Source organism: Ruegeria sp. YTSA064 (genome assembly GCF_059610325.1).
Genome location: NZ_JBXWNK010000011.1, coordinates 1 through 56,261, shown reverse-complemented (window position 1 = coordinate 56,261; position 56,261 = coordinate 1). Strand labels below are relative to the sequence as shown.

At 55.8% G+C, this 56,261-nt stretch carries 55 protein-coding genes and 2 tRNA genes (1 of these 57 running past the window's edge); 24 read left to right on the top strand and 33 right to left on the bottom strand.

Annotation, left to right across the window (positions count from 1 at the left end; all coding sequences use genetic code 11):
- Nucleotides 1–3,784, top strand: partial view of an efflux RND transporter permease subunit gene (locus tag AC2FI7_RS16730; protein WP_010442033.1) — the 3' portion only. It extends 32 nt beyond the left edge of the window; only the last 3,784 of its 3,816 coding nucleotides appear in the window; its start codon lies off the left edge, out of view; the stop codon is at nt 3,782–3,784.
- Between the two features lie 46 nt (nt 3,785–3,830).
- Here AC2FI7_RS16730 and AC2FI7_RS16725 read toward each other — a convergent pair whose 3' ends face one another.
- From AC2FI7_RS16725 to AC2FI7_RS16715, 3 genes are all read right to left on the bottom strand, one after another.
- Nucleotides 3,831–4,154 (bottom strand): hypothetical protein, encoded by a 324-nt coding sequence (locus AC2FI7_RS16725; protein WP_010442032.1) that lies wholly within the window; start codon nt 4,152–4,154, stop codon nt 3,831–3,833.
- Nucleotides 4,155–4,291: 137 nt separating this feature from the next.
- A complete protein-coding gene (locus tag AC2FI7_RS16720) occupies nt 4,292–6,103 on the bottom strand; it encodes an ABCB family ABC transporter ATP-binding protein/permease (RefSeq protein ID WP_010442031.1) in 1,812 nt (603 codons plus the stop codon).
- 59 nt (nt 6,104–6,162) lie between these two features.
- On the bottom strand, nt 6,163–7,524 hold the full coding sequence (locus AC2FI7_RS16715) for a LysM peptidoglycan-binding domain-containing protein (protein WP_010442030.1): 1,362 nt from the start codon (nt 7,522–7,524) through the stop codon (nt 6,163–6,165).
- 126 nt (nt 7,525–7,650) lie between these two features.
- On the opposite strand from AC2FI7_RS16715, the gene AC2FI7_RS16710 reads away from it, so the two are divergent.
- Nucleotides 7,651–8,202 carry an LOG family protein gene (locus tag AC2FI7_RS16710; RefSeq protein WP_010442029.1) on the top strand — a complete coding sequence of 184 codons (552 nt, stop codon included), beginning with the start codon at nt 7,651–7,653 and terminating at the stop codon, nt 8,200–8,202.
- Nucleotides 8,203–8,248: 46 nt separating this feature from the next.
- Here the strand turns inward: AC2FI7_RS16710 and AC2FI7_RS16705 are convergent, their stop codons facing one another.
- Entirely contained in the window at nt 8,249–8,701 is a 453-nt protein-coding gene (locus AC2FI7_RS16705; protein ID WP_010442028.1) for a host attachment family protein, read from the bottom strand.
- 367 nt (nt 8,702–9,068) lie between these two features.
- Between AC2FI7_RS16705 and AC2FI7_RS16700 the strand changes: the two genes are divergently transcribed.
- Complete coding sequence (locus AC2FI7_RS16700) at nt 9,069–9,995, top strand: DMT family transporter (protein ID WP_010442026.1); 927 nt, start codon at nt 9,069–9,071, stop codon at nt 9,993–9,995.
- A 130-nt stretch (nt 9,996–10,125) separates the two neighbouring features.
- Here the strand turns inward: AC2FI7_RS16700 and AC2FI7_RS16695 are convergent, their stop codons facing one another.
- The gene (locus AC2FI7_RS16695) at nt 10,126–10,725 is read right to left on the bottom strand and encodes a superoxide dismutase (RefSeq protein ID WP_010442025.1); all 600 of its coding nucleotides are present in this window, start codon (nt 10,723–10,725) and stop codon (nt 10,126–10,128) included.
- 101 nt (nt 10,726–10,826) lie between these two features.
- Here AC2FI7_RS16695 and AC2FI7_RS16690 point away from each other — a divergent pair, with 101 nt between their 5' ends.
- A complete protein-coding gene (locus AC2FI7_RS16690; protein WP_010442024.1) occupies nt 10,827–11,594 on the top strand; it encodes an FkbM family methyltransferase in 768 nt (255 codons plus the stop codon).
- A 110-nt stretch (nt 11,595–11,704) separates the two neighbouring features.
- Here AC2FI7_RS16690 and AC2FI7_RS16685 read toward each other — a convergent pair whose 3' ends face one another.
- From AC2FI7_RS16685 to AC2FI7_RS16670, 4 genes are all read right to left on the bottom strand, one after another.
- Nucleotides 11,705–12,271 carry a sarcosine oxidase subunit gamma gene (locus tag AC2FI7_RS16685; protein ID WP_496816254.1) on the bottom strand — a complete coding sequence of 189 codons (567 nt, stop codon included), beginning with the start codon at nt 12,269–12,271 and terminating at the stop codon, nt 11,705–11,707.
- Complete coding sequence (locus AC2FI7_RS16680) at nt 12,264–15,278, bottom strand: sarcosine oxidase subunit alpha family protein (protein WP_496816252.1); 3,015 nt, start codon at nt 15,276–15,278, stop codon at nt 12,264–12,266. Before AC2FI7_RS16680 ends, AC2FI7_RS16685 begins: the two co-directional genes overlap by 8 nt.
- Nucleotides 15,279–15,345: 67 nt before the next feature.
- Nucleotides 15,346–15,675: a sarcosine oxidase subunit delta gene (locus AC2FI7_RS16675; RefSeq protein WP_010442021.1), complete on the bottom strand. Its 330-nt coding sequence runs from the start codon at nt 15,673–15,675 to the stop codon at nt 15,346–15,348.
- A 76-nt stretch (nt 15,676–15,751) separates the two neighbouring features.
- Nucleotides 15,752–16,996: a sarcosine oxidase subunit beta family protein gene (locus tag AC2FI7_RS16670; protein ID WP_010442020.1), complete on the bottom strand. Its 1,245-nt coding sequence runs from the start codon at nt 16,994–16,996 to the stop codon at nt 15,752–15,754.
- 177 nt (nt 16,997–17,173) lie between these two features.
- On the opposite strand from AC2FI7_RS16670, the gene ccmI reads away from it, so the two are divergent.
- The 3 genes from ccmI to AC2FI7_RS16655 are packed head-to-tail and all read left to right on the top strand — an operon-like array spanning nt 17,174 to nt 19,115.
- Nucleotides 17,174–18,403: a c-type cytochrome biogenesis protein CcmI gene (ccmI, locus tag AC2FI7_RS16665; RefSeq protein WP_496816251.1), complete on the top strand. Its 1,230-nt coding sequence runs from the start codon at nt 17,174–17,176 to the stop codon at nt 18,401–18,403.
- Nucleotides 18,400–18,864, top strand: a complete 465-nt coding sequence (gene ruvX, locus AC2FI7_RS16660) for a Holliday junction resolvase RuvX (RefSeq protein ID WP_010442018.1) — start codon at nt 18,400–18,402, stop codon at nt 18,862–18,864. Before ccmI ends, ruvX begins: the two co-directional genes overlap by 4 nt.
- 17 nt (nt 18,865–18,881) lie before the next feature.
- The gene (locus tag AC2FI7_RS16655; RefSeq protein ID WP_010442017.1) at nt 18,882–19,115 is read left to right on the top strand and encodes a DUF1289 domain-containing protein; all 234 of its coding nucleotides are present in this window, start codon (nt 18,882–18,884) and stop codon (nt 19,113–19,115) included.
- A 500-nt stretch (nt 19,116–19,615) separates the two neighbouring features.
- Here the strand turns inward: AC2FI7_RS16655 and AC2FI7_RS16650 are convergent, their stop codons facing one another.
- The 6 genes from AC2FI7_RS16650 to AC2FI7_RS16625 all read right to left on the bottom strand — a co-directional run bounded on the left by AC2FI7_RS16650 (nt 19,616) and on the right by AC2FI7_RS16625 (nt 23,728).
- Nucleotides 19,616–20,344 carry a SpoIIAA family protein gene (locus tag AC2FI7_RS16650; protein WP_010442016.1) on the bottom strand — a complete coding sequence of 243 codons (729 nt, stop codon included), beginning with the start codon at nt 20,342–20,344 and terminating at the stop codon, nt 19,616–19,618.
- A gap of 36 nt (nt 20,345–20,380) precedes the next feature.
- Nucleotides 20,381–21,166: a hypothetical protein gene (locus AC2FI7_RS16645; protein WP_010442015.1), complete on the bottom strand. Its 786-nt coding sequence runs from the start codon at nt 21,164–21,166 to the stop codon at nt 20,381–20,383.
- Nucleotides 21,160–21,984, bottom strand: a complete 825-nt coding sequence (locus tag AC2FI7_RS16640; RefSeq protein WP_010442014.1) for a sulfite exporter TauE/SafE family protein — start codon at nt 21,982–21,984, stop codon at nt 21,160–21,162. The genes AC2FI7_RS16645 and AC2FI7_RS16640 overlap by 7 nt, the downstream gene beginning before the upstream one ends.
- 28 nt (nt 21,985–22,012) lie before the next feature.
- Nucleotides 22,013–23,032 carry a tRNA dihydrouridine(20/20a) synthase DusA gene (gene dusA / locus AC2FI7_RS16635; protein WP_010442013.1) on the bottom strand — a complete coding sequence of 340 codons (1,020 nt, stop codon included), beginning with the start codon at nt 23,030–23,032 and terminating at the stop codon, nt 22,013–22,015.
- A gap of 89 nt (nt 23,033–23,121) precedes the next feature.
- Nucleotides 23,122–23,198 (bottom strand) — tRNA-His (locus AC2FI7_RS16630).
- A 47-nt stretch (nt 23,199–23,245) separates the two neighbouring features.
- Nucleotides 23,246–23,728, bottom strand: coding sequence for a GNAT family N-acetyltransferase (locus AC2FI7_RS16625; protein WP_496816249.1), 483 nt, complete (start codon nt 23,726–23,728; stop codon nt 23,246–23,248).
- A 78-nt stretch (nt 23,729–23,806) separates the two neighbouring features.
- Between AC2FI7_RS16625 and AC2FI7_RS16620 the strand changes: the two genes are divergently transcribed.
- Nucleotides 23,807–23,995, top strand: a complete 189-nt coding sequence (locus tag AC2FI7_RS16620; RefSeq protein ID WP_010442011.1) for a DUF6324 family protein — start codon at nt 23,807–23,809, stop codon at nt 23,993–23,995.
- On the opposite strand, the gene AC2FI7_RS16615 is transcribed toward AC2FI7_RS16620, so the two are convergent.
- Complete coding sequence (locus AC2FI7_RS16615) at nt 23,992–24,423, bottom strand: MmcB family DNA repair protein (protein ID WP_029621999.1); 432 nt, start codon at nt 24,421–24,423, stop codon at nt 23,992–23,994. The two genes, AC2FI7_RS16620 and AC2FI7_RS16615, sit on opposite strands and share 4 nt — an antisense overlap.
- A 102-nt stretch (nt 24,424–24,525) precedes the next feature.
- Between AC2FI7_RS16615 and AC2FI7_RS16610 the strand changes: the two genes are divergently transcribed.
- Together AC2FI7_RS16610 and AC2FI7_RS16605 are read left to right on the top strand one after the other, a co-directional pair.
- Complete coding sequence (locus tag AC2FI7_RS16610) at nt 24,526–24,846, top strand: ArsR/SmtB family transcription factor (RefSeq protein WP_319544876.1); 321 nt, start codon at nt 24,526–24,528, stop codon at nt 24,844–24,846.
- The gene (locus tag AC2FI7_RS16605; RefSeq protein ID WP_010442008.1) at nt 24,843–25,268 is read left to right on the top strand and encodes an SRPBCC family protein; all 426 of its coding nucleotides are present in this window, start codon (nt 24,843–24,845) and stop codon (nt 25,266–25,268) included. Before AC2FI7_RS16610 ends, AC2FI7_RS16605 begins: the two co-directional genes overlap by 4 nt.
- 216 nt (nt 25,269–25,484) lie before the next feature.
- Here the strand turns inward: AC2FI7_RS16605 and AC2FI7_RS16600 are convergent, their stop codons facing one another.
- From AC2FI7_RS16600 to ribB, 4 genes are read right to left on the bottom strand one after another with little or no spacing between them, the layout of a single operon-like run.
- Nucleotides 25,485–25,790 (bottom strand): hypothetical protein, encoded by a 306-nt coding sequence (locus tag AC2FI7_RS16600; RefSeq protein ID WP_010442007.1) that lies wholly within the window; start codon nt 25,788–25,790, stop codon nt 25,485–25,487.
- Nucleotides 25,791–25,849: 59 nt separating this feature from the next.
- Nucleotides 25,850–26,332, bottom strand: coding sequence for a transcription antitermination factor NusB (nusB, locus tag AC2FI7_RS16595; RefSeq protein WP_010442006.1), 483 nt, complete (start codon nt 26,330–26,332; stop codon nt 25,850–25,852).
- Nucleotides 26,329–26,880 carry a 6,7-dimethyl-8-ribityllumazine synthase gene (locus tag AC2FI7_RS16590; protein WP_010442005.1) on the bottom strand — a complete coding sequence of 184 codons (552 nt, stop codon included), beginning with the start codon at nt 26,878–26,880 and terminating at the stop codon, nt 26,329–26,331. The genes nusB and AC2FI7_RS16590 overlap by 4 nt, the downstream gene beginning before the upstream one ends.
- A 2-nt stretch (nt 26,881–26,882) precedes the next feature.
- Nucleotides 26,883–28,004 carry a 3,4-dihydroxy-2-butanone-4-phosphate synthase gene (gene ribB, locus AC2FI7_RS16585; RefSeq protein WP_120981160.1) on the bottom strand — a complete coding sequence of 374 codons (1,122 nt, stop codon included), beginning with the start codon at nt 28,002–28,004 and terminating at the stop codon, nt 26,883–26,885.
- Between the two features lie 594 nt (nt 28,005–28,598).
- Between ribB and AC2FI7_RS16580 the strand changes: the two genes are divergently transcribed.
- A complete protein-coding gene (locus AC2FI7_RS16580; RefSeq protein ID WP_238528800.1) occupies nt 28,599–29,387 on the top strand; it encodes a phosphatase PAP2 family protein in 789 nt (262 codons plus the stop codon).
- 3 nt (nt 29,388–29,390) lie between these two features.
- On the opposite strand, the gene AC2FI7_RS16575 is transcribed toward AC2FI7_RS16580, so the two are convergent.
- A complete protein-coding gene (locus AC2FI7_RS16575) occupies nt 29,391–29,978 on the bottom strand; it encodes a riboflavin synthase (protein ID WP_010442003.1) in 588 nt (195 codons plus the stop codon).
- A gap of 141 nt (nt 29,979–30,119) precedes the next feature.
- Here AC2FI7_RS16575 and AC2FI7_RS16570 point away from each other — a divergent pair, with 141 nt between their 5' ends.
- From AC2FI7_RS16570 to AC2FI7_RS16560, 3 genes are all read left to right on the top strand, one after another.
- Complete coding sequence (locus AC2FI7_RS16570) at nt 30,120–31,418, top strand: capsular biosynthesis protein (protein ID WP_170779794.1); 1,299 nt, start codon at nt 30,120–30,122, stop codon at nt 31,416–31,418.
- Between the two features lie 80 nt (nt 31,419–31,498).
- A complete protein-coding gene (locus tag AC2FI7_RS16565; RefSeq protein WP_029621996.1) occupies nt 31,499–32,629 on the top strand; it encodes a polysaccharide biosynthesis/export family protein in 1,131 nt (376 codons plus the stop codon).
- Nucleotides 32,630–32,632: 3 nt separating this feature from the next.
- Complete coding sequence (locus AC2FI7_RS16560) at nt 32,633–34,630, top strand: capsule polysaccharide biogenesis protein (RefSeq protein ID WP_496816245.1); 1,998 nt, start codon at nt 32,633–32,635, stop codon at nt 34,628–34,630.
- A 3-nt stretch (nt 34,631–34,633) separates the two neighbouring features.
- On the opposite strand, the gene ribD is transcribed toward AC2FI7_RS16560, so the two are convergent.
- From ribD to AC2FI7_RS16530, 6 genes are all read right to left on the bottom strand, one after another.
- Nucleotides 34,634–35,734 (bottom strand): bifunctional diaminohydroxyphosphoribosylaminopyrimidine deaminase/5-amino-6-(5-phosphoribosylamino)uracil reductase RibD, encoded by a 1,101-nt coding sequence (gene ribD, locus AC2FI7_RS16555; RefSeq protein ID WP_259462631.1) that lies wholly within the window; start codon nt 35,732–35,734, stop codon nt 34,634–34,636.
- A complete protein-coding gene (gene nrdR, locus AC2FI7_RS16550) occupies nt 35,731–36,201 on the bottom strand; it encodes a transcriptional regulator NrdR (protein ID WP_008756450.1) in 471 nt (156 codons plus the stop codon). Before nrdR ends, ribD begins: the two co-directional genes overlap by 4 nt.
- Nucleotides 36,202–36,320: 119 nt before the next feature.
- On the bottom strand, nt 36,321–36,731 hold the full coding sequence (locus AC2FI7_RS16545; protein WP_010441998.1) for a secondary thiamine-phosphate synthase enzyme YjbQ: 411 nt from the start codon (nt 36,729–36,731) through the stop codon (nt 36,321–36,323).
- Between the two features lie 6 nt (nt 36,732–36,737).
- Nucleotides 36,738–37,133, bottom strand: coding sequence for a hypothetical protein (locus AC2FI7_RS16540; RefSeq protein WP_010441997.1), 396 nt, complete (start codon nt 37,131–37,133; stop codon nt 36,738–36,740).
- Nucleotides 37,134–37,210: 77 nt separating this feature from the next.
- Nucleotides 37,211–37,765 carry a DUF4166 domain-containing protein gene (locus AC2FI7_RS16535; RefSeq protein ID WP_010441996.1) on the bottom strand — a complete coding sequence of 185 codons (555 nt, stop codon included), beginning with the start codon at nt 37,763–37,765 and terminating at the stop codon, nt 37,211–37,213.
- Nucleotides 37,755–38,201 (bottom strand): thiol-disulfide oxidoreductase DCC family protein, encoded by a 447-nt coding sequence (locus AC2FI7_RS16530; protein ID WP_050806462.1) that lies wholly within the window; start codon nt 38,199–38,201, stop codon nt 37,755–37,757. Before AC2FI7_RS16530 ends, AC2FI7_RS16535 begins: the two co-directional genes overlap by 11 nt.
- Before the next feature lie 311 nt (nt 38,202–38,512).
- Here AC2FI7_RS16530 and AC2FI7_RS16525 point away from each other — a divergent pair, with 311 nt between their 5' ends.
- Complete coding sequence (locus AC2FI7_RS16525; protein WP_010441994.1) at nt 38,513–39,538, top strand: AraC family transcriptional regulator; 1,026 nt, start codon at nt 38,513–38,515, stop codon at nt 39,536–39,538.
- A gap of 165 nt (nt 39,539–39,703) precedes the next feature.
- Here AC2FI7_RS16525 and rpoD read toward each other — a convergent pair whose 3' ends face one another.
- From rpoD to AC2FI7_RS16505, 4 genes are all read right to left on the bottom strand, one after another.
- Nucleotides 39,704–41,692, bottom strand: a complete 1,989-nt coding sequence (gene rpoD, locus AC2FI7_RS16520) for an RNA polymerase sigma factor RpoD (protein ID WP_010441993.1) — start codon at nt 41,690–41,692, stop codon at nt 39,704–39,706.
- A gap of 114 nt (nt 41,693–41,806) precedes the next feature.
- On the bottom strand, nt 41,807–43,756 hold the full coding sequence (gene dnaG / locus AC2FI7_RS16515; RefSeq protein WP_010441992.1) for a DNA primase: 1,950 nt from the start codon (nt 43,754–43,756) through the stop codon (nt 41,807–41,809).
- Between the two features lie 80 nt (nt 43,757–43,836).
- Nucleotides 43,837–44,133: a hypothetical protein gene (locus tag AC2FI7_RS16510; protein WP_010441991.1), complete on the bottom strand. Its 297-nt coding sequence runs from the start codon at nt 44,131–44,133 to the stop codon at nt 43,837–43,839.
- Between the two features lie 379 nt (nt 44,134–44,512).
- Entirely contained in the window at nt 44,513–45,943 is a 1,431-nt protein-coding gene (locus tag AC2FI7_RS16505; protein WP_010441990.1) for a Glu/Leu/Phe/Val family dehydrogenase, read from the bottom strand.
- 424 nt (nt 45,944–46,367) lie between these two features.
- Between AC2FI7_RS16505 and AC2FI7_RS16500 the strand changes: the two genes are divergently transcribed.
- From AC2FI7_RS16500 to AC2FI7_RS16490, 3 genes are all read left to right on the top strand, one after another.
- Complete coding sequence (locus AC2FI7_RS16500; protein ID WP_496833509.1) at nt 46,368–48,089, top strand: Tad domain-containing protein; 1,722 nt, start codon at nt 46,368–46,370, stop codon at nt 48,087–48,089.
- Nucleotides 48,086–48,709: a TadE/TadG family type IV pilus assembly protein gene (locus AC2FI7_RS16495; RefSeq protein WP_010441988.1), complete on the top strand. Its 624-nt coding sequence runs from the start codon at nt 48,086–48,088 to the stop codon at nt 48,707–48,709. Before AC2FI7_RS16500 ends, AC2FI7_RS16495 begins: the two co-directional genes overlap by 4 nt.
- Before the next feature lie 64 nt (nt 48,710–48,773).
- Nucleotides 48,774–49,289 carry a hypothetical protein gene (locus AC2FI7_RS16490; RefSeq protein ID WP_480606587.1) on the top strand — a complete coding sequence of 172 codons (516 nt, stop codon included), beginning with the start codon at nt 48,774–48,776 and terminating at the stop codon, nt 49,287–49,289.
- On the opposite strand, the gene AC2FI7_RS16485 is transcribed toward AC2FI7_RS16490, so the two are convergent.
- Entirely contained in the window at nt 49,290–49,760 is a 471-nt protein-coding gene (locus AC2FI7_RS16485) for a cytochrome P450 family protein (RefSeq protein WP_170779781.1), read from the bottom strand.
- 160 nt (nt 49,761–49,920) lie between these two features.
- On the opposite strand from AC2FI7_RS16485, the gene AC2FI7_RS16480 reads away from it, so the two are divergent.
- On the top strand, nt 49,921–50,832 hold the full coding sequence (locus tag AC2FI7_RS16480; RefSeq protein ID WP_010441985.1) for a pirin family protein: 912 nt from the start codon (nt 49,921–49,923) through the stop codon (nt 50,830–50,832).
- 7 nt (nt 50,833–50,839) lie between these two features.
- Here the strand turns inward: AC2FI7_RS16480 and AC2FI7_RS16475 are convergent, their stop codons facing one another.
- Nucleotides 50,840–51,427 (bottom strand): TetR/AcrR family transcriptional regulator, encoded by a 588-nt coding sequence (locus tag AC2FI7_RS16475; RefSeq protein WP_010441984.1) that lies wholly within the window; start codon nt 51,425–51,427, stop codon nt 50,840–50,842.
- Between the two features lie 70 nt (nt 51,428–51,497).
- On the opposite strand from AC2FI7_RS16475, the gene AC2FI7_RS16470 reads away from it, so the two are divergent.
- The 5 genes from AC2FI7_RS16470 to AC2FI7_RS16450 all read left to right on the top strand — a co-directional run bounded on the left by AC2FI7_RS16470 (nt 51,498) and on the right by AC2FI7_RS16450 (nt 56,260).
- On the top strand, nt 51,498–51,776 hold the full coding sequence (locus tag AC2FI7_RS16470; RefSeq protein WP_496816243.1) for a hypothetical protein: 279 nt from the start codon (nt 51,498–51,500) through the stop codon (nt 51,774–51,776).
- A gap of 128 nt (nt 51,777–51,904) precedes the next feature.
- The gene (locus AC2FI7_RS16465; protein WP_010441982.1) at nt 51,905–53,191 is read left to right on the top strand and encodes a homoserine dehydrogenase; all 1,287 of its coding nucleotides are present in this window, start codon (nt 51,905–51,907) and stop codon (nt 53,189–53,191) included.
- A 69-nt stretch (nt 53,192–53,260) separates the two neighbouring features.
- Nucleotides 53,261–54,244 carry a class II fructose-bisphosphatase gene (gene glpX, locus AC2FI7_RS16460; protein ID WP_010441981.1) on the top strand — a complete coding sequence of 328 codons (984 nt, stop codon included), beginning with the start codon at nt 53,261–53,263 and terminating at the stop codon, nt 54,242–54,244.
- Between the two features lie 89 nt (nt 54,245–54,333).
- Nucleotides 54,334–56,076, top strand: coding sequence for a single-stranded-DNA-specific exonuclease RecJ (gene recJ, locus AC2FI7_RS16455; protein ID WP_496816240.1), 1,743 nt, complete (start codon nt 54,334–54,336; stop codon nt 56,074–56,076).
- A 109-nt stretch (nt 56,077–56,185) separates the two neighbouring features.
- Nucleotides 56,186–56,260, top strand: a tRNA-Glu gene (locus tag AC2FI7_RS16450).
- Nucleotide 56,261 lies beyond the last annotated feature (1 nt).

The window sequence follows — 56,261 nt, the reverse complement described above, 5'->3', positions numbered from 1 at the left end:
AGCCAGAATGGTTCTGGCTTTCATCGCGATCTCGCTGGTTATCGGCGGATATGCTTATGTAGGGCTGCCGAAAGAGGGTGAGCCGGATATCGATATCCCGATGCTATTTGTATCGGTCCAGTTTCCGGGCATCTCGGCGGAGGATAGCGAGAGCCTACTGATCAAGCCGATGGAAACCGAGATGGCCGATCTCGACGGGCTAGACTCGATGACCGCCACTGCTGCTGAAAGCTACGCGGGCGTTCTGTTGGAATTCGAGTTCGGTTGGGACAAATCCGCCACCATCGCCGATGTGCGCGACGCCATGAACAGCGCACAAGCTGATTTCCCTGATGGGGCCGAGCAGTATACGATTACTGAGGTCAACTTCTCAGAGTTCCCCATCGTAATTGTTAACCTGACCGGTCCGGTCCCCGAGCGCACTATGGCGCGCGTTGCCAAAGACCTGCAGGACGAGCTTGAGGCGTTGGATGCGGTGCTTGAGGCGGGCATTGCCGGAAACCGCGATGAAATGCTTGAGGTCGTGATCGACCCGCTCCGGCTTGAGGCGTACAACGTCACGGCCGCTGAACTGATCAACGTTGTGCAGAACAACAACCAACTGATCGCGGCGGGTGAGGTTGAAACCGAGCAGGGCACGTTCTCGGTCAAGATCCCTTCTTCATTCAAGACTGCACAAGACGTCTATGGCCTGCCCGTCAAGGTCAATGGCGACCGCGTGGTCACCTTGGGTGAACTGGCCGAGATTAACTATACTTTTGAGGACCGCGCAGGCACGGCCCGGTTCAACGGAGAATCCACCGTCGCGCTGCAGGTCGTCAAACGCAAGGGCTTCAATCTGATCGACACCGTCGCGCTGATCAAATCCACCGTCGCAGAGGCTCAGACCAATTGGCCAGCCGAGTTGCAGGCCGCAGTTGATGTAGGCACCTCGAACGACCAAAGCCGCATCGTCGATTCGATGGTGCGTCAACTTGAGGGGTCGGTTCTGACCGCCGTCGCGCTTGTGATGATCGTGGTTCTGGCATCTCTTGGAACGCGCGCCGCGTTGCTGGTGGGCTTTGCGATCCCGACATCGTTCCTGTTGTGCTTCGCCTTTCTGGCGATGATCGGGGTCACAATCTCGAATATGGTGATGTTCGGCCTGATCCTTGCAGTGGGTATGCTTGTTGATGGTGCCATCGTTGTGGTGGAATATGCCGACAAGCGCATCAAAGAAGGCGTCGGCCCGATGCACGCCTATGTCGAGGCGGCGCAGCGGATGTTCTGGCCGATTGTCTCATCAACCGCCACAACTTTGTGCGCCTTCCTGCCGATGCTGTTCTGGCCCGGTATTCCCGGCGAGTTCATGAAGATGCTGCCGATCACGCTGATCTTCGTTCTGTCGGCTTCGCTGATCGTAGCACTGATCTACCTGCCGGTCGTGGGCGGTGTGTCGGGCCGTATGAGCCGCAGCTTCGAGCGCAGTTCGAACTGGCTGCGGGCACGCGCGCCGTGGTGGCTGCGGGCGCTACTGGTGCCGCCTTCTCTGTACATGATCTTCCTCGGCGCGATGCAGGTATTGAACCCCAACTACCTGCTGCCCGGTGGTTCACTTGCTGGTGTGCTGTTGTTCCTGTTCGGCGCATTCGCCGGGTCGGTCACGCTGAGCGCTGCCAAGATCGAACGGGCCCCGGATGAACATGTGCATACCACAAAAGAGCACACGCCCTTTGGTTACGTGATCAAGTTCCTGGTCGGCAATCCGGTCATGCCGGTGGTATCAATCGCCGTAGTCTTTGCGGCGGTATTCTGGATCGCGTTCATCCTGTTCCCGCAGAACTCGCGCGGTGTAGAATTCTTCGTCGAGAGCGAACCGGAACAGGCTACGGCCTATGTTCGGGCGCGCGGCAACCTGTCTCTGGCTGAAAAAGACGAGATGGTTCTTCAGGCCGAACGCTTCATCAGTGAACATCCGGCAGTGATCAACGTATTTGCCTTTGCGGGCGAAGGCGGCCTGAATCAGAACAATGGCGGAGCAGAAGCCCCAGCCGACACCATTGGCCGTGTGCAGTTCGAGCTCATTCCTTGGGAAGATCGCCCGATCAGTTCCGAGCAGATCACCGGCTGGTTCTGGGGGCCGATTGCTGGTCTGCTCGGCTTTGCAAAGGAGGAAGTTGCAGCCGAATATGACGGCAATTTTGTTCTGGAAGAACTCACCGCAGAGTTAGCAACTCTTCCCGGCTTCATCGTTGATATTCAGGCGCTGGAGCAAGGTCCCGCCTCGGCCAAGCCCGTTCATCTGCGGATTAAGGGCGATAGCTGGGAAGAATTGACAACCGCGACCGTCGCGGCGCGTGAAGCCTTTGACGCCACCCCCGGCCTGATCAAGATCGAGGACACCCTGCCCCTGCCCGGCATCGACTGGCAGATCGACGTGGACGTGGCCAAGGCAGGCCGGTTCGGCGCGGACGTCGCAACCGTAGGCGCGATGGTACAGCTTGTGACGCGCGGCATCCTGCTGGGTGAAATGCGCCCGGATTCCACAGACGAAGAGGTCGAAATTCGTGTCCGCCTGCCCGATCAGGATCGTGTCTTGTCGACGCTGGATACGCTCAAGGTGCGTACGCCTGACGGATTGGTGCCGCTGTCAAACTTTGTCACCCGCAAACCGGTGGCCAAACTAGCCGAGATCAATCGCGTGGATCAACAGCGTTACTATGACGTGAAAGCGGATGTCGAGCCGGGGCTGAGCAAGATCGTGACCTCTGGCCCAGACGGCGCAGAACTGCGTCTGGCCACCGTGCGCGCGATTGGCGAAGGTTCCACGCCAACCGGCACCACGATCACCAATATGGACGGAGCCGAGTTCGAACTCGTGAAGCTGACGGGCGCCGAGAATGTGGGCGAAGTGCGGGCCGCCATCGAAAGCGGTGAAGCTCGGTTTGCCCTGATCAATCCGAACGAACGGATTGCTGTACTTACCGAATGGCTGCAGACCGACCCGTTCGGCCGCACCATCGCGTGGGAGTGGACCGGCGATCAGGAAGATCAGGCTGAAAGCCAGGCCTTCCTGTCCAGCGCATTCCTTGCCGCTCTAGGCCTGATGTTCGTGATCCTGCTGGCGCAGTTCAACTCGTTCTATAATTCGGTTCTGGTGCTGCTAGCGGTGGTTCTGTCGACCACAGGTGTGCTTTTAGGCATGATGGTGATGCAACAGCCGTTCTCGATCATCATGACCGGGACCGGGATTGTCGCGCTGGCCGGGATCGTGGTGAACAACAACATTGTTCTGATCGACACCTATCAGGAATACAGCGGTTACATGTCGCGTATCGATGCCATCGTCCGCACGGCCGAGGCGCGTATCCGTCCGGTTCTGTTGACCACGTTGACGACCATGGCGGGTCTGACCCCAATGATGTTCGGCCTATCGCTGGATTTCATCGGTGGCGGATATTCGATCGATAGCCCTACGGCTCTGTGGTGGAAACAGCTGGCGACGGCGGTGGTCTTTGGCCTCGGCACGGCCACGGTGCTGACGCTGATCGTCACGCCTTCATTCCTGGCGCTACGGGTGTGGGTCACAACCTACGCGGTATGGCTGGGTAGGGCGCTGGCGCGCGCCACGGCGGGACGGTCCAGCCAGATCGCGCAGGACATGGCAATCGGCCAAAGCGCGCGAGATGTGCAAGCAGCCGAGATGATCTGGACTGATGAACCGGACAGAGTTGCCCCTGATCAGAGCGCTCTGGACGACCGGCCAGATCATCCGCCAACAACCCCGCTGAAGGCGGCGGAATAAAAAAAGGCAAGCCCTCGGGCTCGCCTTATCGTTTCAGGCAGAAGTGTTATTCGACGAACGCGTATTCGCCCAGATCGCACAGGTTCAGACCATAGTCTTCAATCGATTCTCCGTCGCTGAAAACACCACGGATGTCATAGACACAGGTGGTTAGCCCGTCCGCGATAAGGACGCCCACTTCGTAATCCGCACCCAGATAGCCACCCTCAAGCAGATTGCCTTCCCAGCTGCCGGACGAGGCCGGAGACACGTTGAACTCAACCAGATCATAGCTGGTTGAGTTGATGATCAAGAATTCCAGATCCTCAGCTGCTGCCGAAGTCGCCATCATTAGTGTTGCAGCCAACACCGCCGCCGCTCGCATTTTCATGAAGTTTCTTCCTTGTCTGTGTTTCGGCCCGCACAGTGTCGCGGCGGCGGGTCCGCGTCAAACGGAAAACCGTATCGCAGCGACCGATTTTCTTTTAAACCGATCCGCACAATCATCAGTTGTAAGGGCCGTTGGGCTCAGGCCGCTTGGCTGTCGGATTGCTGACGGCTCCACAGCTGGGCATATCGTCCCTCATGCCCAAGCAACTCATCATGCGTGCCTTGCTCGATGATCTCACCTCGCTCAAGCACAACAATCCGGTCTGCTTCGGCAATTGTGCTGAGACGATGAGCGATAGTGATCACTGTCCGGCCCTCACCTGCACGTGCCAGAGCGTCTTTGATGTCTTGCTCGGTTTCCGTATCCAAGGCCGAGGTCGCCTCGTCCAGCAACAAGATCGGCGGGTTTTTCAGAAGCGTTCTGGCGATGCCAACGCGTTGTTTTTCACCACCTGATAATTTCAAGCCACGCTCGCCGACCATGGTGTCATACCCTTCAGGCAGACTGACGATGAAATCGTGAATCTGAGCGGCTTTAGCGGCGGCCTCAACATCCTGCTGGGTCGCCCCTTCGCGCCCATAGGCGATATTGTAGCGGATCGTATCATTGAACAGAACCGTATCCTGTGGAACCACCCCGATCGAGGCATGCAGGCTCGATTGGCTGACATCGCGCACGTCCTGCCCGTCGATCTTCAACGCGCCGCCTGTGACGTCATAGAACCGGAACAGCAGCCGCCCAATGGTGGATTTACCTGAACCTGTCGCCCCGACAATCGCCACGGTCTGCCCGGCAGGCACCGTCAGCGACACACCCTTCAGGATTTCGCGATCCGCTTCATATCCGAAATGCACGTTCTCAAGCGTGACCTCTCCACCATCTACCTTGAGGTTTGGCGCACAAGGTTTGTCTGTCACTTCTGCCGGTTGTTCGAGCAGATCGAACATCTGCCCCATATCCACCAGTGACTGCCGGATCTCGCGGTAAACCGTGCCCAGAAAGTTCAGCGGAACCGTAATCTGGATCATGTATGCGTTGACCATCACGAAGTCGCCCACAGTCAATGATCCTTTTTGCACGCCTATGGCGGCTAGAACCATCACCCCGATCAAACCACAAGTGATCAGGAACGATTGGCCGAAATTCAGGAATGCCAGCGAATAAGCCGTCTTCAGCGCAGCCTGGGCATAGCCTTTCATCGAGACATCATAGCGTTCTGCTTCGCGCATCTCGGCATTGAAATATTTAACCGTTTCAAAGTTTAGAAGGCTGTCGATGGCGCGCTGATTGGCTTCGGTATCCTGATCGTTCATCTCGCGCCGCAACTTCACGCGCCATTCAGTCACCGCAAATGTGAACCAAATATAAAGCGCGATCGTCACCGCGACGACGACCAGATACCAGACGTCGAATAGCCACAGCAGTATGACCGACACCAGAAGCAATTCCAGGATCAGTGGCCCAATCGAGAAGAGCAGAAAACGCAAAAGGAATTCAACGCCCTTCACCCCGCGCTCGATAATTCGGCTCAGACCACCCGTACGCCGCGTCACATGATAACGCATCGAAAGCTGGTGAATATGCTGAAACGTCTCAAGCGCCAATGCCCGCAACGCCCGTTGACCAACTGGTGCAAATAACGCATCCCGCAATTGCTGGAACCCGACGGTCATCATGCGGGCAACCCCATAGGCAACCGTCAAACCAATCGCACCCAGCGCAATCGGTGGCACGCCCTCACCCGCCAGTCCATCCACTGCGCCCTTATACAGGATCGGTGTATAAACAGCGATCAGCTTGGCCAGCACCAGCATCGCCATCGCCCAAACCACACGGCGTTTGACCCATGGCTCATCTTCTGGCCAAAGATAGGGTGCTACCTTGCGGATCGTGCGCCAGCCTGAACGTTGTTCGTCCGGCTCGGATTGAATCGCGGATGGTTGCCTCATCACGTACCTTAACTGCGGTCAGAGATAGCCCTGGCCCGGTGTTGGGCCAGTGGTCTTTTTTACTCAGGGATAGTGAAAATCTGCCCTGGATAGATCAAGTCAGGATCACGGATCGAGTCCTTGTTGGCCTCAAACAGCTTAACGTACAACACACCATCTCCGAACCTGTCCCGAGAAATCGCCCAAAGTGTATCGCCCTTTTGAACCGTGACGGAGCGGATCGCAGGAGTTCCCGACGGGGTTTCACCCGCCTCGGTTGTTTCGGCTGCACGCAGTGCCTCGACGGGCTCGCGTTTGAACGGAGTCTCAAGCCGACTGACAACTGTCCCATCTGGAGCAACCTCATCCACGCGTAGGGTGTAAACGCCGGGATCTATACCCTCGACCTCACCACGCCACTGTCCATCCGTTGCAGGCTCAAGGTCAGCAACAAGTTTGTTGTCCAGATACAGGCGCACTGCAGATCCGTCCTGAGCGCGCCCTGTCAACTCCACATCGCCAACGTCTGAATACCCGATCGTGTCCAATGCGATCTGTTCCGGCGGTGTGTCCAGCACGGTGGGCGGTTGCACGAGTTCAACACCTTCTTCGCCCGAGCGCAGGATCGCGACTTGTTGATCAGGCACGTCAACTGTTTCGGACTGTGTTTCAGTCGCGGGCGCAGCCTGGTCTGCGGGCGGCGAAACGGTGCCAGCAACCTCGGATTCATTTTCTTCGGTCTCCGCTTGGTCGGCTGCTTGCTGATCGTTTGTTTCGGTGACCACGGTCTGCGCCTCAGCAACTTCTTTGACCGGCTCATCGGCAGAAGGCTCTGACTCGACCGGCGAGACCGGTTCTGGCAGCGCTGCGATCAGATAGTCATCTGACCGGCTGGTACTTTCTCCACTCCGGGTTTCAAGAACCAGCCCGCGAGCGTCGTCTCCAAATGGAATCGATACGAATTCGGCGAACTGACCGCTTGCGTCGACGGTAAAGCGATGAATAGTTTCACCGTCGAGCAGAACATTGACCTCGGCCCCCGGTTCGGCGCTACCGGACAACAATCCGTTTCCATCGGATTCGACAAAAATCTGATCCAGCACCGGCGATGCCAGAACCGGGGTTTCCGGCTCTTCTCTCTCTTGCACCTGCTCTTCTTCGATTACAGCGGCTTGCTCGGTGCTCTCGACGGGCGTAGCAGGCGCAGGTTCGCTAGCTTCTGTCGTCTGTTCATCCGGCTGGATATCTGCAGGTTCCTCGGCTTCCTGCTTGGCTGTTACGTTCGGTTCGGATGTTTCAACTGCTTCTGGCTCGGCCAGTTCCTGAGGTCGGTCAAACAGACCTGACAGATATAATCCGCCCGCAACGAGCACCACAACGATCCCGGCGACCAGACCCCATATGAAGGTACCAGAACCTCCGCTTCCCGATTTGGCGTTCATTCTTATCCTTTCACTCCGCCCGGTACTTGGCCAATTTGGCACACATTCCCAGGAGCGGTTGAGCCAACCTATCAATCCCGCTATCACGGGTCAAAACCCCTAACACAAGAGCAGAGAGCCCAACCCATGTCTCAGAAATCGGTCTGTGTGTATTGCGGGTCACGCAATGGAGTGAATCCCGCCTACGCCGCTGCCGCCCAAAGCTTTGGGACTTTACTGGCCAAAGAAAGTTGGCGGCTAGTCTATGGGGCCGGAGATGTGGGTCTGATGGGCGAAGTAGCCCGTGCGGCACAGGCGTCTGATGGTGATACTTTTGGAGTGATTCCTGTCCACTTGTTGCAACGCGAAGTTGGTAAAACTGACCTAACCCGCTTTGTCGTGACCGAAACGATGCACGAACGCAAGAAGGTCATGATCATGAATGCCGATGCCGTTGTCGTCTTGCCTGGCGGACCTGGTTCATTGGACGAGTTGTTCGAAGCCCTCACATGGCGGCAGTTGGGTCTGCATGACAAACCCATTCTGGTGATGAATATAGATGGCTACTGGGACGCGCTGCATACATTGCTGGAGCAACTTATTGGTCAAGGCTTTGCTGACGCTTCTCTGGCAGAGTTCATTACCTGGGTCACCACGCCTGAGGCAGCGATGTCCGAACTTCGCAGACTGCTGAACTGAAAAGACGGTAATCGGGCGGTGTGAACCGCCCGCAGATCACCTCTCCTCAGGCAGGTTTGGCCAATCGATTCCTGAGTATCTGTTCAACCTTGTGCAAGGGATGGTTGGTCAGCGTCTTATCAACTTCTGCTACCACTTTAGCGAGCACTTTGCTGTGCAATCTGCGGCGCAACAGACCCAAAACATGCGGACTGGCCACTAACACCAGGCGTTTGTATGCACCCTTCAGGCCCTTACGATTCAGTAGATTTGCCACATCCTGCACGAACAAAGACTTGGCGTGAGCCCTCCATGTGTCCTCTTCCACGGCGGATTTCTGATTGGGGCCGATATCAGACCTGCGCCCAGCCCGATCCGTCGGCTTTGCTATTACGGTGTCTTGTTCTTCAACTGAAACGACAACCAGATTCGGATCTTGCGCGTCGGTGATATTTTCCATCACCAGAGCCTTCTCCCCGTCTGCGATGATGACCCATGTTCCCTGCTCAAGTGCTGCCATAATGGTCTCCTTCAAAGGTTAAGGTGCCGATCCCTCGCCCAGCGGCCATGATTTCAGCTTCGTGCGAATGAAGACACCCACGCGCAACAGCTTTGTTTTTCAATTATTTGGCGGTTCTCTCCCTCCGCCTGTATTAGCTAGGCATTGGGAGGTGTAGTACAATACGTGTTCAGATTAATTCGAATTTATGAGCGAGAGTTTACCAGTGAACTAACTAGCGGCGAGGGGGCTATGAAATTAGCAGAGAAAGCCGATCAGCACTTTTGGCGCCATATTTGCGAAAATTCAACGTCTGCATTGCGGGACTTTCACGCCATTCATTTGTCTTGATGATGTCAACCATGGAGTGGCGTGATAGTTACGATGAATGAAACAACAAACTTCAGTCAGGCAGAATGCGACACCCTATGCCCTTGCGGTCATTGGTGTGCTTTTTGCATCCATCTGTTTTGGCTTGGTCCCTTACTTTAGCCGTGGGCTAACTGATCAAGGTCTCGCGCCCTACGCGGTTGCTTTTTATCGGTATATATTGGCAGCGATTGTCCTGCTGCCAGCACTTCTGATGCATCGCTCAAAGTGGCGGGAAATCCTCTGGGGTGTGATTGCAGGCGCAGTCATGGGTCTTGGCTGGGTCGGCTATGTCACGGCTCTTGAGACTGTTCCTGCATCGACAGTTGGTGTCCTCTATATGACTTACCCGGTGTTTACGATCGCCATCGCATGGATGCTTTTTGGTGATCAACCAACGCGGCGCAGCCTTGTTGCAGCTGGATTGATAGTTATCGCTGCGATAATTGCAGGGTCCCCGGCATCCGTGCCGCCGAATCAGGTTCCAATTCTTATCATCTCATTAGCGGCGCCGTTCGGGTTTGGCTTTGGCATATGCGTTCTCGTGCACCGCCTCTCGCGCATTGTGCCTTTGGCCAGAATTGCGTCCGTCTCGCTTGGTTCCGTCATTGGCCTTGCTCCTCTCATTTTCTCATCCGACGCTGGTGAAATTCTGCCAAAAAGCGGGAACGGCTGGCTTCTGGTCGTTGGCTTCGGCCTTGTGACTGCGCTTGTTCCACAACTGATTTACACCGTCTGTTCGCCTATCATCGGTGCGACGCGCACCGCTGTGATAGGCAGTATTGAACTGCCCACGATGTTCGCCGTTGGAGTTCTTGCCTTTGGTGAAGTGATCACGGTGGCGCAGGCGTTTGCGTGTGCGCTGGTTTTGGGTGCTATAGCTCTCACTCAAAGTCGCTCAACACGAACTGTAACGACCGTGATCAGCAAGGAGCCAGAAAGGTGACTTTGGGCTCTAATCGTTCATTGAAACTAAATAGAATTGCCGACTTCTTGCCAGTCCTGGATAAATAAACAAAAAGGCCTACTCGCTTTCGCAAGCAGGCCTCTGAGAAGGTCACTCTCCGATCAACCGATCACATCCGCGAGGCGACGTTTTCCCAGTTCACCAGGTTGTCGAGGAAGTTCGACAGATACGCCGGACGCTTGTTGCGGAAGTCGATGTAATAGGAATGTTCCCATACGTCGCAACCCAGCAGTGCGGTCTGACCAAAGCACAGCGGGTTCACGCCGTTCTCGGTCTTTGTGACAGCCAGCGAGCCGTCGGCATTCTTGACCAGCCATGCCCAGCCCGAACCGAACTGACCAGCACCGGCAGCGCTGAACTGCGACTTGAATTCGTCAACCGAACCGAAGCTTTCGGTCAGAGCCCTCTCCAGTTCGCCGGGCATGGCGTTGCCGCCTGGGCCCATCATCTCCCAGAACTGATTGTGGTTCCAAAGCTGGCTGATGTTGTTGAAAATACCGTTCTGCGCGACGGCGTTTGCGTCGTAGGTGCCAACGATGATCTCTTCCAGCGACTTGCCGTCCCACTCGGTGCCGGCGATCAGCTTGTTGCCGTTGTCGACATAGGCCTTGTGGTGCAGGTCGTGGTGATATTCCAGCGTTTCCGCCGACATACCCTTGGCTGCCAGCGCGTCATGTGCATAAGGAAGATCAGGAAGTTCAAAAGCCATGTCGGCCCCCTGTTGAAAATGAATGTTGCGGTTCCAAAGGTTAAATGCTTTGACAGCCGCCGCAGGTCAAGGCCCGCGACACAAAAACCCGGAGGTCCGCGATGCTGACACAGGCGCGCAAAATGTTCTATCGCGCCCGCGGATACTATGCGGGCAACCTGAACGGTGAGCACTTTCGTCTGGACCCCTATCACTCGAAATTCTGGCGCAAGGCATCAGCCGGGGAGTGGGAACCCGAGACATTTTCAGTGCTGGACCAATATCTGTCGCCCGCGCAGGATTATCTCGATATTGGTGCGTGGATCGGCCCCACGGTCCTCTATGCGGCGCGGCGCGCTCGCCATGTATGGTGTTTTGAGCCTGACCCAGTGGCTTACCGCCACTTGGTCTGGAATCTAGAGTTGAACGACATCCGCAACGTATCAGCTTTCAGCATCGCCTTATCTGATGGATTTGGGGTGACCCGAATGGCATCTGCACACGGAGAGGCAGGCGATTCCACCTCATCATTGCTCCACGATGGAAGCCATGGCACTGACGCACTGACCGTCGGTTGGGATCAATTTTCTGAATCCATAGACCTGACTAATGTTTCTTTGGTCAAAATGGATATTGAAGGCGCTGAATTTTCGGTTCTGCCCTCTCTGCTTCCCTGGCTGGAAAAAGAAAGCCCAGCGCTGTTTCTCTCAACGCATGCACCTTATCTTAGCGCAGATTACCGTGGCGCAGCCATGAACAAACTATCAGAAGACCTAGCCTTCTATCCCCATTGCCACGACCCACTTACTGGCGAAACCGGCAAATCAGCCCTCACCAGCCAACGGGCACTCACCCAGTTCCCGACCTTCCTGTTCAGCGCGAACTCCTGACGCTGAGAAAAGGTGATCCGCACTTCATCTGGCCCAAGGTATCCTGGGGGTGAGGCCGCAGGCCGAGGGGGCAAAGCCCCCTCACCCATATATCATCAGGCGATCAGGGATTAATAAACCCCAACCTCACTACCCGGCTGCGCTGCAACCTTCAGCAGTTTGAAAACATAGTCCGCCGCCGAGCGGAAACAGACAATGCGGAAGGTCTCGGCGTCATCCATCCAGAAGGCACCGGCCACCTGCGCCAAACGCGAACGGCGGATCTGGCCGGGTTGGAATGCCTCGGCCGACAACTCAACCGGAGCCAGCTTGCCCAATATCTCGCGCGCATTCGCGCCCGAAACACGGAATACGGCCCGCGCGTCGGAGACGTTGACCGCCAGCGCGTGCGTACCGCTCAGCGCGTTGGTCATCGCGGCCAGCTTGGCCTCAACCTCGGCATAAGGCACCAGCACCAGCAATTCGTCGGTGGACATCCAGCAAACACCGGTGTCGCCATCCACAAACGCTTCACGCTGACCAGGCACTTTCTGCCCGGTGGCATCTTTGACAGCCTTGGCCAGTACCTTGTCCGACAGATCACCGCGCAGTGTGATCATGCCCTGCAGGCCGCATTCCTCGATCTTGGCGATGCCATCATATGAGGCGTGGTTCAGTGCGCTGATGGGTTCAGACATTCTGCTTCTCCCCGTCCTTGTCATAGAAGATCGGGTCCACGATCTTGGCTTTGTAGGTTTTGCCATCGGTGCCCGGGAACTCGACCACTTCGCCCATCCGATCCGGGCCATGCTTGATCAGGCCCATAGCAATGCCTTTACCCAGATTGGCCGAATAATAGGTCGAAGTTACACGCCCGATCATATTACGCTGACCGTTGGCATTGACGCCTTCGCCCACCGCATAGGCGCCGTCCGGCAGAACCGATCCATCCACAGTCTCAAGACCGACTAATTTCCAGCGTTCTGGATCGGCCATATGGCTGCGCGAATGGGCACGTTTTCCGAGATAGTCCTCTTTCTTCTTCGACAGAGCCCAGTGCAACCCCAGATCTTGTGGGATCACGGTGCCGTCGGTCTCATCGCCGATCATGATAAAGCCCTTCTCGGCCCGCAGGATGTGCAGACATTCGGTGCCGTAAGGCATCACGCCGAACTCCTGCCCAGCCTCGATCAGAGCGTCCCAGAACGCCTGACCCTGAGAAGCGGGAACCGCGATCTCATAGGACAGCTCGCCAGAGAACGAGATGCGGTAGGCCCGCGCGTCGAACTCTCCGATCTTGCCATCGCGCCATTCCATGAATGGCAGCGCCTCTTTCGATAGATCCATGCCGCCAAGCTTTTCCAGCACCTTGCGCGCGTTGGGGCCTACCACGGCGACCTGAGCATATTGCTCGGTGACGTTGGCGACATAGACCTTCCAGTCCCACCACTCGGTCTGAAGCCACTCTTCCATGTGACCATGGATACGCTCCGCACCACCTGTGGTGGTGTGGCACAGCCATGTGTCCTCGTCGATCCGTGCAACAACGCCGTCGTCGATCAGGAAACCATTTTCCGAACACATCAGGCCATAGCGGCATTTGCCAATCTTCAGCGTGGACATCATGTTGGTGTACATCATGTCCAGGAACTTACCTGCGTCGGGGCCTTTGACGATCAGCTTGCCCAGCGTTGAGGCATCCAGCAGACCGAGATTTTCGCGGGTGTTCTTCACCTCACGATTCACCGCGTCATGCACGGACTCACCGGGACGCACATAAGCATACGTCCGACGCCAATGAACGACCGGTTCCCAATCAGCGCCATTTTTGTCGTGCCAATTGTGCATCGGCGTCTGCCGGATCGGCTGGAACACGTCACCGCGCGCTTCGCCACCAATCGCACCCATCGAAATGGGCGTATATGGCGGGCGGAAAGTAGTGGTTCCCACTTTCGGGATCTCGGACTCAAGCGCATCAGCCAAGATCGCCAAACCATTGATGTTACTCAGCTTACCTTGATCCGTCGCCATGCCCAGAGTGGTATACCGCTTGGTGTGTTCAACACTCTCATAGCCTTCGCGGGCTGCTAGCTGCACATCAGAGACTTTGACGTCATTCTGGAAGTCGAGCCATGACTTCATGCGTAGCTGAATCTCTGCATTGGCAGGCATGAGCCAGACGGCTTCCATCGCAGCTTCTTCGGTGGTTTCACCAACAGGAGTCTTGGTGTTCTTGGGTTTGAAACCCGCTGCTTTGGCGGCTGCTTTACCTGCCGCATGTGCATCAGTCAGAACCTCGGCCAATGCCAGCGGTCCGTTCGACGCCCCAGCTGCAACGACGAACCCTTCACCATTGGCACCCAGAGGCGGACGCGCCGGGTCGGGGCGGAAATGGACCTGGGCCTCATCCCAGATCAGCTTGCCACCACAGTGCGACCACATGTGAACAACTGGAGACCAGCCGCCCGACATCGCAACCGCATCACACTCAACCTCTTCGCGCGCGCCGCCGATGCCGTTCTGGTTGCAAAGCTCGACCTTTTTCACGCGCTTGCCGCCTTTGACCTTTGCAATCGCCTTGCCCGGATCAACACGGATGCCCAGCTGTCGCGCCTCTTCTGCCATCGGACCTGCGGTATCGCGCGCATCGACCACACGCAGAACATCTACACCTGCCTGCTTCAGAATGATCGCCGTGCGATAAGCATCGTCATTGTTCGTCGCAACGATGACCCGCTCACCCGGAGTCACACCCCAGTTGACCACATAGTCGCGCATAGCTGCGGCCAGCATCACACCTGGTACGTCATTCCCAGCGAAGGAAAGCGGTCGTTCGATTGCCCCTGTCGCCGTAACCACCTGATTGGCGCGGATCCGCCACAAACGGTGACGCGGACCTTGGGTGCCGGGTTTATGGTCGGTTAGACGTTCGTATCCCAACACATAGCCGTGATCATAGACCCCTGCCCCCATGCAACGGTTGCGCATGGTGACGTTGTCCATTGTTTCGAGTTCGGAAACTAATTGTTCCACGAACTTATCCACAGGCTCACCGCCGACAGTTCCGCCATCAACCGGGGCGCGACCACCCCAATGGGCGGTTTGCTCGATCAGCAACACCTTGGCACCCGACTGCGCAACCGTTTTGGCGGCTTGAAGACCTGCGATACCACCACCAATCACCAGAACATCGGTGAAAGCATAGAAGTGTTCGTAGGTGTCCGCGTCCTTGGTTTCCTTATCCGGCGCTTTGCCCAGGCCCGCCGACTGACGGATGAAAGGTTCATACACATGTTTCCAAAATGGCTTCGGGTGGATGAACATCTTATAGTAGAAACCGGCCGGCAAGAACCGTGACAGATGCGTGTTGATTGCACCAATGTCGAACTCAAGGTTCGGCCAGTGGTTCTGCGACACCGAGGTCAGACCATTGAACAGTTCGGTCGTGGTCGCGCGCTGGTTCGGTTCGAAGCGGCCGCCCTGCCCCAACCCGACCAGAGCGTTAGGCTCTTCCGCGCCGCTGGCAACGACGCCGCGCGGACGGTGATACTTGAAAGACCGGCCCATCATCATCTGGTCATTGGCCAGCAGAGCCGAGGCAAGCGTGTCACCTTCGTAACCCTGCATCGAGGTGCCATTGAAGGAAAAGTTGACCGGTTTCGACCGGTCGATTAGCCGGCCTTGTTTTGCGAGACGGGTGCTCATAGTGCGGACCTTTCGCGGGTGGAGGCGTCAGAGCCTCCGGCGGGAGTATTTTTGAAAAGATGAAGCATCAGGAGAACTCTCTCCACGTCCATCCAGGGCGTTTTGCGGTGATGGCGTCTTTGATTTCTTTTGGCGGCTCGGTGGTCTGGGCGGAATAGGTCCCGAACACCTCGAGTGATTGGGTGCAACGGGCGGCGTGAAACCACTTGCCGCAACCGTTGGCGTGGCGCCAGCGTTCGAAATGAACACCCTTGGGGTTTTCACGCATGAACAGGTAGTCATGGAATTCGTCATCAGACGAACCAGGGCCAAAGCGCTTCAGATGCGCCTCGCCACCAGCAGCCAATTCAGTTTCTTCGGCGTCGACGCCGCAATAGGGGCAATTTAGGATCAGCATATGTTCATCCTTTTGGCGGTTGGTCGACAACTTGGCCGACCAGAATTCTAATCAGTGGCGCGTTTGGGGTGTACCCCTAGTGCGCCACCCCGGCGGCGACGCTTTCGTCGATGAAGCGGCCCTCTTTGAAGCGGTCGAGCGAGAAGGCTTCAGTCAGCGATGAGTGGCCGGTCGCCATCAGCTGTGCCATGCCCCAGCCGGATCCCGGAATCGCCTTGAAGCCTCCGGTGCCCCAGCCACCGTTGATAAAGCAGCCCTGCAACGGCGTCTTCGACAGGATTGGAGACCGGTCGCCAGTCATGTCCACGATACCACCCCACTGGCGCAGCATCTTGAGGCGCGAGATCATCGGGAAGGTCTCAACCAGCGCGCGGACGGTTTCCTCAATGTGGTGGAACGAACCGCGTTGGGTGAAGTTGTTATAGGCATCTGTACCGCCACCGATCACCATCTCGCCCTTGTCGGACTGAGACATATAACCATGCACCGTGTTGGCCATGACGACCACATCCATGCAGGGTTTGATTGGCTCGGACACCAGCGCTTGCAGGGCAACGGCCTCGAGCGGCAGACGAAATCCCGCCATCTCGGCCAGCTGACCGGAATGGCCCGCAACTACGATTCCCAGCTTGTCACAATCGATGGCACCCTTGGTGGTGTCGACACCGACAACGCGGCCATTTTCCTGACGCACGCCGGTAACTTCGCACTGCTGGATGATGTCCATACCCATTGCGGAACATGCACGTGCATAGCCCCACGCCACGGCATCATGGCGCGCGGTGCCGCCACGCTCCTGCCAGAGCCCGCCCAGAACCGGATAGCGCGGGCCTTCCAGATTGATGATCGGCACCAGCTCTTTCACGCGCTCGGGTCCAATCCACTCGGTCTGAACACCCTGCAGCGCATTCGCATGCGCGGTGCGCTGATAGCCGCGAATCTCGTGCTGAGTCTGCGCCAGCATGATCACGCCGCGCGGGCTGAACATGATGTTGTAGTTCAACTCCTGGCTAAGATCCTCATACAAGCCGCGCGCCTTTTCATAGATCGCCGCTGAAGGGTCCTGCAGATAGTTCGAACGGATAATGGTCGTGTTCCGGCCCGTATTGCCACCGCCCAGCCAGCCCTTCTCGATCACTGCAACATTCTGAATGCCGTAGTTCTTTCCAAGATAGTAAGCAGTTGCCAGACCATGACCACCTGCACCGACGATGATAGCGTCATAGCGCTTTTTCGGTTCAGGAGAACGCCAGGCGCGTTCCCACCCGGTATGGTAGCGCAGCGCTTCGCGCGCCACAGCAAAGGCTGAGTAGTGTTTCATGAGCGAATCCGTTCGGTCTTCGATGATTGGCGCAGATATGCCGTGCATTGACATATTAGCCCTGCCGCACAACGTCGCAATAATGCACTATTGCGACATGACCGCCCCTAGCGGCCATTTGTCCCTTTTTTCCATGCGCAGACAGGTCTAAGTCAGGGCAACCATTTTGGAGGGACCATGTCGTTTTGGGTTCTCATCTTCCTGATTGCACTGCTCATCGCCGTTTTTTTGGGTTACACCATGCTGCGCGGTCGTCGCGGCACTGGCCCTACCGCCGCCTATGACCTGCGGGTCTATCGCGAACAGCTGACAAGCGTTGATCGAGACTTGGCGCGCGGGGTAATCGCAAAAGCCGATGCCGAACGCGTGCGCACGGAAATCTCGCGCCGAATCCTGGCTGCTGATGCGCAGATGCTCGGCGAGGCTGAAAGTACAGGACCATCACCAACAGTCACCTTGGTGGCCTTCGTCGTCATGGCGGCCATACTGATTGGTGGAGCATTGGTAATGTATCGCCAACTGGGCGCTGCCGGATTTCCAGATATGCCACTCTCGGCGCGGTTGGAATTGGCAGAAGAACTGCGCGAGAACCGGCCTGGCCAGGCAGAAGCCGAGGAATTAGCAACGCCGGTGCAAGCACCGCCACTGGACGAAAGTTACGAAAACCTTCTGAATCGATTGCGCGAAACAGTGGCCGTACGACCGGATGATCTGCAGGGGCAAACTCTGTTAGCGCAGCATGAGACCAATGCCGGAAACTTTAAAGCAGGTTATGAGGCGCAGACGCGTGTAATCGAACTGTCGGGTGAAAGCGCACCGGCACAAGCTTACTCGGATCAGGCCGAGATGATGATTCTGGCCGCTGGTGGTTATGTCTCTCCCGAAGCGGAGGAGGCATTGCGATACGCGCTCGAGCGAAATCCAAGATTGGGTCCTGCGCGATATTATTGGGGACAAATGCTGGCGCAGACCGGACGACCAGATATGGCCTATCGGGTTTGGGTGGATACATTGCGCGACGCACCTGCAGGTGCGCCTTGGGCAGACGCCATTCGTGCCCAGATCGACGATTTGGCGTTTCGCGCAGGGGTATTCAACGCGCCGGATCTGTCTGCAACGCCAGCGGCACCAGGTCCCAGCCAGGAAGATATGGACGCTGCCGCCGAGCTATCGCCCGAAGAACGTCAGGACATGATACGAGGAATGGTGGATCGGCTTTCTGAACGGCTTGCCAGCGAAGGTGGATCGCCCGAGGAATGGGCGCGACTGATCGCAGCCTTAGGCGTATTGGGCGAAGCGGCGCAGGCGATAAAAATTCGTGACGAGGCTGTTGCAGTTTTCGCGGGTAACGATCAGGCGTTGCAAATGATCGACGCTGCATCAGTTCAGGCTGGTATAGCACAATGATCCACGATGCCTTCGAGGAATTCGCCGCCGCCCTTTCACCGATGTCGGCCCTCATGGGTCTTGATCTGGGCGAGAAAACCATTGGGGTTGCGGTGTCCGACCGAATGCGTGGCGTTGCGACTCCGCTTGAAACCGTTCGTCGTAAGAAATTCACGCTGGATTCCGCGCGTTTGATCGAGATCGTGACCGACCGTGAGATTGGCGGTATTGTCTTAGGGCTGCCTCGCAACATGGACGGCAGCGAGGGACCAAGATGTCAGTCCACGCGTGCATTTGCCCGTAATCTGGCACGTTTAACCGATCTGCCCATCGGGTTCTGGGACGAACGGCTTAGCACGGTTGCGGCAGAAAAAGCACTGTTGGAGGCGGATACGACACGAAAACGTCGCGGACAGGTTATCGATCACGTCGCCGCCGGCTATATCCTGCAAGGGGCGCTGGACAGACTGCGCTTTCTTTGACGGATCGGATATCGCCAATGACGAACATGGTTTGGAAACGGGACGAGGTCGAAAGCCCTTGCATCCAGATCTGCGTCGTTCACCCGACCGAGCGTATCTGCACTGGTTGCTATCGTACAATTGACGAGATCTCGCGCTGGTCCAAAATGAATAGCAGCGAACGGGCCGAGATTATGCAAGACCTTCCCGAACGCAAACCGCGTCTGGCCAGGCGTCGTGGCGGGCGTGCCGCACGTTTGGGCAATTCATAAAACTATATGTCAGAATTTAGCTTTCTGAGTTGGTGGTAATTCTTGGAGCACATTTCGGTCTCGTAATTCTGCGCCGAACAATTCGACCAATTCAGCCCGATTTGCCGCTTGTTTCAAGTTTTTGCGCGCTTCATCTGGGACGCTGCTGACTCGAGGTCGATCCGACCTTTCCCAAATCAAAATTCGGTTCAAAACTGAGCGGAGTTTCATCTTAAGGCCAGATCAAAAAAAATAACCGCGCCGCTGTGGTTCAGACCCGAACTCTGAGGGGGTAGAAGAGCCCGGAGACCGAAGGTCGAGTGAGTGGCAGCCCACAGCGGCGCGAAACAGTTTTCACCCTTCCCTCGCAAAGTGGGAAAGATAAAACGCACACTTTAATTTTTTGACCAGCCAGTCAATAAAAACGTACTCGATTGCCTGCATTCCGTAACGTCACCTTGGAAAAGATCAATTTGGCGCCGGTCAAGGCATTGTTTCCAATAGCTATTACTTGAGCAAGCTTACCCTGCCGCAAGCCAGGTTTTCGCATTTTCGAACTCTTCTGCAGGAAAATACTGTGTCCGGGTCCCCAATACGTGACTGGCCATGCGTTGCGCCATCTTTTGCCAGCTCTTATCGCCAACAATCGCTGCACGGTCCAACATACCGATATGACCAGCGGCCAACCGAAAATGCGCCGCCATCGCAGTAAGTCCTTGCCAGCCATCAAATTCGCGCAGATCAATCAGGAGACGAAATCCGTCGCGTTCACGCAACATTGCATCCAGGTCGGATTGCGCCTGACCGTATTCTTCAGAATCAAGCTTGCCCATCAGACTAATCTGAACACACGGCCCACCTAGATCGGTCACATGGATCGCCCCGAGAGACTCACGCATCCAGCGGCGCGCCTCTTCCACTTCATCCATCCCAAAAACCTGCACAGGGCACGGAAGTATGGGGGCGGCCAATCGGATACTTGTCTGAACCCAGCCTTGATCGGCGACAACCCCGATCCGATCAAAACCACGCCAATGACTGAGCCCCAGCTTGGTATCAGACCATGCCGCGCCGAGGTCGTATCCTTTGAACTCAGGCGTTGCGATCGCCAGCAGGCGAACCGAATCGTGATCCTCAAGCGCCGCCTCGATTGCGGGCACCAATGTGGCGGCGTAATCCGCGCTTGTCACCTCGCCTGAAAGCTCCACTTCGATCAGCGCACCATCAGAATTTGTATGAACTGTAATCATCTAAATCATCCTCCAAAGCCAAATAATGGCAGGAGGTTACGGAGTTTCCAGCCATTGTGCCACACCGCCCGGCAACTCGGGGCGGAAATAGGCGATCATCCGTCCATCGGGCCCGGCAACCGCGTCAGCGCCCCAGGGGGCAACACCATGCAGACAGTGACGATGCAACAGATAGGCCTCACCCGGCCGTGCAGGCAGTTCAATCCGCCGACAGTTTTGAAACACCTCCAGTCGGGCAGCCTGATAGGTATCCGTGATATCAGTGTTGGCCAATTCGCCCGAAGAGACATCTTTCAGCGCGTTGCGGAACGCTGCACCAAGTATTTTATGGCTACCATCCCAAACCACCATGGGTGAGGCATCACAAGACGCTTCTGTCAGCGGAATGCCCAATATCCAGGCATGCGGTTCATCCACGTGCCGTCGCCGGTCTGGTCCCGATGGCTTCAATCCATCCACATGCGCTGCATCGCGATTGGCGCGATATCGTGCGGCGGCTTCACTTTCACCCCGGCGGGGCTGAGGATACCCCGGATAAATGACCGATACCTGCGCCTTATGCAGGTCGATCGCCCCGAATTGTTGCTGCGCGAACTCAATAGCCGCGCCGGACAATGCTGGCGACCCTTCTACCCTGCCCTGCGCGTCGTTTTCCAGCGCGTCCACGCCGATGAACCAAGTCCCCTCGCAATCATGCCAGATAGAATGTAGCGGATCGTCGATCGCCTTGCGGGCCGTAGGCAGAACCTGCGCCACCCACTGAGCGAGTGCTGCATCATGAGAAAACCTGACCCAACCGCGGTTGTAAAAGGCGTCTACCATCCCAGAGCCTTGCGCAGCATATTCAACGCCACGAGCGTAAGGAAGACAGCAAATACGCGTCTAAGCGGTTTCGGGTCCATCGCATGAGCAAGCTTTACGCCCCATGGCGCAGTGATCATGGTCATGGCCACAACGATACTGAAAGCCACCAGATTGACCGCTCCAATGGTCAGAGGCGGGCGATGCTCAGGTGCGATGTTAAGAAATAGAAAGCCCAGCACCGATGGCACTGCGATGATCACGCCAAATCCAGCGGCGGTCGCAACTGCGCGATGGATCGGGGTGTTGTAGAGGCTCATGAGTGGGACACCAAAGCTGCCCCCGCCGATCCCCATTAAAACCGATAGAAATCCGACCGAGGGGGACAAGGCGGCGCGGCGCAAACCTTTGGGCATCGCTTCCCCCAGCCTCCATTCGGACTTACCCAATCCCAGATAGGCTCCGATAACCATACCAAGAATACCGAATAACGCCTGCAACAACTCTGTTCTCAGCGCCGAAGCCACCAGAACGCCGATAATCGCACCAGCCGCAATGCCCGGCCCCCAACTGCGCAAAATATCCCAGTCAACTGCACCTTTTTTGTTATGGCTCAGCACCGAGCGGACAGAGGTTACAATTATAGTCGCCAGCGAAGTTGCCAGACACAATTGCATCAACTGTGGGCCGCCATATCCAAGTGTTTGAAACGCATAGAAGAAAGCAGGCACAAGCACGATACCGCCCCCAACGCCCAACAACCCGGCCAAAACCCCTGCGAAGGCGCCAATGACAAGCAATAGCCCCAGCATCTGGGCCAGCAACATCGTATCCGGCATCATCCCTCCAAATCGGCCAAGGGCCGTGTCAAACCACCTGCTCTACCGATGCATTCGACACAATCGAATCCAGAGCCCGCAGGATCACCTCAGGCCCTGCATTTTCGCGCACTGCGCCCTCAGATAGCATCCGCCGCCATCCCCGCGCACCCGGACGTCCTGCAAACAGACCCAGCATATGCCGAGTGATCTGGTGCAATCGCCCACCACCGGCAAGATGCGCCTCGACATAGGGCAACATTTTTTGAACCACGTCCATCGGATCTGCAATCTGGCCGATTCCAAAAATCAGCGGATCTGCCCCGGCCAGGATATCCGTTGGCTGATGATAGGCCGCGCGCCCGATCATGACGCCATCAAGCCCAGCGTCCAGATGCTCCTGCGCCTGTACCAGCGATGTAATTCCACCGTTGATCGAAATGTGAAGGTCAGGAAAATCTGCCTTCATCTGATGAACCAGTTCGTAGTCAAGCGGAGGGATATCCCTATTTTCCTTAGGGCTTAGCCCTTGCAGCCATGCCATTCGTGCGTGGATCGTGACACGTTCACATCCCGCCGTTTTGATTTGCTCAAGGAAAACGGGCAGCACCTTTTGAGGGTCTTGCTCATCAACGCCGATCCGGCACTTTACAGTGACTTCAGCCTCCACGACCTCTCGCATTGCCGCAACACATTCCGCAACACGCTCAGGTTCGCGCATCAATACGGCGCCAAAAGTGCCCGATTGCACACGATCAGACGGGCAGCCGCAATTCAGATTGATCTCATCATACCCAGCCTCGGCCCCCATCTTGGCAGCCAGTGCCAATTCGCTTGGATCGGACCCACCCAGCTGAAGCGCGATTGGATGTTCCTGGGGGCTGTATTCAAGCAAATGAAACGCCCCACCCCGTACCAAAGCGGGTGCCGTCACCATTTCGGTGTACAACAGCGTTCGCGAACTCAGCAGGCGATGCAGATACCGACAGTGACGATCCGTCCAGTCCATCATGGGGGCGACAGAGAGGCGGGCGGCAGTGCGGGTTTCTGAAAACTTAGCGTCCGGCATGTCTCAACTACACCTCTAGAATGCGGTTTATGGCAAGCGCCGGATCACCCCCGAGACCTTATTCGGCAATCGATGCAAGTCCGGGGAAATGGTACCGCCTCCCTGGCTTGAACAGGGGACCTCTGGATCCACAATCCAGCGCTCTAACCAACTGAGCTAAGGCGGCACTCGTGAGGGGCGATTTAGCGAAGGCGTGCGAGGATTGCAAGGGGATTAAAGGCGAATTCGCCAGCTTTGTTCTACCAGATCGACACCAAAGGAATGTACCGGCTTGCTGTCTGTAAGCCGCCATCCAAACGAGCGGTAAAGCCCGCAGGCCGCAGCGTGGCTTTCATGAGTCCAAAGCGCCATTTCACGATATCCCGCGCCGCGCGCAAAGCCCATGCAGGTGGTCAAAAGACGCTTTCCGAGCCCCAGCCCGCGAGCTTCGGGCACCAGCAAAAACAAGCGCAGCTTGGCAGTGTGGTCGTCCTGCGTGACACAGAATATACTTCCAAGTCGCTTACCTGCGCGCTCGGCAATCCAACCGCATTCGCGTTCCGAGTTACTATTGGCAATAAAATCCTCAAGAATTCGCGCCACCAGTGGGGCGAAAGTCTCGTCGAACCCCTCATCGCGGCCATACAGCGTACCGTGACGTTCCACCAGCCACGCGGTGTCATCTGGACGAAAGTGTCTAAGGTTGATGTCATCCATTCCCTATCTGACCCTATAGCCCGCTTGATTCTCAACCCGTTGCACGCTAGCACCAAGACTGAATTCCCGGAGGCACAAATGGGCATCAACACCGAACGCGAAATCGAAGCGAATCTGCAGATCGGCCCCACCGATCAGGGTATGGTGCGTCTGTTTATTGAAGGTTCCGGTATTGAGATTCCGATGGATTTTGACCCGGAAGAGGCCGAAGAAATCGCCGAGGAAATCCGCGCCGCTGCTCAGGCAGCGCGGGCAGTCAGCAGTTAAAGTCGCGGATCACGCAGCGTATGCAGCCTGCGGGCTGCGTCTACAGCAAATTTCTGGATCATCTTCTTTCTTCGCGCCGGAGCCACTTTGCTTTCCGGGCTCATTCGGATGATCTCGGCATCATATGCGTCTGCAATAATCAACCCAGTGTCTTCAGGCAGCAAATCGGTCGGAAAGTCAGTATCTACCGCCCAAAAGAATCGATCACACCATTCCAGATAGCCCTGCCACTTAGAGTCTGACTGATAGTCAGCACGACTGGATTTGCACTCGATCACCCACAGCTCGCCCTTTGGGCCCAAGCCCATTACATCGACGCGCAGACCCCGTGCCGGTACAAATTCCTCAATTGAAACATAGCCATGGGTTAACAAATGTCGCGAAACACCGCGTGCCAGTTTTTGTCCAGGTTGTAGATCGAGTGTCATATCTAAAATGTGAACAATTAGTGAACAAAAATCAAGCTCTTGACATGATACCATTTGGTATCTCATTAATATAGTACCTAATGGTATCATATGGAGTGTACCATGGACCCGAAGATTCAAAACGCGTTCCGGGCGCTTGCTGACCCTACCCGTCGGGACATTGTGCAGATGTTGGCGGCCAAGGACATGACGATCGCACAACTCACCGAACGCTTCGACATGACAAGGGCGGCGGTCAAAAAACACCTGACTGTTCTGTCAGATGGCGGTCTGATTACGGTCGAAGCAAAGGGCCGTGAACGCATTAATCGGCTTGAACCCAAGGGGATGGCCCCTGTTCTGGACTGGCTCAGCTATTTTGATCGGTTCTGGGACGACCGCCTTTCGAACTTACAAGAAGCGATAGAGAGGAATAAAAAGTGACCAATGCCGTATTGCAAAAGACCATATTCTTGCGGGCCGAGCCCGAAACTGTTTGGGCTTACCTAACCGAACCCGACCGTCTGGCAGAATGGTTCCACAAACCCGAACGACCTTTGGCAGCGGGTAATAAGCTTGAGATGTTCGGGACGACCAGCGGTGATCTTCTGATCTGGGGTGAAGTGCGTGAGGCGCGCCGCCCGGAATATCTGGAATACACATTCACCGTCAAACCAATGGGTAAAGCCGTGAGCGTGGTCAAATGGACCTTGGAACCGGTCCCGGGCGGTACACGCCTTGGCTTGTTGCACGAAGGGCTACCACAAGGGGTCGACGCCTTTGGCCTGATCCTTGCACTGGACAATGGCTGGGACGAACATTTCGGTAAGATGCGCACAGCACTGCACGAAACTGTTGATGCATAACCCCTTGTGCGAACCCGCTTCACGCCCTACTTAAGCGCTTGGCGGGTTCTGCCCTTCTCGTGCACGGCAGCATTCCGGTGGCCTTAAGCAATTCCGAGGGAGCTGGCTCTGTTCAGGTCCTGGCCTGATTATCTGGCGCCCACCTGTATACACAGGTCCTCGGGAATCAAAGCCCCACGGTTGACTGGTGGTCCCGCCACATTTTTCCTTTTCAGATCAATGATCTGGTCGCACTTCCTGCTTCACGACTGCAGGTCGGAAATTGTGGGCAACAGCTGATCCACCGTGCGGCCCCTGGGTGTTATCTGCCATGCTCATGATCTTGTAGGCGAACTGAACCCCTGCGAATACGATCCCGTTCATAAACCAGATCATCACCAATGCGATCAGTCCGATCTCTGACCCTGTAATCAGGTGGCGCAGGTTGGCAACGTTCATCGCCAGAAGCACACCGACAAAAACAGCCGAGATGACAAAGCCCCATGCAACTTGAGTGATATAAAGTCGGACCAGTTTGGGCATGGTGAACCTCCTTGCGCTCTGGTTTTCAGGCTAGTGCATATCTGGTCCGGGTAAAGGTGTCAGAACGCCTCGGGCTGAGCCTCGCGCGCCATATGATCCAGCACAGCGTTGACGAATTTGGGTTCTTTCCCTTCGGGGAAGAATGCACGGGCCACGTCGACAAACTCAGTGATGACGACTTTGGGCGGTGTGTTACTTTGGGTCAGTTCCGCTCCGGCGGCTCGAAACAGGGCGCGCAGGGTCGGATCGATGCGGGCTATGGGCCATTTCGCCACCAGCGCGCGGTCGGTCATCTGGTCGATGGGGGCCTGATAGTTCACGGCGTCATCCACCAGTTTGCGGAAGACGCTGATATCGCCATCCAGCATTTCTTCGCCTTCATAGACGGCGCCAAAACGGTGATCCAGAAACTCGGTTACGACTGCTTCAGTCGTCTGACCCGATTGCTCCATCTGGAATAGCGCCTGCACGGCATAGAGGCGTGCGGCGGATTTCATCAGGCGTTTCTGGTTGGCCGGTTTCGGCGCGTCTGTCTTGGTCATGCGATTGTGGATCCGTTGCTGTCGCCCGCCACAAGGATGGACTCGGACGGCGGCTTAAAGCCCACGCCCTTTTTGGAAGAGCCCCACTTACGGCTGAGCGCGATCAGATGCAAGGCCGCAGCGGCGGCTCCGCCGCCTTTATTCATCTTTTCAGGATTTGCGCGAACTTCGGCCTGATCGTCATTCTCGACCGTCAGAATACCATTGCCGATGCACAGGCCCTGCAGGCCCATCAGTTGGATGGCACGACTCGAGTCGTTGCAGACTGTTTCATAATGCGTGGTCTCGCCGCGAATGACGCAGCCCAGCGCGACATAGCCGTCAAAATTGCACTGACGGTCGGCCATGGCGATAGCGGTCGGAATTTCCAACGCACCGGGAACTTCGACAACCTCGCAGGTACCGCCAGCCGCCTCGATCTCGGCTTTGGCACCCGCAATCAGGTTGTCGGCAATCGCGCGGTAGAACGGAGCCGCCACAATTAGCAACTTCACCGGTTTATCGAATGTCGGTGTCGGCAGGATACCATGTTTGTCTTGTTCAGCCATTTTCAGTCTTCCTTGAGGATCGAGCGGGTTCCGACAATGGACAGCCCAAAGGCGTCGAGCCCCAGATATACAGTTTCGGGTGAATCAGTCAGCAACACCAGTTCCTGAACACCCATCTTGGATAGAATCTGCGCACCCAGGCCGGTTTGCTTGATAGTCCGCGGACCTTCATCTTCGGCAGCATAGAGAGAATTGCGGGGCTGGCGGAACAGGCAAACCACCCCCCTCCCCTCTGCGGCTATCTTCTCCATCGCGCGAGGCAGCTCTCGCGAGGATTTCGGGCCGAGCCCCAGAATATCGGGTGCTTCATGCAAAGCATGGGTCCGAGTCAGGACCGGCTCGGGCGTTGTGATGTCGCCCTTGATCATCACAACATGTTCGATGCCATGGGTTTGATCGGTAAAAATCCGCATCTCCCAGTCGCCACCGTATTCCGAGGTCACCGTCTCACGCGAGGTTTCGACGACCAAATTATCATTACGCGAGCGATAGCTGATCAGGTCGCTGATTGTCCCGATCTTCAAGTCATGCTCTTTGGCGAACTCAACCAGATCGGGCAGACGCGCCATGGTGCCGTCGGGGTTCATGATCTCACAGATCACTCCCGCTGGCTTCAACCCAGCCAGACGCGAGATATCCACTGCCGCCTCGGTATGACCCGCGCGCACAAGCACCCCACCGCGCTTGGCACGCAACGGGAACACATGGCCCGGCGTCGCAATATGCGCCATCGTGTTTTGCTCGTTGATCGCGGTTGCGACGGTCAACGCGCGGTCAGCGGCTGAGATTCCAGTGGAAACCCCCTCGCGCGCCTCAATTGAAACGGTGAACGCCGTCTCGTGACGTGATGAGTTGTTAACGGCCATCATCGGCAGCCCCAGATGATCAATCCGTTCGGCTGTCATGGGCAGACAAATCAGCCCGCGCCCATGGGTGGCCATGAAGTTGATGGCATTCGCATCGGCAAATTCTGCAGCAATTACGAGGTCGCCCTCATTCTCGCGATCTTCGTGATCGACAAGAATGTACATCCGGCCTTTGCGGGCCTCTTCGATGATGTCCTCGATCGGGCTAATCGCCTCGCGCAACTGGGCCTCAACCGGTCCGGGGGTTTCAAAGCTCATGGGGTAAGCCTTTCGCATGGCAGGTTTGCTGGCGAAATAGACCACGTGCGCGTCAATGACCAGCCCGTATGCGCTCCGGTTTGTGCGATCCGCCCCTGGCATCGGAATGTGCAACAAGTAGTTCAATCTGAGACGGGCGTAAAAAACTGGCCACGGCGGGTGTAAATACCCCTGTTTCGATACGCCGATATTGTTGCCATTTTCTGAACCTTTGAGGTGCAAATGTGGGCTTTGTCCACAAATTGCCGCAATCAAGCCCTCGGAATGCCCGATATCAAAGGCACCTAAAACTCAACAATTCCCTAGTGTGTCGAGATATCGAGCCCAGTGTCCAAGACCGCCTATCTCCCTGCTTCTAATGCAGTTCTGATAAATTCCCTTTGGCGTAACAGGCTGTTATTGTTACTGGTTGCGCTGCAAATCGCATGCGCCATCGCCGTCAGCCTATATGTGGGCCGGTCATTTTGGGATTCCTCGACCCCCATCCTTTTAGGAATATCGCTCCGTCTGCTTTGCTTTATGTTCGCAAATTTCATCCTCTGGAGGCTTGGTGTTGCGATTTTTGTGGTCAAACCGAAAAAGCCAATTCATTGGATGTTGCAAGACCTGCGGACCAAACTGACAGACGTCGAAAAAGCACCCGACGTTTTGATCTGCTTCGTCAGCATCGTCGCTCTGATCGTAACCTACACATTTTTGAAGAACGAGATTCACTCGTTGAATCCCTCTCTTTGGGACACACAGTTTGCGCAATGGGACAGGTTCCTACACGGCGGTGTCGATCCCTGGACTTTGCTAAGGCCCGTCCTTGGGTCGCCAGTGATTACAACAGCTTTGAATGCGGCCTATCATATCTGGTTTCCGATGCTTTATATCGCCGTCTGTGTGGCCTGCCTAGATCGCCGTGATCCAATTCGTAGCACGGTATTCCTGGTCGCCTTTGTGCTGTGCTGGTTTGTCGGGGGTAACGTGATCGCGACGGTCTTTGCATCTGTCGGTCCTGTTTATTATGAACCCTTCAATCTGGGCACGGATTTCGTTCCGCAGATGGAATTGCTGCGTCAATCACATGAAATCAGCCCGGTTTGGGCGCTGAAAGTGCAAAGCACGCTGCTGGATGGCTTTCAAAATTCGGGGCTCGCACGAGGTATCTCTGCTATGCCTAGTATGCATGTCGCTTCAAGCGCGCTCCTGGCGCTGTATGGGTTCACTTATTCGCGGTGGCTGGGCTGGGGGCTGACGGTGTTTACCTTTGTCATCCTGTTGGGATCGGTACATCTTGCGTGGCATTACGCCATTGATGGATATGCCTCGATCCTGTTGGTCCTTTTCTTCTGGTGGCTGGCCAAAAGGCTCACGGCACGGTTCGGGCCGGGAACCTGAGGTTCAGGACATCTCGGCCAGACGGGCCACGTATCTGGCCAGAGTATCGATCTCAAGATTCACCTTGTCACCAACCGCAACATCACCCCATGTCGTGACCTCTTTGGTATGCGGGATGAAGTTGATACCGAAGTCACATCCCTCAACATCGTTGACCGTCAAAGACGTGCCGTTCAGCGCTACCGATCCTTTTGGCGCGATAAACCGAGCAAGATCAACGGGTGCGCGCAAAGTCACACGCGTGCTATCGCCCTCGTCAGCTACCGCAATCACTTCGGCTACGCCATCAACATGGCCCGAGACGATATGCCCCCCCAGTTCATCCCCGACTTTCAAGGCGCGTTCCAGATTTACCCGCGTGCCGACCTGCCAGTGATCCAGATTGGTCTTCGAAACCGTTTCGGCGCTGATCTGAACATCGTACCAGTCGTCCCCCAGCGCGATAACGGTCAGACACACGCCATCGCTTGCGATCGAAGCACCCATATCGATCCCTGCTGTGTCATAGCTGGTCCTGATCCTTGCCCGTAGGTCACCCTGCTGGTCAAGTTCGGCAACGGTGCCAATATCGGTGACGATCCCTGTAAACATTTCATCAACCCCAAGAGCCTAAATTCAATAATCGAGGTAAAGGCACCCAGCCCGACGAACAAGCCCTGCCTTGCCCAGAAACCAACAAAGAGGCATAATTTCATCCAAACGTACCACTAATATTCCTTGCGAGCAGACTATATGGCATCTTCAACCACCTGCCCTGACCGGCGTGTGTTCCTGTTCCTGCAAGGTCCCCATGGCCCATTCTTCAATGCACTAGGTGGTATGCTGCGCGCGGCCGGAGCCAAAGTCATCCGTGTTGGATTCAACGCGGGCGATCAGGCGTTTTGGAGCGACACGACCAGCTTTATTCCCTATCTGGGGAATCCCGACGATTGGCCAGCTACATTCACCGACATAGTTACACTCAATGGTGTCACTGATATCGTACTCTATGGTGATACCCGGCCTATCCATGCAAATGCGGTTCGAATTGCGAAATCACGCGGCATTACTATCCATGTTTTCGAAGAGGGATATCTGCGCCCCTGGTGGGTGACGTATGAGCGCAATGGCTCGAACGGAAACTCGCGTTTGATGGAGCTTGATGTGGAAGAGATGCAGACGGCATTGGCGCAGTCTGAGGGTCAAACCCCTCCGCCGCCCTCGCATTGGGGGGATATGCGCCAGCACATTTTCTACGGCGCGCTTTACCATTGGTTCGTGATGTTCATGAACCGGCGCTATCGAAATTTCCAGCCTCACCGCGAGCTACCGGTCGCCAAAGAGTTTCAGTTGTATTTCAAGCGCCTGGCACTGATGCCAATCCACAGATTACAGCGAAGATGGGCAACGACTCGGGTCAGGCGGGGGGGCTTTCCCTATCACCTTGTCCTGTTGCAACTGGGTCATGACAGCTCGGTGCAATCCCATTCGGATTATTCCTGCATGAGCGAGTTTCTTAGCCAGGTGATTGACGGTTTTGCCAAGGGCGCCCCTGCGCACCACCACCTCGTCATCAAAGAGCATCCGCTGGAAAACCATCGTGAACCACTTCGGCACATGGCCCAGCGCATGGCCGAAAAACTCGATATCACTGATCGCATTCACTATGTCCCGGGTGGTAAGTTGGCAAAACTTCTCGATGAAGCAAGATCAGCAGTAACCGTGAATTCAACTGCAGGCCAACAAGCCCTGTGGCGCGGCATTCCCCTGCGCAGTTTCGGACGGTCGGTATATGACAAGCCACAGTTTGTTTCCCGGCAGCCAATCGAGGCTTTTTTTGCTGGCCCCAATGCTCCGGACAGCAAAGCCTACCGGGACTATCGACAATTTCTTCTCAATACCAGTCAGATTCCGGGTGGCTTCTATTCCCGAAAAGGACGTCGACAATTATTGCGCCGCGCCGCAGATATGATGCTTATGAAACAGGGTCCATATCAGTCGGCACTGGAAGACAACGAGGCCGCAACGCCACAGTTGCATCTTGTTAAGTAACTTGAATCAACCCGTTGCTGGATGTTTGGCATTGAAACGAGTAACCTGCCCAAAACAAAGACGACTGAGGTAAATCGGCAGTGCAGCGTTTTCCTACCCGATGGATACGGGGGGCTTCCTTTGTGGTGGTCCTTGGTTTGCTGGCAGCGTGTCAGCTTCCGAAATCCGGACCGAACAAAACAGAAATCCTGGCCGGTTCTGTCGAAAACGGCGGCAACGCCTTTGTTGTCGAGGTCGACGACCGCGTGGCACGTGCCGCCTCTGCGGTTCCGCAATACGGGTTTTCACAATCTTTTCGCAGCGCCCAAAGCATTGCGTCTGATACTGTGCGTCCCGGCGATGTTCTAAATCTTAGCATCTGGGAGAATGTCGACGACGGGTTGCTGACTTCAGAAGCTGGTGGTGCGACCAATCTGGATCAGGTTCAGGTCGACAATGACGGATATATTTTCGTTCCCTACGCTGGTCGGCTGCGTGCGGCGGGCAATACCCCCGAGCAATTGCGCACCCTGATTTCCAGCAAACTGGAAGAGCAAACGCCGGATCCACAGGTTCAGGTTACGCGCACGCCGGGCAATGGGTCGACTGTTTCCTTGACCGGGACCATCGGTGCACCGGGTATTTACCCGATCGAGCGCCCGACGGGAACCTTGTCGACCATGCTCGCACAAGCGGGAGGCGTCGCAGTTGCATCGGATATTGCTTTGGTTACCGTGATCCGCGGAAATCAAAAGGGAACGATCTGGTACAACGATCTGTTCCGCAATCCGGAAACCGACATCGCATTGCGCGGCGGCGATCGCATTCTGGTTGAACAGGATAGCCGCTCGTATATTGCACTGGGTTCGACTGGGCAGTCCCGCGTGGCGTTCGAAAGTCAGGATTTATCGGCTCTCGAAGCTCTGGCACAAGTCGGGGGCCTTCAGTCGCTGTCGTCAGACCCCACCGGGATTTTCATTCTGCGCGACGAACGGCAGGACATTGCACGTAGCGTTATGGGGCGCCCTGAGCTGACGGGTGATCAACGCATGATCTACCTGTTGAACCTGACCGCACCCAACGGCTTGTTTGTTGCACGTGATTTTGTGATCCGCGACGATGACACGATCTATGTCACCGAAGCCCCATATGCACAGTGGAGCAAATCAATCTCGCTGATCGCCGGAGGACTGACGCCATTTGCGAATGTAGCGACACTTACAGGAAACTAGCGGATGTTTCCTGAACCGGAGAGCACGGCCGGGGGCGAACGCTCCCGGCTATTTGTTTACAACGGTGGTTTCCTGACACAACGGCGTGTGCGCCGGATCCTGTCTTTGTCCGGGTATGACATTCGGCTTGGTCTGCCCCAACACGAAGATCTTGTTGGGGTCTGGGGCAACAGCCCAACTGCTCATCGCGGCTTGACCATAGCGCGGAAACGCGATGTGCCCATCTTACGGGTCGAAGATGCGTTCCTGAGATCTCTGCAACCCGGACGCAGCGGCGAGGCTTCGCTGGGATTGCTGCTTGACCGTGCAGGTCTACATTTTGATCCTACTACGCAATCCGATCTGGAAACCCTGCTTACGACACATCCGCTGGATGACACTGCCCTGCTGGATCGCGCGCGCGGCGCGATTGCGCGCCTACGCGAATTGCACCTCAGCAAATACTCTGCCTACGATCTTGACCAACCACCCCCTGAACCCGGCTACGTTCTGGTGATTGATCAGACCCAGGGAGATGCGGCCGTTACTGCGAGCCACGGCGACTATGCGCGGTTCCGCGAGATGCTGGTCATTGCACAAGATGAAAACCCAGGCGCACGCGTCATCATCAAAAGCCATCCCGAAACGACCGCTGGTCATCGGAAAGGGTATTTTTCTGATCAAGATCTGAGTGACCGCGTGTCCATTCTGCACCGCCCGATAAGCCCTTGGTCACTGTTGGAAGGCGCTATCGGTGTTTATACTCTGTCGTCACAGATGGGATTTGAAGCCATTCTGGCGGGACATAAACCCCGAGTGTTCGGGCAACCGTTTTACTCAGGGTGGGGGCTGACACAGGACGACATCTCCCTCCCCCGTCGACAACGCAACCTCACGCGGGCGCAGCTTTTTGCTGCAACAATGATCCTGTATCCGCGCTGGTACGACCCATATCAAGACTGCTTGTGCGAATTGGAAACCGTGATCGATACACTCGAGGCGCAGACCCGCGCTTGGAGACAGGATCACAAAGGTTGGACTGCATCGGGTATGCGGGTGTGGAAGCGGCGGCGCCTGCAGCGCATTTTCGGTCAACACGGTAAGTTGCGTTTTACATCCGAGCAGCCAAAAGATACCACACATCCCCATATGGCCTGGGCGAGCCAAGCGCGTGATACCTTGAGCGCAACACGCGTCGAGGATGGCTTTCTACGCTCGTGTGGATTGGGTGCGGAATTGGTGCCGCCGCTTTCGCTTGTGACCGATGATATCGGTATTTACTACGACCCGACCCACCCCAGCCGGCTAGAGGAATGGATCACTGCGCGCGAGACGTTGCGACCGGACCAGAGGCTCCGATCAGAACGGCTGATAGCCCGGTTACTCTCTGACGGCCTGAGCAAGTACAACGTCGGTAGTCCTGCCCCGGACCTGCCGAAAGGCCATCGCATTCTGGTGCCGGGGCAGGTAGAAGATGACGCCTCGATCAGACTGGGTACAAGCAATATTCGCAACAACCTCGACCTGCTGCGTGTAACGCGCGAGGCCAACCCTGATGCTGTTCTAATTTACAAACCTCACCCGGATGTCGAAGCCGGACTACGAGAAGGCAAAATCGAATCAAATTTGGCTGACATTGTGGTCAAGCGCACCGACCCCGCCACCCTGATGTCTCAGGTAGACGAGGTTTGGACTATGACCTCTCTGCTGGGGTTCGAAGCTTTGCTGCGCGGCGTCAAGGTCACGACGCTAGGCGCGCCATTCTATGCTGGGTGGGGGTTGACGACAGATTTGGGGGCGGTGCCTGCTCGTCGCGGCGCGCAGCCTTCATTGATGGGCTTGGTACATGCAACCCTGATCGACTACCCGCGATACTTTGATCCCGTGACCGGGCAGGCTTGCCCAGTCGAGATCGCGGTTGAGCGGCTTGCGCACGGCGCACCAACGGCGACAGGACCTATGAACCGCCTTCTGTCCAAGCTACAAGGAATGATGGCAACGCATGCGCGTTGGTGGCGCTGAGGCCTAATGCGTGACGCGCGCCCAACGGTGCAGGATATCACCGCCAACAACCTGCGTTTCGATCAGATCGAACCGGGGTGCGGTTTCCAAAGTATCCAACCCTAAGGCTCCGATCGCCGAAAGACCCTCGGCTCCGATCGTAAGCCCGGCGGTGAAACCAACCAGCTCATCGACCAGATCACTTTCTAGCAAGGACGCAGCCAAAGCTGATCCGCCTTCACAAAAGACGCGCGTCAACCCCGCTTGCCCGAGCTGGTGCAGCAGATCAGCGGCTTCAACGTGATGATCGTCCAATGCGCATGGGATCAGTCGCGCACCAAGCCCCTCCCAGGTGCGGGCGCGATCAGGATCCGGATGAGGACCATGGCAAAGCCAGACCGGAATTTTGGACGCGGTCCGCGCGAGATGCCCCATCAAAGGCAAGTCCAGATGCCGAGACACCACCACGCGGACCGGCTGGCGTTCTACGCCTAAATCGCGAACCGTCAGCGACGGATCATCAGCCCGCGCCGTTCCCGCGCCGACCATGACCGCATCATGGCGGGCCCGCATTGCGTGCACTGCACGGCGTGCATTGGGGCCGGTGATCCACTGGCTGTGCCCGGTTTCCGTGGCAATCCGACCATCAAAGCTGCTGGCCAGTTTCAGTGTTACAAACGGTCGACCTTGCTCGGTTTTCAGAAAGAACCCCGCGTGATCCCGTGCCGCCTGTTCGGCCAGAACCCCGGTAACGACATCAATCCCAGCTTCACGCAGCAAGGCGAACCCTTGTCCAGCCACACGCGGGTCACTGTCTTCGATTGCCGAGACAACGCGTGCAATTCCAGCCTCGATCAATGCTTCGGCACAGGGTGGCGTTTTTCCGTGATGCGAGCAGGGTTCAAGAGAGACATACGCTGTCGCCCCTTGTGCCGCCTCGCCTGCTTGGGCAAGTGCGATGGGTTCGGCATGCGGGCGGCCTCCGGGCTGCGTCCAGCCGCGTCCGACAACACGCCCATCGCGCACGATCACGCACCCGACGGACGGGTTCGGCCAACACGTGCCCTGGCCGCGCCGCCCCAAAGACAAGGCAAGCGCCATAAATCGCTTATCTGCTTCGTTCACTCGTCCGTCGAAGGTTGCGGCGGGCGCAACTCGTGGACAAACTCCTCGAAATCGTCGGCCGCCTGGAAATTCTTGTACACACTCGCAAAACGAACATATGCGACCGTATCAATCCGGGCCAGCGCTTCCATGACAATCTCACCGATTTTGTTCGATGGGATATCGGTTTCACCCATGCTTTCCAATCGGCGAACGATACCCGAAATCATCTGGTCGATCCGCTCCGGATCAATCGGCCGCTTCTGCATCGATATGCGGATTGAACGCTCAAGTTTGTCGCGGTCGAAATCTTCTCGTTTTCCATTGGTCTTGATCACAACCAGATCGCGCAACTGCACACGTTCATAAGTCGTAAACCGTCCGCCGCAGGCCGGACAAAACCGGCGTCGGCGGATCGCGACGTGATCCTCTGCCGGGCGTGAATCTTTGACCTGAGTATCGATATTTCCGCAAAACGGGCAGCGCATCCGCCGTCTCCTCGTCCCTAGTTCGGCCTCTTTTGTAAGCGCTGCGGCTTACTTATCCACAACTATAGGGCAGCCGCTAGGGTTTGGGTAGTCGGAATTTTCCACCCCAATATGAAGCGTCACGCAAAGTGTGCAGCGACCTTTCTCATATGCGGTGCATTGCGATGTTCAAACACGTAAATCCCCTGCCATGTGCCCAACACAGGTGCCCCACCCCTCACCGGGATCGACAACGAAACCGGCATCATCGCAGCTTTGATATGAGCTGGCATGTCATCCGGCCCCTCATATGTATGGCGCAGATAAGCCATCGAAGGATGGTCGGAAGGCGGCACAAGCCGGTCATAAAAGGCATGTAAATCGGTCTGCACTTCTGGATCAGCGTTTTCCTGAATCAGCAAAGAACAAGAGGTGTGCCGCACAAAGAGGGTCAGCAGGCCATCTGATACCGGCCTCAGCCAATCGCACACAGGGGCGGTGAACTCATAAAGCCCCGCACCCTGCGTTGAGATCGAGAATTCGGTCTGCACCGCAGATCACCTAAAGTTAATGCGACGACTGCACCGGCCATTTGCACCTTGCACAGACATACTGTCGCCGGCTTTGAACCCAACCGATATACTGCCTTGCTGGTCTGCATTTGCAGGTGGTTTGAGCGAAAACTGCACCGCCGTCTTTCGGCCGGTCGTCACGCTTGGCCCATAGCCACGCAGAACATAAATACGCTGTTGCCACCCCGCACCCAAAGACCGTCGTGCGAAATCCGCCGCAGCACACCAATATCCATCGACATCTCTGCGCGCCCTTGGGATGACTTCGAATTCCGTATTGCTGATTGCTTCGGTTTGATATCCGTTTGGCGCCGCGCTGGTCATTGCCGGAGAACCGAGCAATATGATTGCGCCCAACGTAACTGATAATATCTGTTTCATCCTCGTCATCTTCCTGTTTCCACCTGAAATATACCTAGTGCGCCTCACCACTCCAAACAGTAGAGATCACAATCAATTCAAACTGACCTCAATTCGTTCCGATCCGGCTCAAGCCACCCGTTATATCGGATCAGCAAACCCAGGCCGGGCACATGGGCAGAGATGTCAAAACAAAAGCGGTCCATTGAATCTTGGGTTTCTGTCGAGGCTGACTGCGGCAGCAGAAACTTTGGACAAGGTATTCCAAACAAGGCGAGCCGACGGATTTGAAGCGAAAGCCCTGCCTCGGTTCGTACAGGCTGTAACCAAATTGCGAGCCCCCCGATCCTTTCGTGGACGCAATTGTATCTCTGGTCGAAACTAATGCGTGAACATGTCTCATGCCCGGAAAAGTCCCGCTTCCAAATCCAATGCCCTTTTGTTCGATGTATAGTGAGAGTGACCTGAAGGTCGTCCCCTTCTGGCGGGAATCCTCCGATGCGCAAAGCCAGGGCGACCAATGGCCCCCGACCTCGGATTATGCTGCATTTTCCCGAATATTGCCCCTCAGCCGAGTGCAGTTTTTGAATTGCTTCCGGCAGCTTTTCATCCACACCCAGAACTTGCAGGAACGGGTCGTGCTCAGAAGCCATCTGAAGCGAACCGGGACCGAAGGCTAGCATCGGGAACCAAACAACAGTTGTAACGACCAAACAACGCATATCGATTACGGGCAATCGAGTGATACAGCCGATCCTTCACAAACACTGGCAAATATCGGCACAAGGACAGCAAGAACCAAGCTCCCGGTAAGGCGCGCATCGCGGCGGCAAAAGCATCAAGCTTCTGGTGAACTTCACCATCGACGATGACCAGATTGGTCTCAAAATCCTTGGTCGGGAGATTCAGCCGTGAATAGAGTCTCCTCCCCAACTCCGACTGGGCGGTCGCAAATCTGAACTTTTGGTCCCGATCATGGCGCAACATGAACTGAAAAAACTGCGAACACAAAACGCATTCACCGTCAAAGACAATCAAATCAGTTTCAATGTCTGGCAAGTCAGGCACTGTAAATCCAAATACCACCATCAATTCAAGAAGATACTGGCACGGCATAAATCTCGCAGCAATGCGACATGACCGACCAATAAGGAGAGCTGTGCCGGGGAACCCATTGAAACGGCTTGGTGGACCGTCGGCTTGGGCTCGACCTTATCCCCAAAAGGTGCTGACCCGGCAACGATGGATATTTAGGTGTCACTTCTGCGGTATTCTTGGCAATTTCGGCCAAATCCTTTCGAATATCCGACACGTCACAAGTGTCGGTAACAGAGGCTGGCAAAATACAGCGCCTTTCCGCTATCGTGATCAGATTATCAGGATGAGTTTCGGACAAGGTTATGGACGTCGATATTTCACGCATTCAATTGCTGATGCGCGCCCTCGAACAACGCGCGAGCTTATCGGTTGTCGATCAAGTTTTGAAAAACAGCGCATTGACCCGGATCGATGTTGAAGCACCTGCCGCACTATGTAGCGCCCGCAAAGAGGCCATGTTTGTTCGCCATGCCTGTGATGCGCTCGGCGACATCACATTCGGTGCAGGCGCGGGGTTAGAGTTCAATTCTTCCTCCAGTGTGACGGCATATATCAGTAAATACTCGCGGGATCTGAAACAGGTGTTGGAAAACACTACGCGGTTTCATGGTATCATCGACCCCGCACTGGCGTTCAGTCTGCGTGTTTCCGGCAACTCCGCCTCATTGGAGGCTGAATGGAAAGACCCAAGTTTTTCGCGATATCATCGTCGAACCGAGTTTTTGTTGTTCGCAAGCATTGCTCGGATGCGGGCTTTGACGCAGGTGAAACTGTATCCTATCGAAATACGATTTCAGCACAGTGTGGGGCGACATGCGGACACATTTCAAAAGATCGGAGGCTTTCCACTAAAGTTTGAGGCTGAACGGTTGGAGGTTATCTTATCACTACCCTCACTCGAAACACCGATCCCCACCTATGATCCCAGTCTGCGGGCGCATCTGCTGGAATATGGCGAGCGTCTGCTGGCGGAAGGACGTAAGCCAAAACAAAAAAACCGTGCACAGATCGAAGGGTTAATCACCAGGTCAATGCCCGGAGGGGTAATTCAGGCGGATGAAGCCGCCTCTCAACTTGGCCTCAGCCCGCGCACACTTGCCCGTCGTCTGGCGGATGAAGGCACTTCCTACCGCGAGATTGTCGAAGATCTGCGCTGTGATCTTGCGCAAACATTTATCAAAAACGGCATGAATCTAGCTGAAATCTCGTATTCTTTGGGCTATTCGGATCAGGCTGCGTTCTCGACGGCTTTCAAACGCTGGACCGGTCAGGCCCCGACCGCGTTCCGTAAAAGGGTTTCACGTCCGCTTACACATAAAGGAAAGTAGCCGGGGGTCATCGGCGCTGCCGCCTCACCCCGGCCTGTCCATGAGTGGACAATGAGCACATAGGTACAGCGGCGCAACGCAACATGCGATATTTCGCCAATTTGATTTGTTGTTCAGACAATGTGAGGTGCGGCATGAAAAAGGCGCCTCGTGGGCGCCTTTGACTTATTGATCCAGGAAGGACCGAAGCTTCCGCGATCGGCTAGGATGCTTTAGCTTACGCAGCGCTTTGGCCTCGATCTGGCGAATACGTTCGCGGGTAACACTGAACTGCTGACCCACCTCTTCCAGAGTGTGGTCAGTGTTCATGCCGATACCAAAGCGCATCCGCAAAACCCGTTCCTCGCGCGGGGTGAGGGAGGCAAGAACCCGCGTGGTGGTTTCCTTGAGGTTCTCCTGAATCGCGCTGTCGAGCGGCAGCACGGCATTCTTGTCCTCAATGAAATCGCCAAGCTGGCTGTCTTCTTCGTCGCCGATGGGCGTTTCGAGGCTGATCGGCTCCTTGGCGATTTTCATCACCTTTCGAACTTTCTCGAGCGGCATTTGCAGCTTTTCTGCCAGTTCTTCCGGAGTCGGCTCGCGACCGATCTCGTGCAGCATCTGGCGACCAGTCCGAACCAGTTTGTTGATCGTCTCGATCATATGTACCGGAATACGGATCGTGCGCGCCTGATCCGCGATTGACCGCGTGATCGCCTGACGGATCCACCAAGTGGCGTAGGTCGAGAACTTATAACCACGGCGGTACTCGAACTTGTCCACTGCCTTCATCAGACCGATGTTACCTTCCTGAATAAGATCAAGGAATTGCAGGCCGCGGTTCGTGTACTTTTTGGCGATCGAGATTACCAGGCGCAAGTTGGCTTCAACCATTTCTTTCTTGGCCTGCCGCGCCTCTTTCTCGCCTTTCTGAACCTGCTGCACGATGCGGCGGAATTCAGGGATATCCAGACCGACATATTGACCGACCTGCGCCATGTCGTTGCGCAGTTCCTCGACCTTAGCGGTCGAGCGTTCAATGAACATCTGCCAACCCCGGCCCGGCTTTTCGGCCATCTCGGCCAGCCAGTTCGGATCCAGCTCACGCCCGCGATAGGCGTCGATGAATTCACGACGGTTGATCCGGGCCTGGTCGGCCAGTTTCACCATTGAGCTGTCCAGCGACATGACCCGGCGGTTGATGCCATAAAGCTGGTCAATCAGCGCTTCGATACGGTTGTTGTGCAGGTGTAGACCATTTACCAGCTCAACAATTTCCGCACGCAGCTTCTGATAGGTCTCTTCGTCCTTTTCGCTGAACGATCCATCTTCATTCAGAGTAGCCGAAATTCGGCTATCCTGCATCTCGGAGAGCATCGCAAAGTCGCTGGAAATCCGCTCTAGCGTAGTCAGAACCTGATCCTTCAGCGCTGCTTCCATCGCAGCAAGTGACATATTGGCCTGATCGTCTTCGTCATCGTCGTCGTCGTTGGCAATCGGGTTGCCATCGGCATCCAGCTCTGGGCCTTCATCCTTGGCGGGTTTGGCTGCCTGAACCGACGATGTGTCAACGACCGGCTCCTGTACGTCACCATCTTCATCCAACTGGTTGCCGAACGTTGTTTCAAGATCAATAACGTCGCGCAACAGAATGTCTTCGCTCAACAATTCGTCGTGCCAGATCGTGATCGCCTGGAAGGTCAGTGGGCTTTCGCACAGGCCGGCGATCATAGTATTCCGACCAGCCTCGATCCGTTTGGCGATGGCAATCTCGCCCTCGCGGCTAAGCAGTTCGACTGATCCCATCTCGCGCAGATACATGCGTACGGGGTCATCAGTACGATCCAGCTTTTCGGTAGCCGCACCAGCCAGCGCAACTTCGCGTGGGCCTTCGGTCGTGACCAGTTCGGTCGAACCTTTATTCTCTTCTTCCTCGGCCTCTTCATCTTCGATGATGTTGATGCCCATCTCGGACAGCATCGACATCACGTCTTCGATCTGTTCCGAGCTGACCTGATCAGGTGGCAGAACCTGATTAAGCTGGTCGTAGGTGATGTAACCTTTCTCACGGGCCTCGGCGATCATTTTCTTGACCGCTGCCTGGCTCATATCAAGCGAGATCTCCTGTTCCTGCTCGTCGGATTTGCGGTCTTCGTTCGTATCCTTGGCGGCCATTCAATGCTCCTGCAGGGATGGGTGATTCGTTTTGACCGAATCATTAGCGCGTAGAAGTGATTCGGCCACCCGTTTACCTGTTTTTCTTTTCCAGTGCCTTACGAAAACACCACTTTATCGGCGTTTCCGCTCAAAATTGATACCCGACATGATCGCTTCAAACGCGTCTTTCTCGTCACGGTTGATTCGCGCACCATTGTCGGCGATGTCAAAAACGGCCCTGTCTTCGTTCTGGCTGCGGCTTGTCCGGTTGCGCTCTTCGGCGGCTTGCGCCAGCCGATATGTCAGCGCCTCATCGGCCAGATCAGACAATTCCTCCGCCGCTTCGGCAATCTCAGCATCCAACCCCCGGAGCGCTTTGATCTTTGCGAGTTCCTCGGCCAGCGTCATCTGGGCCTTTTCAACGTCGCCTGGTTTGTACACACAGGGGATCACTGCGACATGGCGAAGGGCCAGAAGGTTTTCAAGGGGTTCCGGCCCCAAATTTTGAACGATGTGGTCTCTCAGATTGTCCGGGTCGTCAATCGCGTGGCGCAAGATCGCCCCGCGCAATGCTGCATGATCGGGATAGTGACATTCCATTTCTTCTAATTGGTGTTCGAATTGGATCACAACTTGTGGATTTAGAATAGCAATTGCCAGAATGGCCGCTTCGCGCAATTGAATATCCGCGTTCTCGGACGACGCCAGAAACGATGCGCGCGCACCGGGCGTGGCAGGCTGGGTCTGCGGTTGCCATTTTCCACGCGGCTGCCACGTTCGATTTTGCGATTGTCTCTGAGGGCGAAATAATTGCCAGCGCAGATCCTTAATTTCCTGCCCGTAATGCGATCGGATCGAGGGGTCGCGGATCAGCTTGATCTTCTCACGCAGGGATTTATCCAACGCCGCCTTCCGTTCAGGGCTGTCGAACACCTTGCCTTCCGTCTCACGTTGCCACAGCAGCTTGACCATCGGAATGGCCCCTTCCAGAACGGCTTGCACCGCCCCCGGTCCTTCGGCACGCAGAAGATCGTCTGGGTCCTTGCCTTCGGGCATGAGTGCAAATCGCAAGGATTTGCCTGCCTCCAGCAATGGCAGGGCCAGATCGATCGCCCGCATCGCGGCGCGCAGGCCCGCTGTGTCACCATCCAAGGCAATGATCGGTTCATCTGAAACACGCCAGAGCAACTGTAGTTGATGTTCGGTGATCGCTGTTCCTAATGGCGCCACCGACGCGCCAAAGCCCGCCTCGGCCAGCGCGATTACGTCCATGTAACCCTCGGCAACGATCAGGGGCTGCCCCTTCCCAGCCGCCTGTCTCGCAGGACCGTGGTTATAGAGGCTACGGCCTTTATCGAACAAATCGGTCTCGGGCGAGTTCAGGTATTTTGCGTTGTCATTCGGGTCCATCGCCCGACCGCCGAAGGCAATGCAACGCCCGCGTGGGTCGCGGATTGGATACATGATGCGATTTCGGAACGTGTCATATGGTTTTTTGCCCTTGTTGGACGGTTTGACCAGACCCGCCGCAAGGATCAAATCATCGGCTACATTCTTGCCGGTCAGATGATCCCACAGCGCCTGCCAGCCGTCGGGGGCAAACCCGATCTCCCATCGATCCAACGCCTGCGCATCCAGCCCTCGGCGGGTCAGGTAATCGCGCGCCTCGGCCCCTGCCCCGGTCTTGAGTTGCAAGCGAAAGAACTGAACCGCTTGCTCCATGACGTCGGCGAGTTGCGAGCGTCTGTCCTGTTTCTCCTGCGCTTTCGGATCGCGCGCAGGCATCGGCATCCCCGCTTCACGCGCCAGAATCTCGACCGCTTCGATGAACGAGACATTCTCGGTCTCTTTCACAAAGCTGATAGCATCGCCTTTGGCATGGCACCCAAAGCAGTAATAGAATCCCTTCTGATCATCGACGTGGAATGAGGCGGTCTTTTCGTGATGAAACGGGCAAGGCGCCCACATATCACCCTTGCCCTGATTGGATTTGCGCTGGTCCCACATGACCTTACGCCCAACAACCTGAGACAGGCTGAGGCGCGTGCGCAATTCATCCAGAAATCCGGGGGGCAAAGACATGGGTCAAACCTGCCAGAAATGAAAACGCGAGCCAAGGGGATGGCGCGCGGTTGTCCACAGAGAAATGATCTGTCTGTGGATTATTGCTGTAAACACAACTCCAGCCAAGCGGCACCGAGATCTTTTTTGCGCACGTCGCGCATTTTCTGTTCGTACACCCAAGGTGTGATCAACGGAATCGCCGCATTGTAGTTCTCGGGCCACGTCGGACCACTGTCTGCTACTGCCTGCGCCACGTCGCGTTCCTTGACCCGGTCCAAACGTGCCTTCTGAACCGCAGCCACGACATCGGCCTGATACTTGCAACTTTGCTCTTTAGTCTCCTGAGCAGCCAAGGGTGAGGCCAGCAAGGCCGCGACAATGGCAATACGCAACATGGGGTTCTCCCGGATTCGTTTCCTTTGGCGCAGCTTAACCCTGCACAGCAACACCTTCCATCGCCGATTTCAATTTGTGCCTCAGTCGAATCCCAGGCGGCTAACAACAGCTGCATTTTCTGCGAGTGCAACACTAGGCACAGACTCTTTGCAGATGTTTCAACATCTCGCGTACAGTCATATGGCGGCGTATCACAGTTTCCTCTGTAGAAGCGTAGTACCCGAGGTATATTGGACATCGACATAAACGTCGTCCTGGTCCAATTCCGTAACGACTAACGGCATATCGATCGATCTTTCTGCGAAACTGAATAGGACAAATCGAAAAAAGCGGCCACCCATGGGGCGGCCGCTTTTAGAAATTCGATTGCCTGAGTGCTCAGAGTCCTTTTGCCCGATAGCTTTTTGAGACCCGATCAATCGCCACAATATAAGCTGCAGTGCGCAGGTCATCGACATCAGCTCGGTCATGCCAAACCTCGCTCATAGCCTGATAGGCAATGCGCATTGTGTCATCGAGGCCTGAGCGCACCAGCTCCAGCTCGTCAGCACCTTTGAGGTATTTGGCCTTGAAGTTCGGCGACATCGACCAGGCATCACCCAGATATCGGTCCAGCCGCTCAAGCTCGCTGACGATCAGTTCATGCCGTGCTTCCTCCTGGCGGCGCTGCATGCGGCCAAAACGGATATGGCTAAGGTTCTTGACCCACTCAAAATAGGATACTGTAACACCGCCCGCATTTGCATACATATCGGGGATAATGACTGTACCTTTATTGCGCAGGATTTCATCCGCGCCCGCTGTGACCGGACCGTTTGCAGCCTCGATAATCAGCGGCGCTTTGATCCGCTCTGCATTAGACAGGTTAATCACCCCTTCTAGTGCGGCCGGGATCAAGATATCGCATTCGGATTCAAGCACTGCACCGCCCTCGGCTGAATGCGTCGCATCCGGATAGTCTTTCACGCCGCCATGCTTAACGATCCACTGACGCACCGCTTCAACATCAATGCCATCGGGATTGTATAATGCGCCATCCCATTCGATGATGCCAATCACGCGCGATCCGTCTTCTTCACTGAGGAATTTAGCCGCGTGGTAGCCCACATTGCCCAAGCCCTGCACAACAACGCGCTTGCCGTCTAGTTTGCCTGTCATGCCAGCCTTTTTGACATCTTCCGGATTCCGGAAGAATTCGCGCAACGCATATTGAATGCCACGGCCAGTCGCTTCGACCCTACCTGCGATACCCCCAGCGTTCAGTGGTTTACCCGTCACACAGGCGCGCGCGTTGATATCTGTCGTGTTCATTCGGGCATACTGGTCGGCCATCCACGCCATTTCGCGTTCGCCTGTTCCCATGTCGGGCGCGGGGACGTTCTGAGACGGGTTGATCAGATCGCGTTTAGCCAATTCATAGGCGAAACGGCGGGTGATCTGCTCTAGCTCGTGTTCTTCATATTGGCGCGGATCGATACACAATCCGCCTTTCGACCCCCCAAATGGCGCTTCGACCAGAGCGCATTTGTAGGTCATCAGAGCCGCGAGCGCCTCGACCTCGTCTTGGTTCACCGCGAGGGCATAACGAATACCACCTTTGACCGGCTCCATATGTTCTGAATGAACCGAGCGGTATCCGGTGAATGTGTGAATCTGCCCTCTCAGCCGAACTCCGAACCTGACTGTGTAGGTGGCGTTACATACCCTGATCTTTTCTTCCAGTCCGGGCGGCAGATCCATCAGAGACGCAGCTCTGTTGAACATCAGATCAACACTCTCACGAAAGCTGGGTTCTATAATGCCGGTCATACAATCCTCCGTACTGGCAAATGACAAACGTCATGACGTTTTGTCGCACTGCTTGTAATTTACCGCAATCAGTAACTGCACTTATTTTAAGCAATTTGCGAAAGGCCAATCGACGTGTTCGAAGTGAGTCGACCATCGATCACCTACGCGCAATTGTCCCGAAGCGGGAAACAAAGACAGCGAAAACGCCACGAATAAAGCTGAAAACCGTTAAAAACGAGCAGCATAGTGACGATCACGCCTAATTCTCGCCACGATCCCTGTATAATTAATTAGCGCTGCAAACCGCTGGCATTGGTGCGCCCTGTCGACAGAGGAATTCACTATGCGCAATTATGATTTAAAAGAATTGTTTAACTTTTTGTGCCGAGAAAACAGGTGCGCCCGACGCTTGCGGCAATTTGCATCTGAAACAGAAGGCACGATGACGATCCTTGCGCTCTTCTTGGTGATGATTGTCTTCACCGTTGCCGGATTTGCCGTCGATATCATGCGTTACGATCGGGAAAGGGTGCGACTGCAATATGCCCTTGATCGCGCCGTTTTGGCAGCAGCGGACCTGGATCAGGAGCTTTGCCCCCGTGTTGTCGTCAACGATTACATTACCAAGGAAGGCTTCAACCCTGATATTATCAGCAATATCGAAGTCGAACCCGAGACATGTAAGACAAATGCGGATGGCTCTGTTGAACAGATCGCCGAGCTTGAAGGCAAGCGCAAGGTTGTAGCCAGTGCTGACATGACCGTTGAGACCCACTTTATGAAGTGGAGTGGTGTCGATCATATCGATTCAACCGCGACCAGCGTTGCCGAAGAATCGATTGGTAACGTTGAAATCTCGTTGGTTTTGGATGTGTCAGGCTCAATGCGCGGAACAAAGCTGACCAACCTACAGAAGGCCGCAAACGACTTTATTGATGAAATGGTTCTGAAGTCAGAAGAAGGTAGATTGTCAATTTCGATCGTACCCTATTCCGAACAGGTCTCGGTGCCTGACTATCTGATGGATGCCTTGAATACGATCGGTGCCAACGAAGTTGCAAATTGCATCGACTTCCAGGCCTCGGACTTCACGACAACCAATTTCAACTATTACGATATCGTCGATGATGGCGGGAATATCATTAGGAAGGGGGATTACATTCCTCAAACCTTACACTTCAAGGACAGCGGCACAAACGACAGAAGATTCAGTGATACTTTGGTATCCAGTAACATTTGCCGGCTTGAATCCGCGACCGATCAACGGGAAATGACGGTTATCCAGAATGACCCGGATATTTTGAAGGACCAGATTGATAATCTGGTCGCAAGCGGCTGGACTTCGATTGATCTTGGATTGAAGTGGGGCTTGACCTTGCTTGATGACAGTATTCAGCCATTGATTGCCCAGATTGCAGACAGCTCCGAAATCCCAGACTCGTTCGCCATTCGGCCTGCACCGAACACCACGACAGACACCCTTAAGGTACTCGTGCTGATGACGGATGGGGAAAACACCTATCAGCATAAGGTAAACTCACCCTATAACGAGGGTGGCTCCAATATTTATTGGAACGAAAGTGCACAGACTTATTCCATCTATGATGATGAAAATGGGCATTGGGCTTGGCCAAATGTAAATACCACCATTTGGGATAATAATACCGGCGGGTACTGGACACGTGACAAGTTCCAGGATCATGCGCACGGAAATGGTACCTACAAACGATATCGTTGCCGGGATTACTACAATGGCACCTGTTACGATATCGACAGATCGAATGATCGCGACTTCAACGAAAGCGGTTCGTCGCCAGCAGAACTAGAATGGCCTGATGTCTGGGCACATACGGAGAAAAACGCGATCCGGAATATGTTCCGCCATGCCTACGGTTGGACCCGTGGCAATGAATTCGCGGCTGCGTCGACCACCGAAATCGGCCCTTCAACCAAAAATCCACGGGTTGTCGATCTTTGCGTAGAAGCTGAGAAAGAAAAAGTCATAATTTTCTCGATCGCTTTCGAAGCCCCCTACGGCGTCAAGCAGATGCTGAAAGACTGCGCGATCAAACCTGCCCGCTACTACGAAGCAACTGGCACACAGATTGAACGTGTCTTCGATTCAATCAGCACTTCGATTCAAAACCTGAGGCTGACCCAATGATCATGTCGTTGCGAATACGGGCGCAAAGGTTCTGGCGTAAAGAGGATGGCGCATCCTCGAGCATTGAGTTTATGTTCTGGTTCCCTCTCTTCTTATATGTCGCATATTCTGGCATGGACCTGGGATTGATCTCATTTCGCCACGCCGACCTTGAGCGGTCGTTGGACATGACGATCAGGGAGGTTCGACTGAATCGCCTGCCGCCTGGCGAAGACACGTGGGATCATGCCCTTCTGAAGAAGATGGTGTGTGAGAACGCAATCATTTCCGACTGTTCTGAAAATCTCGCGCTTGAGATGAAATCCATTGACCCCCGCGTCGGCAACCAGCTGGATCCTACGCCTTATTGCGTTGATACACCGGCGACGATCAGAAAACCCGAAGATGTTGCCTTTGAATTGGGAACCTCGAACGAAATGATGATTATTCGAGCCTGCCTCGAAGTCTCGCCTGTATTCGGCCTCTCCATGATGAACGATCTGGTAAGGCAAGATAATGACGGGCAGTGGGAAATACACGCCTCTTCTGTGTTTGTTCATGAACCATTTGGAGGCTCATCAAGTACTCCCACTGGAGGTGGCACTTCTGAACCGGAGGACGTAGCAGATGCCGGCGGCTAATTTCTCAATCAGAGGCGCAATTGCAAGAGCCGTTCGTCGCTTCCGGCGTCGGGAAGACGGCATCATGTCTGTTGAAGCCATGCTGATATTGCCGTTGCTATACTGGTCTATGCTTGCTTCATACACCTACTATGACGCCTATCGGCAAAGTGCGCGTAATATCAAGGGTGCCTACGCGGTTGCCGATGTGGTTTCGCGTGAAGATGGCAATGTGACCGAAGCCTACGTAAACACGATGTATGATCTTTTGGAGACCATGGTCGAAACGCGCGCGCCGGTAACATTACGGATGACCTATCTTACATTTGATGCCGAGAACGACATCCATAATGTACTGTGGTCCTGCGTTCGTGGCACAGGCCTGCCGAAATGGTCAAACGCAGACATTGACGACATAAAGCCTCGGCTACCCGCGATGCCTGATAATGGATCGATGATCGTGGTCGAAACCCGGAACACATATCGGCCGCCATTCTATATCGCATTCGAATTCGCCGAATTTGACATGAACAACCTTGTGTTCACTCATCCGCGCGTATTCGACAATATCGTCAATACTGATCCGTCCTGCGTCGTCTAGCTACGACCTTTCGGCAAGCAGTCCGGTCAGTATCTCGGACATGAATTTGGTTTCGGCGGCGGCCGTCATTCCGCCGATACCAATGCGGCGCCCGACACGCCACCAAAGGCCTGGAAACCAGTCAAACGATCCTGCCGTGCGGGTTTTGATAATAAATCCATTCGATGGTTTGAACGCAAATACACCCCGGTCGACTGTTTCAACCTCTTCCACTTTGCAAATCACCTGCCCCGAGCTGGTGCGTAAATCGGTAGAGGTCAGTTCGATCCTGCCCTGAGTCGAATGCCACATGTGATGCGACAACCAGAAAGCCCCAATTCCCACAACAAACAGGAATATCTGCCAACCAAGATCCGGAGGCGATGCTATCGCGACATAAATCACCAACGCTCCGACAGTGGCCAACATCCCTACTCCGGTCCATCGGCGCGCGGATGAGGCCTGAATAGAGGCCAGAACTTCGTCTTGCATGTCACTCTCCCCGTTACTCGTCTGCTCTAGCTGGTTTGATATGCAAAGAACAACACCCATGTCGCTGGTCTGAGCGTGATTGCACAGACTGCGTGTTCCTGCGCAAATTGATTACGCCGGGACTGGCCATAAATTGCTGCTAAGCAATCAGGAGGCTAAAATGTCCCTCAGACCGATCCTTGAGACGCGCACTTCGGTTCCAACAATGGAAGGCGCGGGTGTCAAACTTCATCGCGCATTCGGGTTTCAAGACCCGTCGGAACTGGACCCTTATCTATTGTTTGATGACTTTCGGAACGACAACCCGCAAGATTTTGTGGCCGGTTTTCCATGGCATCCACATCGCGGCATCGAAACGATCACCTATGTCCTGTCCGGTTCAGTAGAACACAGTGACTCGCTGGGTAATAGCGGCACTTTGGGTGCAGGAGACGTTCAATGGATGACGGCCGGGTCTGGTATTCTGCATCAGGAAATGCCCAAAGGCTCGGGCAGCGGCCAGATGCACGGTTTTCAACTATGGGGCAATCTTCCATCGGATCAAAAGATGACTGCCCCGCGCTATCAGGACGTCCAAAGTACCGATATTCCCGAGATTATCGAAGACGATGGTACGGCGGTCCGGGTAATAGTCGGCACTTTCTGGGGCCGTACAGGTCCTGTCGACGGGATCGCTGCAGATCCACAATATCTGGATATCAGTATACCGGCGGGCGTGAAAAAGACCTTTCCAATAGATACCTATCGTCGTGCGTTCGCCTATATCTTTGAAGGGGGCGCTGCCTTCGCTGATGCCTCCCGCCCCTCCGGAGTGCTTTTGGAAAAGGAAATCGCAGGGCATGAGGTCAATATCCGCGACATGTCTGGCGACCGGACATTGGTTCGGTTTGGAACAGGGGATGAAATCACTGTTCAGGCCGGGCCCGATGGTGTGCGATTTCTTTTGATCTCTGGGGCTCCGATTAATGAACCTGTTGCATGGCACGGACCGATCGTCATGAACACGCAGGCCGAATTGCAGCAGGCCTTTCGTGAATTGCGCAACGGCACATTCATCCGCCCGGCACATTGAGGGCCGGTCAGGCGGTGACGGCCTTGCGCACCATATCCCAATAAACCTGTTCAACCTCATCCAACGACAATCGCCCGCCGCTGCGGTACCAGGTGATCACGCCGTTGAGCATGGCGATCACCGCCAAAGTGGCGATTTTGGTATCGGTAACCGAGAATTGGTCCGATTGCTGTCCTATGCGCAAGATACTCTCCAACGAGTCTTCGTAGCGGCGGCGCAGCGCTTCAATTTCGGTGAAATTTTCGGGCGTCAGATTGCGCAGTTCCATATAGGCGATAAATACTTCATCCGGGCGCTGAAGGTGAAAACGGATGTGGAACCCGACAAACTGGCGCAGCGCATCTTGTGGATCGTCAAACTGCTCAAGCTCTTCATATGCAGCCAACAAATCCTGCATGTGATCGCGCATAAGACGGAACAACAGGCTTTGTTTATCAGGGGTATAATTATACAGGGCTCCAGCCTGCACCCCCACCTCTCCCGCGATCTGTCGCATCGATACAGCGGCATAGCCGTGACGGGCAAACAACCCCAACGCTGCCTCGCGAATGCGAGGGCCGGTGATGTCTGAATGAGAGCCTTGTGTACGTGCCATGACCTTATCCTATATGAACGGTTGTTCAGATAGAACCCCGCTTGAACCAGCGCGGTAAAAGGTGCATCACATGAAAAACTCTGCAACCCAAAGGTCTGCGATGAAGCTTTTGCCGTCGATATTTCTTGTGCTCGCCACTGCGAGTTGCGCGAATATCCCCGAGTTGGAAGGCAGCGAAACCGCCGCATTGCGCAAGGCCCCCTATCCCAAACTCATTGCATTGGATCCGGCCCTCGGTGCCCCCACCGATCCCGTCAGCGAAGCGGAAGAGGTTGAAGTGGATCTGTCGACGCGCGGCGAAGCCTTGGCGAAAAAAGCCGAGGCGTTGCAAAATGCCGAGATTAACTAGGATTTTGGCTGCGCCTAAGCCTCCGAAAGATTAGACGGATTGCACCCTTCCCCTGAACCCGCTAAGGCAGCCCGCAAAGGACACTTCGCCATCGCGGGCGGCATTGCGAGCAGAAAGGACCCGAGGGAATGACACAGGCGCTGAGGCTTGGAATTGCCGGTCTGGGAACTGTCGGAGTGGGAGTGGTCAAAATCGTACGCCGGCATGCCGATCTTTTGCAGGCGCGCACCGGGCGCCCCGTTCAGATCACCGCTGTTTCGGCTCGCGATGCCAATAAGGATCGTGGCGTAAACCTATCCGACTACGCGTGGGAGACCGATCCGGTTTCCTTGGCAAAACGTGACGACGTCGATGTTTTTGTTGAACTGATGGGCGGTGAGAACGGTCCCGCAAAAGCCTCTGTCGAGGCGGCATTGGCCAGTGGAAAAGATGTTGTCACTGCCAACAAGGCGCTGCTGGCCATCCATGGACAGGAATTGGCAGAAAAGGCCGAAGCTGCAGGCCGCGTCATTCGGTTCGAGGCAGCGGTCGCGGGTGGTATCCCGGTGATCAAGTCTCTGACCGAGGGGCTGGCTGGCAATGAGATCACACGCGTCATGGGTGTGATGAACGGCACCTGCAACTATATCCTGACCCGGATGCAATCGCAGGAGTTGGGCTACAACGCTCTTTTCGAGGAATGCGCGCAGCTTGGGTATCTAGAAGCCGATCCCAATCTGGACGTTGGTGGCATCGATGCGGCGCATAAATTGGCGCTGCTGTCATCGATTGCCTTCGGCACCAAGCCGAATTTCAACGGGATCGAGATTGAAGGCATTCAACAGATCAGCCTGGATGACATCCATCAGGCTCACGACATGGGATACCGGATCAAGCTGTTGGGCGTGGCTCAGCGCACTGCCCGGGGACTAGAGCAGCGTATGCAACCCTGTCTGGTGCCGAGTGACTCTCCGTTGGGTCAGCTGGAAGGTGGAACCAACATGGTCGTGCTGGATGGCGATGCAGTTGAGCAGATTGTTCTGCGTGGCCCCGGTGCGGGCGAAGGTCCCACTGCAAGCGCTGTGATGGGCGATGTCTGCGATCTGGCACGCGGATTGCACATTCCGACATTTGGCCGCCCTGCCGCATCACTGGAAGAGGCAAAGCCTGCCGTTACTGGTTTGCCTGCGCCCTACTATCTGCGGCTGGGCCTGCAGGATAAACCAGGCGCGCTGGCCAAGGTTGCCTCTATTCTGGGAGATGCAGGCGTCTCGATTGACCGGATGCGCCAGTATGGGCATGCCGAAAGCACCGCGCCCGTGTTGATCGTCACTCATAAGACTACACGCGCAACTCTTGACGTCGCGCTTGAAGGCTTGCGCGACACGGATGTTATCGCGGGTGAGCCTGTCGCCTTGCGCATTGAAGAGGTTTGAGCTTGCGACCTGCATGAAACGCAAGCTATGCCGGTAATTACGGCTTTATTGACCTGAGGATACGAACATATGAGTGCTGCCAAGATCGATTTTAACGACCGCCTTCTGTCTCTGGGCCTTGCGCGGGTGGCGGAACAGGCCGCGCTGGCGTCCGCCTCATTGGTTGGCCGGGGTGATGAGAAAGCCGCTGATCAGGCTGCTGTAAACGCGATGCGGGAACAGCTGAACCTTCTGGACATCGAGGGTGTCGTCGTCATTGGTGAGGGCGAGCGCGATGAAGCACCGATGCTGTATATCGGCGAAGAGGTTGGTACTGGCAATGGGCCGGGCGTGGACATTGCGCTGGACCCGCTGGAAGGCACCACGCTGACAGCCAAGGATATGCCAAACGCCTTGACGGTGATCGCCATGGGACCGCGCGGCTCGATGCTGCACGCGCCTGATGTGTATATGGACAAACTGGCCGTTGGCCCCGGCTATCCTGAAGGCGTTGTCAATCTGGACATGAGCCCGCGCGAGCGTGTTGAGGCTCTGGCCAAAGCCAAAGGGTGTGAGCCTGCAGATATCACCGTTTGCATCTTGGAGCGTCCTCGTCACGAAGCAATGATTGCTGAAGTCCGCGATACCGGCGCCTCTATCCGCCTGATCACCGATGGTGACGTCGCTGGCGTCATGCACTGCGCCGAAAGCGAAGTGACCGGGATCGACATGTATATGGGCCAAGGCGGCGCACCCGAAGGGGTTCTGGCAGCTGCTGCGCTGAAATGCATGGGGGGACAGATTTTTGGCCGCCTGTTGTTCCGCAACGATGACGAACGCGGCCGCGCCGCCAAGGCAGGCATCACCGATCTGGACCGCGTTTATGCGCGCGACGAGATGGTGACTGCAGATGTCATCTTCGCTGCCACTGGCGTGACCGGAGGCTCTCTGCTTCCACGCATCAAGCGGGAACCGGGCTGGGTTGAGACAACGACGCTGCTGATGCGGTCAAAGACCGGTTCTGTTCGTCGCATGTCTTATCGGACGCCTATGTGGCCACATACCGACGCTTAGCGGCTTGCGCCGTTGCCTTCGGCGAGAGTATCTAAAAAGATGAAGAGGCCGGGTTCGAAGGGGCCCGGCCTTGGCGCATGAGGTGAGATGTGGCGTTTCTGGGCGTAGAGCAATCGTTGACCGGTCGGCGTTGGGTTGGACCGGGGATAGAGGTCGAGCGGTCAGCTGAGATGATGGCGCAGCAGACCGATTTGCCGCGCGCCGTTTGTCAGGTGCTGGCGCGACGCGGTGTTCCGGTGATGGAGGCCTCGGGCTTTCTGGAGCCAAAGTTGAAAGAACTGCTGCCTGATCCGCGTTCGATGAAGGACATGGAGCTTGCCGCTTCGCGGTTTCTTGAAGCGGTGCGTAATCGTCAAAATATCGCGGTGTTTGCCGATTATGATGTGGATGGGGGCAGTTCGGCTGCGCTACTGCTGGTGTGGCTGCGCCAGATGGGAATAGCCGCAACGCTCTATGTGCCCGACCGGATTGATGAGGGCTATGGACCAAATGTACCGGCGATGCAGGAATTGGCAGTTAGCCATGATCTGATCATTTGCGTGGATTGCGGAACACTTAGCCATGAACCTATCGCGGCGGCGAAGGGTGCAGATGTAATCGTTTTGGATCATCATTTGGGGGGAGAAACCCTGCCGGATTGCGTCGCAGTGGTGAACCCGAACCGGCAGGATGAAAGCGGTGATCTGGGCTATTTCTGCGCGGCTGCGGTGGTGTTTCTGATGCTGGTCGAGGCGGGCCGCCAACTCCGCGAGGCTGGCGCCAAAGGGCCGGATCTGATGGCCATGCTGGATCTTGTGGCGCTGGCTACGGTGGCCGATGTCGCGCCGCTGATTGAGGCCAACCGGGCCTTGGTGCGGCAAGGACTGAAGGTGATGGCCCTGCGGCAACGGCCAGGGCTGGTGGCGTTGTCGGACGTGGCCCGCATGGATACTGCGCCCAACAGCTATCACCTAGGTTTTTTGCTGGGGCCGCGTGTGAATGCAGGTGGGCGCATTGGGCAGGCTGATCTGGGCGCGCGGTTGCTAAGCACTGACTCGGCGACCGAAGCCGAAGCCCTATCCGAGCGACTGGATGCCCTGAACTCGGAGCGGCGTGAGATCGAGAACGCAGTGCGCGCTGCAGCACTGGCACAGGCGGAAGAACGCGGGCTTGATGCGCCGTTGGTGTGGGCTGCTGGTGAGGGATGGCATCCCGGTGTCGTAGGCATCGTTGCATCGCGGCTGAAAGAGGCCGCAAACCGGCCCGCGATCGTGATCGGATTTGATGGAGATGAGGGCAAAGGGTCGGGCCGTTCCGTCTCGGGCATTGACCTGGGCGCGTCGATCCAGCGTCTGGCAGCCGAAGGGTTGTTGGTCAAAGGTGGTGGACACAAGATGGCGGCAGGTCTGACGGTGATGCGGGATCAGTTAGAGCCCGCCATGGTGCGCCTGTCGGAACTGCTGGCCAAGCAGGGTGCGGGGCAAGCAGGCCCTGCCGATCTGAAACTGGACGGGGCACTGATGCCTGGCGCCGCAACAGTCGACCTGATCGAGCAGATCGAAAAGGCAGGCCCGTTCGGGGCCGGTGCGCCTGCCCCACGCTATGCTCTGCCCGATCTGCAGGTGCGCTTTGCAAAACGCGTAGGCGAAACACATCTGAAACTGTCGCTATCGGATGGCATGTCCGGAGGACTGGATGCGATCGCCTTTGGTGCGTTCGATGGTCCGCTGGGGGATCGCCTCTCAAATCATGGCGGTGCCCGCTTCCATTTCGCAGGTCGGCTTGAGGTCAATTCCTGGGGTGGTCGGCAGAGCGTGCAACTGCGACTGGAGGATGCGGCAGAAGCCGTCTGACACCTTTTTCAACACGCCGTACAACCAGTCAAAAAAGTTTCGTGGCCTTGCGTTTTTCGTCTTGCGGGGGGGGAAGGTAAACCGTAAAAGGCCCTCCACAAGCCAACGTGGCCCGTTCGTCTATCGGTTAGGACGCCAGGTTTTCAACCTGGAAAGAGGGGTTCGATTCCCCTACGGGCTACCAT

Excerpts from the sequence above, each read along its gene's own strand:
- AC2FI7_RS16725 (WP_010442032.1), bottom strand. The coding sequence starts at position 4,154 with ATGAAAATGCGAGCGGCGGCGGTGTTGGCTGCAACACTAATGATGGCG.
- AC2FI7_RS16720 (WP_010442031.1), bottom strand. The coding sequence starts at position 6,103 with ATGAGGCAACCATCCGCGATTCAATCCGAGCCGGACGAACAACGTTCA.
- AC2FI7_RS16715 (WP_010442030.1), bottom strand. The coding sequence starts at position 7,524 with ATGAACGCCAAATCGGGAAGCGGAGGTTCTGGTACCTTCATATGGGGT.
- AC2FI7_RS16710 (WP_010442029.1), top strand. The coding sequence starts at position 7,651 with ATGTCTCAGAAATCGGTCTGTGTGTATTGCGGGTCACGCAATGGAGTG.
- AC2FI7_RS16705 (WP_010442028.1), bottom strand. The coding sequence starts at position 8,701 with ATGGCAGCACTTGAGCAGGGAACATGGGTCATCATCGCAGACGGGGAG.
- AC2FI7_RS16700 (WP_010442026.1), top strand. The coding sequence starts at position 9,069 with ATGAAACAACAAACTTCAGTCAGGCAGAATGCGACACCCTATGCCCTT.
- AC2FI7_RS16695 (WP_010442025.1), bottom strand. The coding sequence starts at position 10,725 with ATGGCTTTTGAACTTCCTGATCTTCCTTATGCACATGACGCGCTGGCA.
- AC2FI7_RS16690 (WP_010442024.1), top strand. The coding sequence starts at position 10,827 with ATGCTGACACAGGCGCGCAAAATGTTCTATCGCGCCCGCGGATACTAT.
- AC2FI7_RS16685 (WP_496816254.1), bottom strand. The coding sequence starts at position 12,271 with ATGTCTGAACCCATCAGCGCACTGAACCACGCCTCATATGATGGCATC.
- AC2FI7_RS16680 (WP_496816252.1), bottom strand. The coding sequence starts at position 15,278 with ATGAGCACCCGTCTCGCAAAACAAGGCCGGCTAATCGACCGGTCGAAA.
- AC2FI7_RS16675 (WP_010442021.1), bottom strand. The coding sequence starts at position 15,675 with ATGCTGATCCTAAATTGCCCCTATTGCGGCGTCGACGCCGAAGAAACT.
- AC2FI7_RS16670 (WP_010442020.1), bottom strand. The coding sequence starts at position 16,996 with ATGAAACACTACTCAGCCTTTGCTGTGGCGCGCGAAGCGCTGCGCTAC.
- ccmI (WP_496816251.1), top strand. The coding sequence starts at position 17,174 with ATGTCGTTTTGGGTTCTCATCTTCCTGATTGCACTGCTCATCGCCGTT.
- ruvX (WP_010442018.1), top strand. The coding sequence starts at position 18,400 with ATGATCCACGATGCCTTCGAGGAATTCGCCGCCGCCCTTTCACCGATG.
- AC2FI7_RS16655 (WP_010442017.1), top strand. The coding sequence starts at position 18,882 with ATGACGAACATGGTTTGGAAACGGGACGAGGTCGAAAGCCCTTGCATC.
- AC2FI7_RS16650 (WP_010442016.1), bottom strand. The coding sequence starts at position 20,344 with ATGATTACAGTTCATACAAATTCTGATGGTGCGCTGATCGAAGTGGAG.
- AC2FI7_RS16645 (WP_010442015.1), bottom strand. The coding sequence starts at position 21,166 with ATGGTAGACGCCTTTTACAACCGCGGTTGGGTCAGGTTTTCTCATGAT.
- AC2FI7_RS16640 (WP_010442014.1), bottom strand. The coding sequence starts at position 21,984 with ATGCCGGATACGATGTTGCTGGCCCAGATGCTGGGGCTATTGCTTGTC.
- dusA (WP_010442013.1), bottom strand. The coding sequence starts at position 23,032 with ATGCCGGACGCTAAGTTTTCAGAAACCCGCACTGCCGCCCGCCTCTCT.
- AC2FI7_RS16625 (WP_496816249.1), bottom strand. The coding sequence starts at position 23,728 with ATGGATGACATCAACCTTAGACACTTTCGTCCAGATGACACCGCGTGG.
- AC2FI7_RS16620 (WP_010442011.1), top strand. The coding sequence starts at position 23,807 with ATGGGCATCAACACCGAACGCGAAATCGAAGCGAATCTGCAGATCGGC.
- AC2FI7_RS16615 (WP_029621999.1), bottom strand. The coding sequence starts at position 24,423 with ATGACACTCGATCTACAACCTGGACAAAAACTGGCACGCGGTGTTTCG.
- AC2FI7_RS16610 (WP_319544876.1), top strand. The coding sequence starts at position 24,526 with ATGGACCCGAAGATTCAAAACGCGTTCCGGGCGCTTGCTGACCCTACC.
- AC2FI7_RS16600 (WP_010442007.1), bottom strand. The coding sequence starts at position 25,790 with ATGCCCAAACTGGTCCGACTTTATATCACTCAAGTTGCATGGGGCTTT.
- nusB (WP_010442006.1), bottom strand. The coding sequence starts at position 26,332 with ATGACCAAGACAGACGCGCCGAAACCGGCCAACCAGAAACGCCTGATG.
- AC2FI7_RS16590 (WP_010442005.1), bottom strand. The coding sequence starts at position 26,880 with ATGGCTGAACAAGACAAACATGGTATCCTGCCGACACCGACATTCGAT.
- ribB (WP_120981160.1), bottom strand. The coding sequence starts at position 28,004 with ATGAGCTTTGAAACCCCCGGACCGGTTGAGGCCCAGTTGCGCGAGGCG.
- AC2FI7_RS16580 (WP_238528800.1), top strand. The coding sequence starts at position 28,599 with ATGTTGCAAGACCTGCGGACCAAACTGACAGACGTCGAAAAAGCACCC.
- AC2FI7_RS16575 (WP_010442003.1), bottom strand. The coding sequence starts at position 29,978 with ATGTTTACAGGGATCGTCACCGATATTGGCACCGTTGCCGAACTTGAC.
- AC2FI7_RS16570 (WP_170779794.1), top strand. The coding sequence starts at position 30,120 with ATGGCATCTTCAACCACCTGCCCTGACCGGCGTGTGTTCCTGTTCCTG.
- AC2FI7_RS16560 (WP_496816245.1), top strand. The coding sequence starts at position 32,633 with ATGTTTCCTGAACCGGAGAGCACGGCCGGGGGCGAACGCTCCCGGCTA.
- nrdR (WP_008756450.1), bottom strand. The coding sequence starts at position 36,201 with ATGCGCTGCCCGTTTTGCGGAAATATCGATACTCAGGTCAAAGATTCA.
- AC2FI7_RS16540 (WP_010441997.1), bottom strand. The coding sequence starts at position 37,133 with ATGAAACAGATATTATCAGTTACGTTGGGCGCAATCATATTGCTCGGT.
- AC2FI7_RS16535 (WP_010441996.1), bottom strand. The coding sequence starts at position 37,765 with ATGGCTTCTGAGCACGACCCGTTCCTGCAAGTTCTGGGTGTGGATGAA.
- AC2FI7_RS16530 (WP_050806462.1), bottom strand. The coding sequence starts at position 38,201 with ATGGTGGTATTTGGATTTACAGTGCCTGACTTGCCAGACATTGAAACT.
- AC2FI7_RS16525 (WP_010441994.1), top strand. The coding sequence starts at position 38,513 with ATGGACGTCGATATTTCACGCATTCAATTGCTGATGCGCGCCCTCGAA.
- rpoD (WP_010441993.1), bottom strand. The coding sequence starts at position 41,692 with ATGGCCGCCAAGGATACGAACGAAGACCGCAAATCCGACGAGCAGGAA.
- dnaG (WP_010441992.1), bottom strand. The coding sequence starts at position 43,756 with ATGTCTTTGCCCCCCGGATTTCTGGATGAATTGCGCACGCGCCTCAGC.
- AC2FI7_RS16510 (WP_010441991.1), bottom strand. The coding sequence starts at position 44,133 with ATGTTGCGTATTGCCATTGTCGCGGCCTTGCTGGCCTCACCCTTGGCT.
- AC2FI7_RS16505 (WP_010441990.1), bottom strand. The coding sequence starts at position 45,943 with ATGACCGGCATTATAGAACCCAGCTTTCGTGAGAGTGTTGATCTGATG.
- AC2FI7_RS16500 (WP_496833509.1), top strand. The coding sequence starts at position 46,368 with ATGACGATCCTTGCGCTCTTCTTGGTGATGATTGTCTTCACCGTTGCC.
- AC2FI7_RS16495 (WP_010441988.1), top strand. The coding sequence starts at position 48,086 with ATGATCATGTCGTTGCGAATACGGGCGCAAAGGTTCTGGCGTAAAGAG.
- AC2FI7_RS16490 (WP_480606587.1), top strand. The coding sequence starts at position 48,774 with ATGTCTGTTGAAGCCATGCTGATATTGCCGTTGCTATACTGGTCTATG.
- AC2FI7_RS16485 (WP_170779781.1), bottom strand. The coding sequence starts at position 49,760 with ATGCAAGACGAAGTTCTGGCCTCTATTCAGGCCTCATCCGCGCGCCGA.
- AC2FI7_RS16480 (WP_010441985.1), top strand. The coding sequence starts at position 49,921 with ATGTCCCTCAGACCGATCCTTGAGACGCGCACTTCGGTTCCAACAATG.
- AC2FI7_RS16475 (WP_010441984.1), bottom strand. The coding sequence starts at position 51,427 with ATGGCACGTACACAAGGCTCTCATTCAGACATCACCGGCCCTCGCATT.
- AC2FI7_RS16470 (WP_496816243.1), top strand. The coding sequence starts at position 51,498 with ATGAAAAACTCTGCAACCCAAAGGTCTGCGATGAAGCTTTTGCCGTCG.
- AC2FI7_RS16465 (WP_010441982.1), top strand. The coding sequence starts at position 51,905 with ATGACACAGGCGCTGAGGCTTGGAATTGCCGGTCTGGGAACTGTCGGA.
- glpX (WP_010441981.1), top strand. The coding sequence starts at position 53,261 with ATGAGTGCTGCCAAGATCGATTTTAACGACCGCCTTCTGTCTCTGGGC.